Source organism: Solilutibacter pythonis (genome assembly GCF_003697345.1).
GTDB classification, from domain to species: domain Bacteria; phylum Pseudomonadota; class Gammaproteobacteria; order Xanthomonadales; family Xanthomonadaceae; genus Solilutibacter; species Solilutibacter pythonis.
Genome location: NZ_RFLY01000003.1, coordinates 1 through 57,671, shown reverse-complemented (window position 1 = coordinate 57,671; position 57,671 = coordinate 1). Strand labels below are relative to the sequence as shown.

At 62.9% G+C, this 57,671-nt stretch carries 48 protein-coding genes; 38 read left to right on the top strand and 10 right to left on the bottom strand.

Annotation, left to right across the window (positions count from 1 at the left end):
* Positions 1–27 precede the first annotated feature (27 nt).
* Together EBB59_RS02730 and EBB59_RS02725 are read left to right on the top strand one after the other, a co-directional pair.
* Complete coding sequence (locus EBB59_RS02730) at positions 28–375, top strand: ComEA family DNA-binding protein (protein ID WP_122100618.1); 348 nt, start codon at positions 28–30, stop codon at positions 373–375.
* Between the two features lie 171 nt (positions 376–546).
* Positions 547–1,131 carry a HutD/Ves family protein gene (locus EBB59_RS02725; protein WP_122100617.1) on the top strand — a complete coding sequence of 195 codons (585 nt, stop codon included), beginning with the start codon at positions 547–549 and terminating at the stop codon, positions 1,129–1,131.
* Between the two features lie 10 nt (positions 1,132–1,141).
* Here the strand turns inward: EBB59_RS02725 and EBB59_RS02720 are convergent, their stop codons facing one another.
* From EBB59_RS02720 to EBB59_RS02695, 6 genes are all read right to left on the bottom strand, one after another.
* A complete protein-coding gene (locus tag EBB59_RS02720) occupies positions 1,142–2,737 on the bottom strand; it encodes a sulfite reductase subunit alpha (RefSeq protein ID WP_122100616.1) in 1,596 nt (531 codons plus the stop codon).
* Entirely contained in the window at positions 2,734–3,681 is a 948-nt protein-coding gene (locus tag EBB59_RS02715) for an FAD:protein FMN transferase (protein WP_122100748.1), read from the bottom strand. The genes EBB59_RS02720 and EBB59_RS02715 overlap by 4 nt, the downstream gene beginning before the upstream one ends.
* Before the next feature lie 25 nt (positions 3,682–3,706).
* Positions 3,707–4,516 carry a DUF4198 domain-containing protein gene (locus EBB59_RS02710; RefSeq protein WP_122100615.1) on the bottom strand — a complete coding sequence of 270 codons (810 nt, stop codon included), beginning with the start codon at positions 4,514–4,516 and terminating at the stop codon, positions 3,707–3,709.
* 19 nt (positions 4,517–4,535) lie between these two features.
* Positions 4,536–5,045: a DUF2271 domain-containing protein gene (locus tag EBB59_RS02705; RefSeq protein ID WP_122100614.1), complete on the bottom strand. Its 510-nt coding sequence runs from the start codon at positions 5,043–5,045 to the stop codon at positions 4,536–4,538.
* Positions 5,046–5,069: 24 nt separating this feature from the next.
* Entirely contained in the window at positions 5,070–5,711 is a 642-nt protein-coding gene (locus tag EBB59_RS02700) for a PepSY-associated TM helix domain-containing protein (protein ID WP_122100613.1), read from the bottom strand.
* Between the two features lie 101 nt (positions 5,712–5,812).
* Positions 5,813–8,203: a TonB-dependent receptor domain-containing protein gene (locus EBB59_RS02695; RefSeq protein ID WP_122100612.1), complete on the bottom strand. Its 2,391-nt coding sequence runs from the start codon at positions 8,201–8,203 to the stop codon at positions 5,813–5,815.
* A 518-nt stretch (positions 8,204–8,721) separates the two neighbouring features.
* Here EBB59_RS02695 and EBB59_RS02690 point away from each other — a divergent pair.
* Complete coding sequence (locus EBB59_RS02690) at positions 8,722–9,501, top strand: oxygen-binding di-iron domain-containing protein (RefSeq protein WP_122100611.1); 780 nt, start codon at positions 8,722–8,724, stop codon at positions 9,499–9,501.
* A gap of 749 nt (positions 9,502–10,250) precedes the next feature.
* Here EBB59_RS02690 and EBB59_RS02685 read toward each other — a convergent pair.
* Together EBB59_RS02685 and fusA are read right to left on the bottom strand one after the other, a co-directional pair.
* Positions 10,251–10,646 carry an HU family DNA-binding protein gene (locus EBB59_RS02685; RefSeq protein WP_122100610.1) on the bottom strand — a complete coding sequence of 132 codons (396 nt, stop codon included), beginning with the start codon at positions 10,644–10,646 and terminating at the stop codon, positions 10,251–10,253.
* Positions 10,647–10,774: 128 nt separating this feature from the next.
* On the bottom strand, positions 10,775–12,823 hold the full coding sequence (gene fusA / locus EBB59_RS02680; protein WP_122100609.1) for an elongation factor G: 2,049 nt from the start codon (positions 12,821–12,823) through the stop codon (positions 10,775–10,777).
* Between the two features lie 373 nt (positions 12,824–13,196).
* Here fusA and EBB59_RS02675 point away from each other — a divergent pair, with 373 nt between their 5' ends.
* Entirely contained in the window at positions 13,197–13,835 is a 639-nt protein-coding gene (locus tag EBB59_RS02675) for a glycine zipper 2TM domain-containing protein (protein WP_122100747.1), read from the top strand.
* A 354-nt stretch (positions 13,836–14,189) separates the two neighbouring features.
* On the opposite strand, the gene EBB59_RS02670 is transcribed toward EBB59_RS02675, so the two are convergent.
* Positions 14,190–15,083: a PhzF family phenazine biosynthesis protein gene (locus EBB59_RS02670; RefSeq protein WP_122100608.1), complete on the bottom strand. Its 894-nt coding sequence runs from the start codon at positions 15,081–15,083 to the stop codon at positions 14,190–14,192.
* Between the two features lie 46 nt (positions 15,084–15,129).
* Here EBB59_RS02670 and EBB59_RS02665 point away from each other — a divergent pair, with 46 nt between their 5' ends.
* The 4 genes from EBB59_RS02665 (at position 15,130) to EBB59_RS02650 (ending at position 20,894) form a co-directional block, all read left to right on the top strand.
* The gene (locus EBB59_RS02665; RefSeq protein WP_122100607.1) at positions 15,130–17,715 is read left to right on the top strand and encodes a bifunctional aspartate kinase/diaminopimelate decarboxylase; all 2,586 of its coding nucleotides are present in this window, start codon (positions 15,130–15,132) and stop codon (positions 17,713–17,715) included.
* Complete coding sequence (gene murL, locus EBB59_RS02660; protein WP_122100606.1) at positions 17,712–19,079, top strand: UDP-N-acetyl-alpha-D-muramoyl-L-alanyl-L-glutamate epimerase; 1,368 nt, start codon at positions 17,712–17,714, stop codon at positions 19,077–19,079. Before EBB59_RS02665 ends, murL begins: the two co-directional genes overlap by 4 nt.
* Positions 19,060–20,445 (top strand): UDP-N-acetylmuramoyl-L-alanine--D-glutamate ligase, encoded by a 1,386-nt coding sequence (murD, locus tag EBB59_RS02655; RefSeq protein WP_122100605.1) that lies wholly within the window; start codon positions 19,060–19,062, stop codon positions 20,443–20,445. The genes murL and murD overlap by 20 nt, the downstream gene beginning before the upstream one ends.
* A gap of 104 nt (positions 20,446–20,549) precedes the next feature.
* Positions 20,550–20,894, top strand: a complete 345-nt coding sequence (locus tag EBB59_RS02650) for a DUF488 domain-containing protein (protein ID WP_211327679.1) — start codon at positions 20,550–20,552, stop codon at positions 20,892–20,894.
* A 219-nt stretch (positions 20,895–21,113) separates the two neighbouring features.
* Here the strand turns inward: EBB59_RS02650 and EBB59_RS02645 are convergent, their stop codons facing one another.
* Positions 21,114–22,124, bottom strand: a complete 1,011-nt coding sequence (locus EBB59_RS02645; RefSeq protein ID WP_425451785.1) for a polyprenyl synthetase family protein — start codon at positions 22,122–22,124, stop codon at positions 21,114–21,116.
* 165 nt (positions 22,125–22,289) lie between these two features.
* Between EBB59_RS02645 and ssb the strand changes: the two genes are divergently transcribed.
* From ssb to EBB59_RS02495, 30 genes are all read left to right on the top strand, one after another.
* Positions 22,290–22,799 (top strand): single-stranded DNA-binding protein, encoded by a 510-nt coding sequence (gene ssb / locus EBB59_RS02640; protein ID WP_122100602.1) that lies wholly within the window; start codon positions 22,290–22,292, stop codon positions 22,797–22,799.
* A gap of 478 nt (positions 22,800–23,277) precedes the next feature.
* On the top strand, positions 23,278–23,847 hold the full coding sequence (locus EBB59_RS02635; protein ID WP_122100601.1) for a tetratricopeptide repeat protein: 570 nt from the start codon (positions 23,278–23,280) through the stop codon (positions 23,845–23,847).
* A 5-nt stretch (positions 23,848–23,852) separates the two neighbouring features.
* Positions 23,853–24,224: a hypothetical protein gene (locus EBB59_RS02630; RefSeq protein WP_158601693.1), complete on the top strand. Its 372-nt coding sequence runs from the start codon at positions 23,853–23,855 to the stop codon at positions 24,222–24,224.
* A 208-nt stretch (positions 24,225–24,432) separates the two neighbouring features.
* Positions 24,433–25,578, top strand: a complete 1,146-nt coding sequence (locus EBB59_RS02625) for a tetratricopeptide repeat protein (RefSeq protein WP_158601692.1) — start codon at positions 24,433–24,435, stop codon at positions 25,576–25,578.
* A 7-nt stretch (positions 25,579–25,585) separates the two neighbouring features.
* Positions 25,586–25,849 (top strand): flagellar biosynthesis protein FliQ, encoded by a 264-nt coding sequence (gene fliQ, locus EBB59_RS02620; RefSeq protein WP_122100598.1) that lies wholly within the window; start codon positions 25,586–25,588, stop codon positions 25,847–25,849.
* Positions 25,849–26,616 carry a flagellar biosynthetic protein FliR gene (locus EBB59_RS02615; RefSeq protein WP_122100597.1) on the top strand — a complete coding sequence of 256 codons (768 nt, stop codon included), beginning with the start codon at positions 25,849–25,851 and terminating at the stop codon, positions 26,614–26,616. Before fliQ ends, EBB59_RS02615 begins: the two co-directional genes overlap by 1 nt.
* Before the next feature lies 1 nt (position 26,617).
* Positions 26,618–27,694, top strand: coding sequence for an EscU/YscU/HrcU family type III secretion system export apparatus switch protein (locus tag EBB59_RS02610; protein WP_122100596.1), 1,077 nt, complete (start codon positions 26,618–26,620; stop codon positions 27,692–27,694).
* Positions 27,691–29,745 (top strand): flagellar biosynthesis protein FlhA, encoded by a 2,055-nt coding sequence (locus tag EBB59_RS02605; protein ID WP_122100595.1) that lies wholly within the window; start codon positions 27,691–27,693, stop codon positions 29,743–29,745. The genes EBB59_RS02610 and EBB59_RS02605 overlap by 4 nt, the downstream gene beginning before the upstream one ends.
* Positions 29,746–29,754: 9 nt before the next feature.
* On the top strand, positions 29,755–30,432 hold the full coding sequence (locus EBB59_RS02600) for a flagellar hook-basal body protein (protein ID WP_122100594.1): 678 nt from the start codon (positions 29,755–29,757) through the stop codon (positions 30,430–30,432).
* An 18-nt stretch (positions 30,433–30,450) separates the two neighbouring features.
* On the top strand, positions 30,451–31,206 hold the full coding sequence (locus EBB59_RS02595) for a flagellar hook-basal body protein (RefSeq protein ID WP_122100593.1): 756 nt from the start codon (positions 30,451–30,453) through the stop codon (positions 31,204–31,206).
* A gap of 3 nt (positions 31,207–31,209) precedes the next feature.
* On the top strand, positions 31,210–31,905 hold the full coding sequence (flgA, locus tag EBB59_RS02590) for a flagellar basal body P-ring formation chaperone FlgA (RefSeq protein WP_122100592.1): 696 nt from the start codon (positions 31,210–31,212) through the stop codon (positions 31,903–31,905).
* A complete protein-coding gene (locus EBB59_RS02585) occupies positions 31,892–32,485 on the top strand; it encodes a flagellar basal body L-ring protein FlgH (RefSeq protein WP_122100746.1) in 594 nt (197 codons plus the stop codon). Before flgA ends, EBB59_RS02585 begins: the two co-directional genes overlap by 14 nt.
* Positions 32,486–32,496: 11 nt before the next feature.
* A complete protein-coding gene (locus EBB59_RS02580) occupies positions 32,497–33,597 on the top strand; it encodes a flagellar basal body P-ring protein FlgI (protein WP_245978958.1) in 1,101 nt (366 codons plus the stop codon).
* An 11-nt stretch (positions 33,598–33,608) separates the two neighbouring features.
* Positions 33,609–33,971: a hypothetical protein gene (locus EBB59_RS02575; RefSeq protein WP_147455490.1), complete on the top strand. Its 363-nt coding sequence runs from the start codon at positions 33,609–33,611 to the stop codon at positions 33,969–33,971.
* Positions 33,972–33,973: 2 nt separating this feature from the next.
* On the top strand, positions 33,974–34,372 hold the full coding sequence (locus tag EBB59_RS02570; protein ID WP_122100589.1) for a flagellar basal body rod protein FlgC: 399 nt from the start codon (positions 33,974–33,976) through the stop codon (positions 34,370–34,372).
* The gene (gene fliE / locus EBB59_RS02565) at positions 34,372–34,674 is read left to right on the top strand and encodes a flagellar hook-basal body complex protein FliE (protein WP_122100745.1); all 303 of its coding nucleotides are present in this window, start codon (positions 34,372–34,374) and stop codon (positions 34,672–34,674) included. The genes EBB59_RS02570 and fliE overlap by 1 nt, the downstream gene beginning before the upstream one ends.
* A 12-nt stretch (positions 34,675–34,686) precedes the next feature.
* Positions 34,687–36,036: a flagellar basal-body MS-ring/collar protein FliF gene (gene fliF / locus EBB59_RS02560; RefSeq protein ID WP_122100588.1), complete on the top strand. Its 1,350-nt coding sequence runs from the start codon at positions 34,687–34,689 to the stop codon at positions 36,034–36,036.
* Positions 36,033–36,479, top strand: coding sequence for a hypothetical protein (locus tag EBB59_RS02555; RefSeq protein ID WP_122100587.1), 447 nt, complete (start codon positions 36,033–36,035; stop codon positions 36,477–36,479). The genes fliF and EBB59_RS02555 overlap by 4 nt, the downstream gene beginning before the upstream one ends.
* Positions 36,476–37,153 carry a FliH/SctL family protein gene (locus tag EBB59_RS02550; protein WP_147455489.1) on the top strand — a complete coding sequence of 226 codons (678 nt, stop codon included), beginning with the start codon at positions 36,476–36,478 and terminating at the stop codon, positions 37,151–37,153. Before EBB59_RS02555 ends, EBB59_RS02550 begins: the two co-directional genes overlap by 4 nt.
* Positions 37,154–37,155: 2 nt before the next feature.
* Positions 37,156–38,487: a FliI/YscN family ATPase gene (locus EBB59_RS02545; protein ID WP_245978979.1), complete on the top strand. Its 1,332-nt coding sequence runs from the start codon at positions 37,156–37,158 to the stop codon at positions 38,485–38,487.
* A complete protein-coding gene (locus EBB59_RS02540; protein ID WP_122100585.1) occupies positions 38,484–38,930 on the top strand; it encodes a hypothetical protein in 447 nt (148 codons plus the stop codon). The genes EBB59_RS02545 and EBB59_RS02540 overlap by 4 nt, the downstream gene beginning before the upstream one ends.
* The gene (locus EBB59_RS13395; protein WP_147455488.1) at positions 38,923–39,699 is read left to right on the top strand and encodes a hypothetical protein; all 777 of its coding nucleotides are present in this window, start codon (positions 38,923–38,925) and stop codon (positions 39,697–39,699) included. Before EBB59_RS02540 ends, EBB59_RS13395 begins: the two co-directional genes overlap by 8 nt.
* Entirely contained in the window at positions 39,689–40,105 is a 417-nt protein-coding gene (locus EBB59_RS02530; protein WP_122100583.1) for a flagellar hook assembly protein FlgD, read from the top strand. The genes EBB59_RS13395 and EBB59_RS02530 overlap by 11 nt, the downstream gene beginning before the upstream one ends.
* 19 nt (positions 40,106–40,124) lie before the next feature.
* On the top strand, positions 40,125–41,279 hold the full coding sequence (gene flgF / locus EBB59_RS02525; RefSeq protein ID WP_122100582.1) for a flagellar basal-body rod protein FlgF: 1,155 nt from the start codon (positions 40,125–40,127) through the stop codon (positions 41,277–41,279).
* Positions 41,279–42,022: a FliM/FliN family flagellar motor C-terminal domain-containing protein gene (locus EBB59_RS02520; RefSeq protein WP_122100581.1), complete on the top strand. Its 744-nt coding sequence runs from the start codon at positions 41,279–41,281 to the stop codon at positions 42,020–42,022. The genes flgF and EBB59_RS02520 overlap by 1 nt, the downstream gene beginning before the upstream one ends.
* A 2-nt stretch (positions 42,023–42,024) precedes the next feature.
* On the top strand, positions 42,025–42,330 hold the full coding sequence (locus tag EBB59_RS02515) for a FliM/FliN family flagellar motor switch protein (RefSeq protein ID WP_122100580.1): 306 nt from the start codon (positions 42,025–42,027) through the stop codon (positions 42,328–42,330).
* Positions 42,327–42,692: a flagellar biosynthetic protein FliO gene (locus tag EBB59_RS02510; protein ID WP_147455487.1), complete on the top strand. Its 366-nt coding sequence runs from the start codon at positions 42,327–42,329 to the stop codon at positions 42,690–42,692. Before EBB59_RS02515 ends, EBB59_RS02510 begins: the two co-directional genes overlap by 4 nt.
* Positions 42,689–43,420 carry a flagellar type III secretion system pore protein FliP gene (gene fliP / locus EBB59_RS02505; RefSeq protein ID WP_122100578.1) on the top strand — a complete coding sequence of 244 codons (732 nt, stop codon included), beginning with the start codon at positions 42,689–42,691 and terminating at the stop codon, positions 43,418–43,420. Before EBB59_RS02510 ends, fliP begins: the two co-directional genes overlap by 4 nt.
* Before the next feature lie 2 nt (positions 43,421–43,422).
* Positions 43,423–44,118 (top strand): sigma-70 family RNA polymerase sigma factor, encoded by a 696-nt coding sequence (locus EBB59_RS02500; RefSeq protein ID WP_158601691.1) that lies wholly within the window; start codon positions 43,423–43,425, stop codon positions 44,116–44,118.
* A gap of 634 nt (positions 44,119–44,752) precedes the next feature.
* Positions 44,753–57,671 (top strand): putative Ig domain-containing protein (locus EBB59_RS02495; protein WP_147455486.1); only part of this gene is annotated, 12,919 nt, incomplete at its 3' end.

The following is a 57,671-nucleotide window of genomic DNA, read 5'->3' as shown; positions in this document are numbered from 1 at the left end:
GCTGCAAGTACCACCATCGGCACCGAAATGAAGTTTCTGCCTCACCTGATCCGCTTGCTGCTGTTGTGCCTGCTGCCCTTCGGGCAGGTGCACGCCGCCGCCGATGTCCAGGTCGACATCAACAGCGCCGATGCCATCGCGTTGGATGCGGCGCTGGTGAACGTCGGTCAGGTGCGGGCACAGGCGATCATCGATTACCGCCGGGAAAATGGTCCGTTCCGCAGCGTCGAGCAACTGGCCATGGTCAAGGGCATCGGGATCAAGACGGTGGAGATGAATCGCCACCGGATCATTCTGGGAAAGGGGGCACAGGAAATCCGCCCCGCCATGCGTGGCCAGGAGGACAAGGCCGAGGCGTACCACACACGGTACTAGGCATTGCTATGCACTGAATCCGGAAGTTCGGTGCGGGGGCAGGGAGCCCCGACAGACAGGCAGGAGCCGATACAGGGAAGTCAGGACCAAGGAATGTCCAGGCCGCCCGGCGTGCAGGGAATGCACGCCGGGCGTTCTTTTTCCGGCGGACCGGGTGGTTAGACTGCGCGGATGGAATTGCTGGATGTCATCCGTTTCGAGCAGACCCGGCGTCAGCGTTGGCGCAATGGCGGCGGCTGGACGCGCGAGATCGCCTTGGCTGGCGATCTCGCCGACTTCGACTGGCGGCTATCGTTGGCCGAAGTGGAGCGTGACGGGCCGTTCTCGCTGTTCCCGGGGATCGAACGCGAGATCGTATTGCTGTCCGGCGCGGGGATGGTTCTTGATTTCGCCGATGGCGAGTGTGCCGGGCTGACGCCGGAAATCCCCCGGCTGCGTTTTGCCGGGGAACGAGCGTTGCACAGCCGGCTGCTCGATGGGCCGACCACCGATTTCAACCTGATGTGGGCGCGCCAGCGCATCGATGCCGAGTTGTGGCGGCGGCCCTTGGCCGGCGCCACGACCGTGTGGGCCGAGCCGGGCGAAACCTGGGCGGTGCATCTCGTCGAGGGCGAGGCATGGTTGCCTGATGCTGGCGATCTGCGGTTGGCGCGAGGCGATACCGTGCTGTTGAGTGGCGGTGCCCGGCGTCGTCGGCAGTGCATGGAGGCGAATGGCCATGCGCTCGTGATTCGCCTGCGGCGTCTGCCGGCCTGAGCGGCGGGATTCAGTACACGTCGCGGCGATAACGGCCTTCGGCCAGCAGTTGCTGGCGCAGCGTCGCGCCCAATGCCGCTTCGATCACCGCGTCCACCGCTGGCGCCATGCCACGCAGGCTGCCGCAGACGTATATCGCTGCGTCGTTCTCCACCCATTGGCGAAGGCGCGCGGATTGCGCGCGCAAGGCATCCTGCACGTAACGGTGTTCGCCGCCGTCGCGCGAATGGACGGCATCGAAACGGGCAAGCAGCCCGGCCGCTTGCCATTGGCGCAGGTCGTCGGCGAAGTGGGTATCGTGCGCGGCCTGGCGTTCGCCGAACAAGAGCCAGTTGTCGCCGATGCCGGCGGCGGCGCGGGCGGCCAAGTGTGCGCGCAGGCCGGCGATGCCGGTGCCGTTGCCGATCAGGATCATCGGCCGTGCCGGGTCTGGCGGGTGGAAGCATGGATTGCCGCGGATGCGCAGCTCGATGCCGTCGCCGATGCCGGCGTGCCGGGTCAACCAGCCGCTGCCCAGGCCGGGCCGGCCCAGCTCGTCGTACATTTCGCGCACCAGGAGTTGCAGTTCGTTTTCCGATGGGATCGAGGCAATTGAATATTCGCGGTGTGGCAGCGGTTCCAGCGTGTCGGCGATGGCCTGGGGCGTGCGCCCGGCGATGTCGCCGGATACGGGCAGGCGCATGCCGGCCAGCAGGTCGGCGAAGTGCCGCGTGCCGGCCTTGCCGGGTACGCGCACTTCGGCACGCCCGTCCAGGCCATGCTCGGCCAGCCAACTGTCGATGGTTTCCGGTGAATGACGCGGGCCGATCTCGGCGATGTCGCCGGCCCGCCATTCGACATGTTCATCGGCTGGTATCTCAAGCCATAGCCGGTGTACTGGTGCGCCGAGACCGCCAGGGTTGAGGCATTCGCGCGCCGCCAGCCGCCAGCGCTGGTACTCCGGCGCCACCCAGTCGGGGATCGACGTGCCGCCGAATGCCTGCCCGAGTTGCTGTTGCCAATGGCGCAGCGCCGCCGGGTCGCCGGCATCCACCTCGATATGGTCGAACAGCGGCGTGGCGCCAGCCTGGCGCAGTGCGTCGTCGAGCTGGCGGCCGTAGGCGCAAAAGTGTGTGTAACGGTGGTCGCCGAGCGCGAGTACGGCGTAATGGAGGCCGGTGAGATCGGCGCCCCGCAACAGGGGAACGCAGCCGAGCGCATGGTCGGGCGGGTCGCCTTCGCCAGTGGTGCTGGCGACGACCAGCACGCGGCGGTGTCGTTTGAGCGAGGCGATGCCGGTGGTGTCCAGCGGCGCCACGTGGCTGGCGATGCCGGCCGTCTCCAGCAGAGCCGCGCTGTGCTCGGCCAGTTGCGTGGCGAATCCGGTCTGGCTGGCCCAGAGGATTGGCACCGCGTCGCCGTCTTTCAACGAAGAAGCCGCACGCCGCGGGTACGGCAGGCCGAGGCAGAGCGCGAACCAGAGCGCGAGTGCGGTGCCGGCGAATACGATGCGCGATGCGTCCGGCATCCCGTGCCACCAGGGGTCGCGCTGCCAGGCGGCGAAGCCCAGGGCGAAGGCCGTCAGTGCCGAGAGCAGCAGCATGTTGCCGATCCGGGCGCGGTTCATGCCCGCAAGCGCTCGATGAAGGCCGGAGTCATCCGCTCGCGGTGATCGTTGGCCGCGCTGTCGATGAAACGGGCCGCGAAGCCGTGCCGGCAGGCGAGATCGAAGCCCGCCTCGCAGCCGAGCACGCCAAGCGCGGTGGCCCAGCCATCGGCCCGCATCGCGCTGGGCATGGCGACCGTCACCGCCGTCGGGGCATGGCGCACCGGCGCGCCGATGCGTGGGTCGAGCGTATGGCTTTGCCGCGTGCCCGCGTCCTCTCGGCAGTGCCAGCGGTCGCCGGAAGTGGCGATGGCCAGTTCGTCGAGTGCGAGGATGCGCGGTGGTTGTTCGTCGCGTTCGTCGCCGGCCCAGCCTTCCACGATCACCCGCCACGGCATGCCGTCGGGTTTGTGGCCGTAGCCGCGCAGTTCGCCGCCGACTTCCACCAGCGCGGCGACGACACCGGCGTGGCGCAGCCAGGCGCTGACCGCGTCGACCGCATGGCCCTTGGCGATCGCGGAGAGATCCAGCGCAATGCCGCCGGGTTGCAGCAGCGTGTCGGTACCGCGCCATCTCAGGCGTTGCCAGCCGGTGGTGGCGCGCAACGCCTCCAGCCGTGCCAGCGCATCGGCATGCACCGCGCGCGATGGCCCGAAGCCCCAGGCATCGACCAGCGCGCCGAGGGTCGGGTCGAAGGCGCCGCCGCTGGCCTCGGCGATGTCCAGCGCGGCCCGCATCACCTGGGCGAAGCCCGGCGGCAGCGCCCGCCAACTGCCGGCCGGCGCGTGGTTGTAGCGGGAGAGGTGGGAATCGGCTTCCCAGTGGCTCATCTCCGCCACCACCTGGTCCAGCACGCGTTGCGCGCCGGCATGCAGGCGGTTCAGATCGGCGGCCGGCCGGGCCACCAGCCGCGCCGACCAGGTGGTGCCCATGGTGGCGCCGCCGATCTGGTGCAGGACGGACATCTGGCGGGTGCGTGGGCGGCCGCGGTTACTGCGGCAGCGCTTCCAGCGTGGCGACATAGCCCAGGCGGCGTTTCTTCGCCTGTGGCTGGCGGGTCTTGTCGTCCTCGGTTCTGGCTTCCAGCCAGTACATGCCGGCCGTGGGCCAGGTCAGTTTGAATTCGCCGTTGGCGTCGGTCTTCAGCTTGATCTCGTCCTGCGCGTTGCGGTAGCGGGTTTCGCCGCGTACCACTTCGACCTCGATGCCGCGCGCCGGCTGGCCGTCGATCAGCAGGCGGAATTTCGCTTCCTCGCCGGCGAACAGGTCGTTGGGATGAGTGATCGGCTGCATTTCCAGACCGTTGCCGCTGATCTTCAGCGCGGCGTCGCTGGGCGCGCCATTGGTGACGAAGGTTTCGATGCGGTTGACGTTCTGGCTCACCGCCAGCTCGGCGGCATCCTTTGGCACGTTGGCGGCGAACGCGTCCGGGCTGCCGCGCCAGCGCCTGGGCTGGCCGTTTTCCTTCCAGCTCGCGCTCAGGCCGTCACCGACACTGGCGAGGCGATAGGTGCCGGTCTGCGTCAGTTCGATGTCGAACACGCTGCGGTACTTGCCGGTGGCGCCGTTCTTTGGATCGACGCGGCTGCCGTCGGGCGCGGTGATCGCCAGGTTGTCCAGCCGCAGCGGCACGTGGTTGAAGTAGAACAGGTCGTTGGAGACCGCTGCATCCACGGTGATCCAGGGCGCATTGCCGGAGACGACCGTCTGCGAGGGGCGTAGCCAAGCTTTGTGCGCCTGCGCGGTGAAGGGAAGGGCGAGCGCCAGCACGAGGGCGGCATGTTTGAGCGAGGGTTTCACTTCGGGTTCCTCCGGGGAGTCAACGGGTACTGGTCAGGCTGACACGGCCAAGCTCGCTCTTGCCCTGCGCGCCGCCGGTGCTGGCGTCGTGCCACTTGAAGGGGATGCGCAGCAGTTCGCGGCCGCCGACTTCGCGCACGGCTTCCACCACCAGTACGTAGTCGCCGGCGGGCAGATGCTTCAGTTCCGGGTGCTGTTCGTCGAAGTTCAGCGCGTGGCGGCCGGCGGGTCGGGTCGGGCCGGTGACGCCATCCACCGGCACCTTCAGGTTGCGGCCGCTGCGTCGCCACCATTGGCGCAGGTCGGGCAGCCACTTGGTGCCCGCGCCCTCGGCATTGGCTTTTTGCTGGTACCACACGGCCAGATTGGCGCGCGCGGTCTGGTCGATGCCTTCCACCCAGATCGCCACGTAGGGGCGGTGGTACTCGGCGACGTTGAGCTGGGGAATCTGGACTTCGAGTTTCAGTTCTGCGGCCTGCACCGGCAGGGCGATCAGGCCGCAGAGGGCGATGGTGGCGGTAATGCGCATGACAGCGGTCTCCAGATAGGGAATCTAATGAACGAAAACGAGCGCGATGACGACCGGCAGCACCAACCCGAGCGCGACCCAGGGCCAGGTGGAGCGGCGTTGCCGCGCATGCATCTGCAACAGGAACAGGCCGCTGACGGTGAACACCAGACAGGCAAGTGCGAACACGTCGATGAACCAGCGCCAGGCCGCGCCGGTATGGCGGCCCTTGTGCAGGTCGTTGAAATAGGCCAGCCAGCCACGGTCGCTGCGTTCGTATTCCACCTCGCCACTGGCGCGGTCGATGCTGAGCCAGCCATCGCCGCCGGGCCGGGGCAGGGCGAGGTAGATTTCATCCGCCGACCATTCCGCCACCTGCCTGCCGACCACAAGCGGCAGTGCGTCGTTCAGCCAGTCGATGACGGTGGCCGGCAGCGGCGCGTTGCCTTCCATGCGCGCGCCCAGCGATCTCAGGACCGAGGCCGGCATCGTTTCATGGCCGGTTTTCACCCGTGGCGTGGCCTCGATGCTGGCGGCGTGGTTGAGGGTGATGCCGGTGACGGAGAACAGCAGCATCGCCATCAAGCACACCGCCGCGCTGATCCAGTGCCATTGGTGCAATTGGCGCAGCCAGAAGCCGCGGCGCTGCTGGGCGGCGATGTCGTCACGGGCGTGGCTCGGACTCAAGAACGATCACTGGACTGGTATGGAAAACAGATCATAAATGAGAATTTGTCGCGTCTGCGTGGCGCGCCGATATCCGGGCGCCACGGATGGCGCGGCAGCGCTCAGAAGCGGGCGTTGAACGAGAGCCAGAAGCTGCGGCGCTGCTCCTTCACCGCGTAGTCGTCGCGGCAGTCGAAGCTGTCCGCGCCCGCGGCCAGCGTGCAGCTTTGTGAGATGAAGTTGCGATCCAGCAGGTTGTTGACGCGGGCGTTGATCGTCAGCCATCCGGTGGCTTGCCATGAGCCGCCGAGGTGCAGCAGGACATGGTTTTTGTAATAGATGTCCTTGCCGGCGGCGTCCATGCCGTAGTAGCGGTTGAAGCGACCTTCGCCCCCGAGGTTGAGGCCGAACGTCGGTGTTACCTGCCAGTTGAGCGAGGCGTTGAGCATGTGCTTGGCGGGGTTGCCCGCGATCGGGCTGCCGCGTTTGGCGCCGCTGGTCTGGCGTGAGCGTGTCCAGGTGTAGTTGCCGCGCAGGTTCCAGTCTTCGGCCAGTTTCACATGGCCGGCCAGCTCGACGCCACGGGTATCCGCGCTGTCGATGTTGACCGTCTGCGCGAAGCTGGAATAGCCCAGCGCCGCCCAGCCCTGGCCGATGTCCACGCAGTAGCCGCTGCCGGGCTTGGTCACTTCGCAATTGGGGTAGATGCCGCCCCGGGCGATCTTGTCCTTGAAGCGGTTGAGGAAGGCGGTGGCGTTGAGTCCGTAGCGCTCGCCTTCGTAATACGCGGCCAGTTCGTAATTGCGGCTGGTCTCGGGCTTCAGGCCCGGCGTGCCGACCAGCGGCAGTACCCCTTGGCCGCCGAAGCCGGTGATGCCGGGAAAAAGCTGGTCCGGGCGCGGGGTTTTGTAGCCGGTGCTGATGCCGCCCTTGATCGTCCAGGCGTCGGTGGCTTCCCAGACCAGGTAGCCGCGTGGGCTGAAGTGGCTGCCGAACAGGTTGTGGCGGTCGTAACGCAGCCCGAGCGTGGCGGTCAGGCCGGGCGCGAACCGCCAGTTGTCCTCGGCGAACAGCGCCCACTGGCGATGTTTCTGGGTGACGCCATTGCGGTATTCGGCGCGGCCCATGCCGAACACGCCGTCCTCCATGTCGGTGTCGTTGAGCTGGCCGCCGACGGTCAGGCGATGATCCTCGGCGTTGACTTCCAGCTTGCTGTCCAGCACCCAGCCGCGAAGTTCCAGCGTGCGCAGCGGGCGCGGCAGGAATGCGCCAAGCCGCGCCCGCTCGTCGGCGGTGAGCCGGCTGGCGGCGAGGCTGCCGTTGTTGCAATAGGCGGCCTGCCCGCGGCGCGTACAGACCTCATTCCACAACGTCTGCAATTCGGCGCGCTCGGCAATGGTCAGCGGCAGCGAACGGCCCAGGTTGCGGCTGCCGATCCGCATCAGGCTGGTTTCGCTGCGCCCGAACGACCATTCGCCGATGTGGGTGAGCGAAGCCTGCTCGCGCTCGTAGCGTTGCTCCGGCGTGTAGCCGACGCGCGGCTGCACCACCCGGCGGGTGAGGGTGCCGTTGCCGTTGGGGTTCGGGATGACCGCGTTGCCGCTGCGCCAGAGCGATGCAATGCCGTCGAGCGTGCCGGTCTGGCCCTGGCGGTTGTCGTACTTCTGCCGTGAGACGTCGTAATCGAACAAGAAGCGATGCGCATCGTTGGGCGTCCAGTCCAGGCGCACGCCGGCGTTCCAGTGGGTGTTGGCGACCTGCTTGCCGCCGCGGCCGAAGCCGAGCGCGCGGTTCCATTCGCTGCCGTCGGGGAGGGTCAGCGAGGGCCATTCCGGGATGGACTCGTCCTGGCGGTAATGGCCGCCGCGAAAGGCGAACCCGAGCCTGTCCTTCACCAGCGGCCCACCGAGGTAGACGTCGCTGGCGCGGGCATTGCCGAAGTGCTTGTCCTGCTGGAAGGTGAAGCCCTGGCGCAGCGAACCGCGCCAGGCGTCACCCACGCGGCGGGTGATGATGTTGACGACGCCGCCCATCGCGTCCGAGCCGTACAGCGTGGACATCGGCCCGCGCACCACTTCGATGCGGTCGATCGCGTCCAGCGGCGGCAGGAAAGAGAACTGGCCGCCGCCGAAGTTGTTGGGGTAGATCGAGCCGACGTTGCTCTGGCGGCGTCCGTCGATCAGCACCAGCGTGTAGTCGGAAGGCATGCCGCGCATGCTGATCGTCGCCATGCCGTTCTTGTCGGTCGTCTCCATGCCGACATCGATGCCCTCGATATCGCGTAACGCGTCGATCAGGTTGGAATACGGGCGCTTTTCCAGCTCCTCGCGGGCCACGACGCTGATGCTGGCGGGGGCGTCGGCCAGCTTCTGTTCGAACCCGGCGGCGGTGACGACCACGCGGTCGAGTTGCTGTGGCGCCGGCGATGCGTCGGCTTCGGCGGCCAGCGCCATGCCGGGCATGGCGAGCGCGAAGGCGATGGCGCCGCAAAGCGTGTGACGGGATGGAGACATGATGAAATTCCAGTTTCGGACGTGTGGGGTACCATCCGGCCTGAGCGAGGGCGCTCGAGCTGGACGGCTTGCGATGGGGGCTCGTGTTAGGAATCAATCGGTCGGCGCGGCGACCTGCTTGCCGATGGCGCCGTGCAGCGGGGGCGCGTCCCGGTTGCCGTGGGGTCTGACGGAGGCGCTCGCCGGGCGGGCGTTCGATGCCGGACGGCGGACGGCCCGGCTTTCGGCCCGTCGGGACTGCGCCATGCGGCATATCCATCGGCGCGGGAAAGAAGGGGATGAAGGCGCATGGCGTGTTCGTGTGGTTGCAAGGCGTCATGCCGTGCCGCAAACGAAACTTTAATGAGAACAATTGTTGTTTTCAACAAAAACGATTATTTTTGTGACATGCGTATCAGTTGGCGGACGTTTGAAGTCTCAGCCGTCTTTGCCAGAGTGGGATGGCGGTACGATTTGATCCTGCTCATGCCGCAGCAAGGGGGCCGGCCTACCCTTTGTCACTTGGAAGGGAGGAATTCATGGCAACCGTGCTTTTCGAATCAGGCGATCACCGTTGCATCGCCTTCAACGATCTGGTCCGTGGCGATGACGGCGTCCAGGCCAACCAGTTCCTGATCCAGAGCGGCGGCCATTCCGCCTTGCTCGATCCGGGCGGGGCGTTGCTCTACAACCCGTTGATCCTGGCGATGGGCAATTACGTCAAGCCGACCCAGGTCGACTACATCCTGTGCTCGCACCAGGACCCGGACATCATCGGTTCGGTGGACAAATGGATGCTCTACACCCAGGCCACGATCGTTTGCTCGGAGCTATGGGGCCGCTTCGTGCCGCATGTGGTGCCGGGCTACATGAAGAACGCCGGGCGCGAGCGCTACAAGCTGATCTCGGATGCCGGCGGACACGTCGAACTGGGCGATGCGCGGATATTCCTGCTGCCGTCGCATTTCATGCATTCGGTCGGCAATTTCTGTTTCTGGGACCCGAACAGCCGCATCCTGTTCTCGGGCGACGTCGGCGCCTCGCTGGTGGCCAGTGGCGACCCTTACACCCTGGTCAGCAGCGATTTCGATACCCACAAACGCCGGATGGAAGGGTTCCATCGCCGTTACATGGCGTCGAACCGCGTCTTGCGGCTATGGGTCAACATGGTGCGGGAACTCGACCCGGAGATGATCGCGCCGCAGCACGGCCTGCCGATGAAGGGCGCGGCCATGCACGATTTCCTCGCGTGGCTGGAAGGGTTGGAATGCGGTGTCGATCTGGTGACGCAGGCCAACTACCGCCCGCCGTCGGCCTGAGACATCCGGGCGGGCGGAAACATGTAGTTCGGATTCCAGTGCCGGAAGCCGGCCTTGGCGTCCGGCTTTCCCGGGCCATCCTCCAGGCGCGGCGGATGCCGGGATGCGATACCTGCCGCGCTGCCCGAGCCGGTGGCCCGGGGCTCCGACGCATCCGTGGGAATTGGCCGGCCAGGTAGCGGGCTCCGCGCGGCTGGAAGCCAAGGCAGGCGCGCGTGAGGCATGTCGCCGGGGTAGGCCGTTCCGCATGCGGGTGGATGGCGCATCCGCAGCTACCCGTGTCGGCAGGCTCCGCATGCGCGTTTGGCCGATTGTCAGCGCGGGAGTACGGTCAACAGGAGGCCGAACACAGCGGGCTCCGCACGCGCGTTTGGCCGATTGTCAGCGCGGGAGTACGGTCAACAGGAGGCCGAACACGGCAGGCTCCGCACGCGCGTTTGGCCGATTGTCAGCGCGGGAGTGCGGTCAACAGGAGGCCGAACACGGCCGGCTCCGTACGCGCGTTTGGCCGATTGTCAGCGCGGGAGTACGGTCAACAGGAGGCCGAACACAGCGGGCTCCGTACGCGCGTTTGGCCGATTTCAGCGCGGGAGTGCGGTCAACAGGGGGCTGAACACGGCAGGCTCCGCGTGCATGTCTGGCCGGCTGCCCACCGGCTCCTGGGGGATGCCGCGCGCCGGATGCTGAATGCAAAAAAAACCGGCGCCTTCGCGGACGCCGGTTTCGTGAATCGCAAGGCCCGGCCGCGATTAGGCGGCGGCGTCCTTGAGCTTCTTCAGCGGACGCACCTTGACCTTGATCGAGGCGGGCTTGGCGGCGAACCACTGCTCTTCCTTGGTGAAGGGGTTGATGCCCTTGCGCTTCGGCTTGGCGGGCACCTTCAACGAGGTGATCTTGAACAGGCCCGGCATGGTGAACGAGCCGGCACCTTTCTTGTTCACCGAGGCGTACACGGTGCTTTCCAGCGCGGCCAACACGGCGCGCACGTCCTTTGCTGCAACATCGCTGAATTCGGCGATATGGGCGACCAGCGCGGACTTGCTCAACGCTTCGCTGATCGGCTTCATCGTCTTGGCGGCCTTCTTCGGTGCAGCTTTTTTCGGTGCGGCGGCCTTCTTCGGCGCAACGGCTTTCTTCATGGCCATGGGTGTCACTTTCCTCGTCTGGATGGTGATGGGTGGGTGCGCGGTTTCGACCGGCAGCCCAATGTATTGCATGGAATTGCCCGCGCCAAGCGGTTTGGCTGGGTTTTTGCGCTTTTCTGGCTGGGTAATCAGTCCTCCTCCGCGTGCGGGCGCCATTGTTCGGCCAGGCGTTGTTGCGCCTGTGCCGGCACCGGTTCGTAGTGGCTGAAATCCAGCGAATAGCGGCCGCGCCCGGCGGTGGCCGATTTCAGTTCGGCGGCATAGCCCTCCAGTTCGGACAACGGCACTTGCGCCTTCACCACGATTTCGCCGCCGCGCAGGCGGTCGGTGCCGTGGATGCGCGCGCGCTTGGCGGCGAGCCCGCCGCTGATGTCGCCCATGTGCGCTTCCGGCGCGCTCACCTCCAATTCGACGATCGGCTCCAGCACCACCGCGCCGGCCTTGCCGATGGCATCCAGAAACGCTTTTCTGCCGGCGGCGGCGAAGGCGACTTCCTTGCTGTCCACCGGGTGGTGCTTGCCGTCGTGGACCACCACGCGCACGTCCTGGATGGGGAATCCGGCCACCGCGCCCGCCGCCATCACCTGGCGCACGCCTTTTTCCACCGCCGGCAGGAACTGGCCGGGAATGACGCCTCCCTTGACCGCATCGACGAACTCGAAGCCGCCGCCGCGCGGCAGCGGTTCCACGCGCAGGAACACTTCGCCGAACTGGCCGGCGCCGCCGGTCTGCTTCTTGTGCCGGTGGTGGCCTTCGGCGGCTTGTTTCACCGTCTCGCGGTAGGCGATGCGCGGCGGGTGGGTTTCCACTTCCACGGCGAAGCGTTCCTTCAGCCGTTGCAGTTGCACCCGCAGATGCAGGTCGGAGAGGCCGCGGATCACCGTCTCGTGGGTTTCGTCGTTGTGTTCGACCAGGAAGGCCGGGTCTTCCTCGGCCAGTTTGGCCAGCGCGGTGGCGAGCTTCTGTTCCTGGCCGCGGCTGGTGGCCGATACCGCGAGACCGAACATGGGTTTGGGGAAGTTCAGTGGTTCGAGGTGGATGTGATCCTCGTCGTGGGAGTCGTGCAGCACCGCGTCGAAATGCAGCTCGTCCACTTTGGCGACCGCGGCGATGTCACCCGGCACGGCGCGGCGGATTTCGGTGTGTTCTTTGCCCTTCAGCCTGTAGAGATGGCTGACCTTGAACGGTTTGCGGCCGTTGTCGATGAACAACTGGCTGTCCGGCTTCAACGTGCCCTGGTAGACGCGCAATACCGCCAGCTTGCCGACGAAGGGGTCGTGGATGATCTTGAACACGTCGGCGATGACGTGCGCGTCCGGGTCGGGCCGTGGCGAGAGCGGTTGCGCGCCGGCACCTTCGCCCTTGAGGAACTGCGGCGGGTTGGCTTCGGCCGGGTGGGGAAAGAGGCGCTCGGCGATGTCCAGCAGCTTGCGCACGCCGGCGCCGCTGCGCGCCGAGACGAAGCATACCGGCACCAGGTGGCCTTCGCGCAGGCATTGCTCGAAAGCATCGTGCAGTTCTTTGCCGGAGAGCCCGCCTTCGCCGAGGTCGAGATAGCGATTCATCACTTTTTCGTTGATCTCGACCACTTGGTCGATGATGCGCTGGTGCCAGTCGGCGACCGCGCCGAGATCGCTTTCGCCCTCATGGTTGCCGAAGCAGTCGATCACCGCCGTGCCGCCGGCGGCCGGCAGGTTGAGCGGCAGCACTTCGGGGCCGAAGGTCTCGCGCAGCGATTCCAGCAACGCGCCGAGGTCGGCCTCGGCGTGGTCGATCTTGTTGACCACGATCGCGCGGCACAACTTGCGCGATTTCGCGTATTCCATCATTCGACGGGTGCCGTATTCGACGCCGGAATCGGCATCGACCACGATCGCCACCGTTTCCACCGCCGCCAGCGCGGACAGCGCGGCGCCGCGGAAATCCGGGTAGCCTGGGGTGTCGATCAGATTGACGTGGATGCCGTTGTGATCGGTGCTGGCGATGGCGGTGTCGATCGAATGGCCGCGCGCCTTTTCCATCGGGTCGAAATCGGACACGGTGGTGCCGCGCTCCAGGCTGCCTGCCGTGGGAATGGCGCCGCCGGCATGCAGCAGGGCTTCGAACAGGCTGGTTTTGCCGGCGCCGGGGTGGCCCGCGAGGGCGAGGTTGCGGATCTGGTGGGTGCTGTGGGACATGCGTCCGTCTCCTTCAGTGCAAGGGTGACTGGGACGTCATGGTCGTCCGCGTTGTCCGCGCGACCCACGAGCATCGCGCTCGGCGGGCGGTCATGGCGTTGCTGACTTGATACCCGCACCGCCAATGCCTGGCATTGAGCTGCGTCAATAACCGGCGGCGCGGGCACGTGGGGCGAGCCTACGCCAGGCCGATGCCGGCGGCCAGCCGGGAGGGGTGAATCGGCGGCAACGGTCGCCTCCGGGTTCAGCGCCGATTGGGCGCTTCGGCCGCAGTTTCACTGGGCGCCGCTGGCGGCATTACGGAGTTTTTCCCATGACTTGTTCCCTTCGTTTTCTTCCCCTTGCGCTGGCCGCCGGCCTGACCGCCATCGCCATGCCCGCGCCCGCGCAAAGCCACGCCGGTCGTCATGGCGGCGGTTACGACAGCGGCGCGCAGTACGACTGGGCGCGGGTGATCCGGGGCCAGCGCGTGTCCGACGGCCATGCCCGGAGCGGCTATGGCCATGGCGGCCAGGCACGGCGTTGCTACACGCAGGATGGCGGCTACGTCGACAACCGCGATCCGCGTTACGGCGATGGCGATTACCGGAATGACGGTTATTACCGCAACGATGGCTACTACGACGGCCGCGAGGGCGTCCACGGCGATGGCTATCGACGCAACGGCGGCGGTGAGACCGGGCGGCGGGTGGCGACGGTGATCGGCGGCGTGGTCGGCGCGGTGCTCGGCAGCCAGGTGGGCGGCGGCTCGGCGCGTTATGCCACCTCGGCGATCGGCTCGATGGTCGGCGGGATGGCCGGTCGCGGCATCTACGATCAGCACGCCCGCCCACCACGCCGCGGGCGGGTCACCGTCTGCGACCCGGTGAGCGGCGATGGCCGCTATCGCCCGATGTCCGAGGGCGATGCCTACGATGTCACCCACGAATACAACGGCCGCCGCTACACCTCGCGCATGAACCATCATCCCGGCGATCGCGTGCGGGTGCGGGTGGACGTGCGGCCGGAGTGAGTTCCGGCCGGTGGCGGAGGGGCGCCTTCGGGTGCTTTCTTTACGATGATTCCAGTCCGGTGGTTTGCCGGGGCAGCCGTTGGCGTATCCAGGTCAAGGCCGCTACACGGTGCTGCTTTGGGCTGGCGTGACTGAATTGCCGGGGGCGTGAGCGAGCTCGCTTGATACCGATGTCTGCGGCTTCCGACTTATTACCATCTGAATGCGTGGGGCGGGGGACGCCCCGCCGTGTGGGCAGTCTCAAGAAAGCCCAGGTTTGAATAGGCCCATGGAGTTTCAAGCCTCCCGCGCTTCACCGGGAGGCTTGATGCCAACCTTTTTTGGTGCTGCCCCCGCCCGCCAAGGTCGCTTCGCTCAGCGCCAGTCGATCTCGCCATGCACCACGCTGGTCACGCGGCCACCCGACCAGACGTCGCCTTGGTCATCGACGGTCAGTTCGATGATGGCATCGAAGCCGACTTCGCGGCCTTGGCTGACGCGGTAGAAGCCGCCGTCGCCCGGCAGTGCGTTTTGCGAGGCCAGCCAGGCGGCCAGGGTGGCGTTGGCCGCGCCCGAGGCGGCATCCTCGAACGGCGCCGGGGCACCGACCCAGGCACGCACGGCGAGGTAATGCACGGGGTCGTCGCTGCGTGCGTAAACGCAGACGCCCATGCTGGAGGTGGCTTCGGCCAGGGCCGAAATCGCCGTCCAGTCCGGCGTGGCGGTGCGTAGCGAAGTCTCGTCGGACAGTTCCACCAGCCACCAGCGGCGGCCGCCTTCCATCAGCGCCGGCGACAGCGTGCCGAGCGGCAGGCCGGCGAGGGCGTTGACGAGGCGCGGGTCGTCGGGCGTGGCGGTTTCCACCAGCGAGGCGCGCGGCGTGCGCACGGCGATGGTGCGGGTGGCGCCTTCGCCCCGCACGCGCAGCGGCAGCCTGCCGGCGGCGCCGTCTTGCACCAACAGGCCGTCACGCGGCTGGGCGATGCCGGCATCGAGCACCGCGTGCGCGGTGCCGACGCTCGGATGCCCGGCGAAAGGCACTTCGCGGCGTGGGCTGAACATGCGGATGCGGTAACTGGCGCCGGCGTCGTCAGGCGGGAGGACGAAGGTGGTTTCCGGCAGCCGCGTCCAGCGCGCGATCGCCTGCATGTCGTCATCAGAAAGGCCGTCGGCATCCAGCACCACGGCCAGGGGATTGCCCGCGCCGGGGCGCTCGGCGAACACGTCGGCTTGCAGGTAACGGCGCGGACGGCGGGAGAGATTGGTCATTAGAATGAGGCGTTCGCCAGCGGTTCTGGCAATTCGGTCATTCTAGATGTCGTTCTCTTCCCACACCGCTCCCTGGGTGGTGCTCAAGTTTGGCGGCACCAGCGTGTCGCGCCGTGGTCGCTGGGACAACATCGGCCGTATCGCCGCCGAACGCGCCCGGGACGCCCGCGTGCTGGTGGTGGTTTCGGCGCTGTCGGGCGTCACCAACGAGTTGCAGGCGATCGCCAATGGCGATGGCGTCATCGACCGCCTCGCGGCGCTGGCGCGGCGTCATCGCGAATTCGCAGCCGATCTCGACCTCGATGCCGAGGCGGTGCTGGGCGCGCGCCTGGCCGTGTTGCGGGCGTTGGGCGAGGACGCGCGCGCGGCCGTCCGCGCGCTCGACTGGCAGGCCGAGGTGCTGGCGCAGGGCGAGCTGCTTTCGTCCACCCTCGGCGCCGCCTACCTGGCCGGGCGGGGGCTGGATTTCGGTTGGGCCGATGCACGCGACTGGCTGGACGCCATCGACCTGCCGACCCAGAGCGATTGGGCGCGCCGGCTGTCGGTCAACTGCCACCGCGATGCCGATGACGGCTGGCGCGCGCGTTTCGCCGCGCAACCGACCCGGTTGCTCATCACCCAGGGCTTCATCGCCCGCCATGGCGACGGCGGCACCGCCATCCTCGGGCGGGGCGGGTCGGATACCTCGGCGGCCTATTTCGGCGCCTTGCTCGGCGCGCGGCGCGTCGAAATCTGGACCGACGTGCCCGGCATGTTCAGCGCCAACCCGCGCGAGGTGCCCGATGCGCGCCTGCTGGCCCGGCTCGACTACGCCGAAGCGCAGGAAATCGCCACCACCGGGGCCAAAGTGCTGCATCCGCGCTCGATCGCGCCCTGCCGCGACGCCCGCGTGCCGATGGCGATCCTCGACACCGAGCGCGTCGACCTGCCGGGCACGCGCATCGATGCCAGCGCCGCCACCGTGCCCGGGGTCAAGGCGATCAGCCGCCGCAACGGCATCGTGCTGGTGTCGATGGAGTCGATCGGCATGTGGCAGCAGGTCGGCTTCCTGGCCGATATCTTCGAGCGCTTCAAACGACACGGCCTGTCGGTGGATTTGATCGGCTCTTCGGAAACCAACGTCACCGTCTCGCTCGATCCCAGCGACAATCTGGTCACTACCGACGTGCTCTCGCGCCTGTCCGAGGACCTGGCCCAGGTCTGCCGGGTGAAAGTGATCGCGCCGTGCGCGGCGATCACCCTGGTCGGGCGCGGCATGCGCTCGCTGCTGCACAAGCTCTCCGATGTCTGGGCGACGTTCGGCCGGGAGCGCGTGCATCTGATTTCGCAATCTTCCAACGACCTCAATCTCACCTTCGTGATCGACGAGGCCGAGGCCGACGGGCTGATCCCGCATCTGCACACCGAGTTGATCCGCAGCGGCGCGATGCCGGTGCGCGAGTCCGGCGTGTTCGGCCCCAGTTGGCGGCAAATGGGCGAAGGCGATGCGGCGCGCGCGCCGAAGTGGTGGCAGTCGCGCCGCACCGCGCTGCTCGAATGCGCCCGATCCGCCACGCCGCGCTACGTCTACGACCTGCCGACGCTGCGCGCGCAGGCGGGCAAGCTCAACGCGATCGTCGCCCTCGACCGCCGCTACTTCGCGATCAAGGCCAACTCGCATCCGGTGCTGCTGCGCGAACTGCATGCGCTGGGTTTCGGGCTGGAATGCGTCTCGCAGGCGGAGATCGAACACGCCTTCGCCGTGGTGCCGGCATTGGCCGGCGCCGAGGTGCTGTTCACGCCCAGCTTCGCCCCGCGTGGCGAATACGAAGCGGCTTACGCGCGCGGTGTGCGGGTGACGCTGGACAACATCGAGCTGCTGCACGCCTGGCCGGAACTGTTTCGTGGCCGCGAATGCTGGCTGCGGGTCGACCTGGGGCGTGGCGACGGCCACCACGCCAAGGTCGTCACCGGCGGCGACGAATCGAAGTTTGGCCTGCCGCTGTCGAAGGTGGATGCCTTCGTGGCCGCCGCGCTCGCGCTCGACTTGCGCGTCAGCGGCCTGCACGCGCATCTGGGCAGCGGCATCGAGTCGTCGGCGCACTGGGCCGAAGTGCATGCGGAATTGGCGACGTTGGCCGAGGGCATCGGCACCATCGACACGCTGAACCTGGGCGGCGGCCTGCCGATTCCCTACCTGCCGGACGAAGCCGAATTCGATCTCGATCACTGGTCGCGCGCATTGGCCGAGGTCAAGGCCGCCTTCCCGCGCTATCGCGTCGCCATCGAGCCGGGTCGTTTTCTGGTGGCGCAATGCGGCGTGCTGCTGGCACGGGTGACGCAGGTGGTGGAGAAGGACGGAGTGCGCCGGGTCGGCCTGGATGCCGGCATGAACGCGCTGATCCGCCCCACGCTCTACGATGCTTGGCACGACGTGCGCAATCTGTCGCGGCCGGACGAGGACAACGCGGCCGTCTTCGACGTGGTCGGCCCGATCTGCGAAAGCGGCGACGTGTTCGGCCATGCCCGCGCACTGCCCACCGCCACCGCCGAAGGCGACGTGATACTGATCGCCGATGCCGGCGCCTACGGTTACACCATGGCCAGCCGCTACAACCTGCGCGCGCTGCCGGACGAGGAAGTGCTGGAATGACTGGATTGAAATTCGACCGCGAAACCGTTCGCGCCTTCCGCTTCGTGCGCCGGGAATTCGATGCCGCAAGCGGCGTGGCGCGGCTGGTCTATGCCTTCGACGACGGCCCGGAACTGGTGGAAACCATCACCGTGCCCGGCGCGCCGTTCGTGCTGGAGGACGTGCGCGCCGACGCGGTGGAACGGGCGTTGACGCTGCTGCATCTGATCGCGGGCGTGAGCTATTACAAAGCGGCGGTGCCGGACGAAATCCGCATCGACTACGCCACGCTCGATGCCGATACCGCGGCGTTGCTGGAGGCGATCTATCGCCACGGTCTTGGCGAGTTCGCCTATCGCAACGGTCTCGACCTTGCCGGCCGGGTCCACTTCCCGCGGGGCGAGGAAGCCGTGGCGAAAGTGTCCGCGCCCGCATTGGGGCTTGGCCCGCGCGCGCTGGTGGCGATCGGCGGCGGCAAGGATTCTCTAGTTTCGATCGAAGCGCTGCGCGGCATCGGCGTTGCCCAGACCGTGACCTGGATCGGCGGTTCGCAGCTCATCCGCGCCTGCGCCGAGCGTACCGGCCTGCCGATGCTCAACATCCAGCGCCAGATCGCGCCGGAGCTGTTCGAGATGAATCGACAGGGCGCGTGGAACGGGCATATCCCCGTCACCGCGATCAACTCCGCCATCATGGCGCTGGCGGCGTTGCTGACCGGGGCCGGCCAAGTGGTGTTTTCCAACGAGCGCTCGGCCAGCTACGGCAGCTTGATCGAAGGCGCCGGCGAGGTGAACCACCAGTGGTCGAAAGGCTGGGCCTTCGAGCGCGACTTCGGCGAATACCTTGAGCGGCGCATCGCCGCCGATCTGCGTTACTACTCGCTGCTGCGGCCGATGAGCGAACTGGCCGTGGCCCGACAGTTCGCCAGAAACACGCACTACGACGCGCATTTCTCCAGTTGCAACCGCAATTTCCACATCCTCGGCGAGCGCCCGGTGAACCGCTGGTGCGGCGTCTGCCCGAAGTGCCATTTCGTATTCCTGGCGCTCGCGCCGTTCATGCCCAAGCCGCGTCTCACCGCGATCTTCGGCCGCAATCTGCTGGACGAGGAAAGCGAGATCGCGGGCTACGACGCGCTGCTGGAATATCGCGACCACAAGCCGTTCGAATGCGTCGGCGAGGGCCGCGAATCGCGCGCGGCGATGGCCGCGCTGGCCAAGCGCCCGGAATGGCGCGAGGACGTGACGGTGAGACGTTTCTCCCGCGAGATCGCGCCACAACTGGCGGGCGAGGCGTTGTCCATCGACGCATTGATGGCGCTGGACGACGAGCACCGCATCCCGGCCGACGTGTGGGAACGCCTGCGTGCGCATTTCGCAGCTTGAAGGCCGGCGCATCGCGCTCTGGGGCTGGGGCCGCGAAGGACGGGCGGCCTATCGCGCTTTGCGCGCCCGCCTGCCGTCGCAACCGCTGACCCTGTTCTGCGCAATGGCCGAAATTGGCGATGCCGCCGCGTTCGCCGACCCCCTGCTGGCGTTCGAAACCGACGCCAGCGGCGAGAAACTCGCCAGGTTCGAGGTGGTGGTGAAATCGCCGGGCATCAGCCCGTACGGCGAAGCGGCGCGCTTCGCCCGCGCGCGCGGCACGGATTTCATCGGCGGTACCCGGCTGTGGTTTTCCGAGCGGGGGGAGAACGCGCGAACGTTGTGCGTCACCGGCACCAAGGGCAAGAGCACCACCACCGCGTTGCTCGCGCATCTGCTGCGCGCGGCCGGCCACCGCACCGCGCTGGCCGGCAACATCGGCCTGCCGCTGCTGGAGTTGCTCGATGCCCGGGCCGAAGCATGGGCGATCGAACTGTCGAGCTACCAGACCCGCGACGTGGCCGACAGCGGCGTGCGGCCCGCGCTCGCCATCGTCACCAACCTCTTTCCCGAGCACCTCGACTGGCACGGCGGCGAGTCGCGTTATGTCGAGGACAAGCTCGCGCTCTTGACCCAGGCCGCGCCGAGCATCGCCGTGTTGAACGCCAACGATCCTGTCTTGTCGAAGCTCGAACTGCCGGCTTCCGACGTGCGTTGGTACGGCACGCGCGCGGGCTGGCATCTGCGCGGGGACGGGCTTTTTCGCGGCGAGCGCGCCGTGCTCGATACCCGCGACCTGCCGCTGCCGGGCCGCCACAATCGCGGCAACCTGTGCGCGGTGCTGACCGCGCTGGACGCGCTCGGTTTCGATGCCGCCGCATTGGCGCGGCATGCCGCCACGTTCGCGCCCTTGCCCAACCGCCTGCAATCGCTCGGCGTGCGCGAGGGCGTGCGCTGGGTCAACGATTCCATCAGCACCACTCCGCATGCCTCGCTGGCCGCGCTCGATGTCCACGCCGGAGAAAAGGTCGTCTTGCTGGTCGGCGGCCATGATCGCGGCCTCGACTGGCACGGCTTCGCCGAAGCGATGGAAACCCGCGCGCCGCACGGCATCGTGACGATGGGCGCCAACGGCCCGCGCATCCACGACTTGTTGGCGCCGATGGCGGCGAAGGCCGGCTTCGAGCTGCGCGCCGCCCGCGACCTGCCCGGAGCCGTCGCCATCGCCCGCGAACTGTTGGCGGGCGATGGCGTGCTGCTGCTTTCGCCGGGCGCGCCCAGCTTTGGCGCTTACGGCGATTACGTCGCCCGTGGCAGGCACTTCGCCGAACTCGGTGGTTTCGACCCGGAAATCATCAGCGCCATCGCCGGCCTCGGCATCGCCTGACCGGCGTCGGTGGCGCTTCACTTCATCCAAACCCGCTTCCGCTAGGTTGGCAGCCCGTACCCGGGGCCGCTCGATGCGTGCCCGCATGACGCGAGGTGATGAGGATGGCATTGCAAATCAAACGCGCCTATCGGCCCGCCGCCAGTGACGACGGCCAACGCATTCTGGTGGATCGCTTGTGGCCGCGAGGGCTGTCGAAGGAGAAAGCGCATCTGCACGGATGGCTGAAGGACCTCGCGCCTTCCGACCGACTGCGCCGATGGTTCGACCACGATCCAACCAAGTGGGCCGGGTTCCGCCAACGCTACGCGGCCGAGCTGGACGCCAATCCCGCCCCGGTGGCCGAATTGCGGGCGCTGCTGAAGAAGGGCAAGGTCACGCTGGTCTATGCCGCCCGCGACGAGCAGCACAACAATGCGGTGGCGCTCAAGGATTACCTTGGCGGTTGACACCGCCGCCCGGCGTTGATGTGGCCGGGCGCGCACTGCCGGGGCCTTGGTGAGCGCCAGTCCCGGGGCGGTGGGGTGAAGTCCGCATGCACCGCTCGGGCGTTTCGCCAGGCCCGGCTCGCGCGTCAGTCGTGTATGCCGAGGGGCGGGAATAGCCATTCGACGCGGTGGGCGGGCGCGCCGGCGCGGCGCTGAAAGCACGCCAGGCGCGACCGGCGATTACTTCTTCCGTGCCACCGCGTAATGCGCCAGCCCGCGCAGCGCGGCGGTGGCGTCGTTGTCGGGCAGGCCATGCAGGGCGGCTTCGGCGTGGTGGGCGAATTCCTCGGCGCGCGCGCGGCTGTAGGCCAGCGAGTCATGGGTGTGGATGGCGGCGATCACTTCGGGCAGGGCATCGACGTCGCCCGCTTCGACGATCCCGCGCAACCGCTCGCGGGTGGCCGGGTCGGCGTGCCGCATGGCGTGGATCAGCGGTAGCGTCATCTTGCCCTCGGCCAGGTCGTCGCCGAGATTCTTGCCGAGGGTGGCGGCATCGGAGGCGTAATCGAGCACGTCGTCGGCAATCTGGAAGGCATGCCCGAGCGCCAGGCCGTATTCGTGCATCGCTTCCTGGGTAGCGTGCCCGGCACCGGCCAGCAACGCGCCTAGGCGGGTGGCGGCGGCGAACAGGATCGCGGTCTTGCGCTCGATCACGCGCAGATAGGCGGCCTCATCGGTATCCGGGTTGCGCACGTGCAGCAGCTGCAGCACCTCGCCCTCGGCGATCTGGTTGGTGGTGTCGGCGAGGATGCGCTGCACCGGCATCGAGGCCAGTTCCACCATCAGCTGGAAGCTGCGCGAATAGAGGAAATCGCCGACCAGCACGCTGGTGGCGTTGCCCCAGACCGCGTTGGCGGTGCGGCGCCCGCGGCGCAGGTCGGATTCGTCCACCACGTCGTCGTGCAGCAGGGTGGAGGTATGGATGAACTCGACCACCGCGGCCAGTTGGTGGGCGTCGGCGCCCTGGTGACCGAGCGCGCGCGCGGCAAGCAGCAGCAACATCGGCCGCAGGCGCTTGCCACCGGCGCCGATGATGTATTCGGCGACCTGGTTGATCAGTACCACGTCCGAGGCCAGCCGGCGGCGGATCAGGGCATCGACCGCGGCCATGTCCGGCGCGGCCAGTCGCTGGATGGCGGGCAGGTCGAGCATGGGGTGGGGGGCGGGAAGGGGAGCGGCGGCGTTCGGCATCGCGGCATTATAGGTGGCGGCCTACGGCGGGATTCGCCCTCGCCCGATGCGTCGGCGCGGCGGTCTCCGGTGGCGGACGCCGCGCCTGTATCATCCAATCCCCCTGTGGACGCCTGAAGAGCGCCCCGCACAACAGACAACGGATCACAACCGGAAGGACAGGACATGGCACGCGGCATCAACAAGGTGATTCTGGTCGGCAACCTCGGCAACGACCCGGAAACCAAATACACTCAGGGCGGCATGGCGATCACCAAGATCAGCCTGGCCACCACCAGCGTCCGCAAGGACCGCGATGGCAACAACCAGGAAAAGACCGAGTGGCACCGCGTCACTTTCTTCGGCAAGCTCGGCGAGATCGCCGGCGAGTACCTGCGCAAGGGATCGCAGGTGTATGTCGAAGGCCGCATCACCTACAGCGAAATGACCGGCGATGACGGCCAGAAGCGCTACTTCACCGACATCATCGCCGACGAGATGCAGATGCTCGGCGGCCGTGGCGGCGGCGAGGGCGGTGGCAACTTCGGCGGCGGCGGCGGCGGTGGTTACGAACGTGGTCCGCGTCAGCAACCGGCACAGCGCCGCGAACCGCAGCGGCAGGCCCCACCGCAGCAGAAGCCCGCCCCGGCCGACTTCGCCAACGACGGCTTCGACGACGACGACATCCCGTTCTGAATGGTTCGTCTCAGCGCTCCTCGCTCCGGCGAGGGGCGTCATCGCTGCCTAAAGCCCTTGCAGATGAGAGTCCTGCCACGCCCAAGCCAGGAAAGACGTGGCCATGGCGTGCATAGGGGGGCGAAATACAGGCGTGTTGCCGGTAAATCTGCACCGGAACGCGCACAGCCAGCGCCGGGGCGGTTCGGTTGATTTCCTGGACACCCAACGCAGCGCAAACGCCGTGTACCGGGCACCGTGATGGATGTGCATGGTTGGAAGCGGGCCGCTCCCGGGGGCTGGCCGCATTGTCGTTGATTTGACCCTGGACGCTTGCGCACTGGCATCCCTGAACGAAAGCTGATTGGTGGGCTAAACAATCCAGGCTGTCGGTGGATTGGGTACCTGTGACTCCGGTTGGGACACAAGATGCCGTACCGGCGTTGCCCAAAGTGCCGGCTCTGGTCGCAATCCCATCATTCCACCTGGCTCATTCCGAATGGATTTCGTCAAACTCGACAACGAAGAACTGCTACGCCTCTCCCTGGACGCCATGAATAACGGCCGCGATGCGGATTCGGTGATCATGCTCAAGACCCTGCTGGAACGTGAGCCCGGCAATGTCTATGCCCAATACCTCCTGGCGGCCCAGCATGCCCAGTTGGGCATGATGGACCGTGCGGAGGAGGAGTTCCGCAAGACCGTGGAGATCGCGCCGGAGCTGGTGTCCGCCCGTTTCCAACTGGGGCAATTGCTCTTGCTCAAGGGGGAACTCAACGAAGCCAGACAGGTGCTGAACCCGCTGACCGTGATGCACGATGCGCTTGGCGCCTATGCCCGGGGGCTCTGCGCGGCTGGCGATGAGGACGTGGCGGCTTCCGTGCGCGAACTCGAACAAGGCATGGCGCTGCCCCAGCCGATTCCGGCGCTTGCACTGGACATGAAAAACCTGCGTGATCGTCTGCTTGGGTCGCAATCCAACTCAGCCACCCAGGAACTGCTCGTCGAGGAAGAACCGGCCATCGTCCCGCGATTCCTGGGCGCCTATCAAGGGCAGGGCAGGCACTGATGGCGGTGGACCCGCCAGGTCCCACCTCGCAATTGCTTGCCGCCTTGCGCGGCGAAATGGTGCGGAAAGTCGAGCGTACGGGCAACCCGCGGAAGGCGGGCAAAGCCCGCACCGTGGCGCTTGGCCATGATCGGCAGGCGTTGCGCAATGAATTGACTGAAATCGCCCGGCAGGCCGACCTGGCCGATGAAGGGAGCCAGCGCATGGCGCGTCGCCGGATGGTGCGCGCGATGTTGCTGTGGGAGTTCGGCCCGGAGCTTCGCGAGCATGCCGAATGGCGGCCCATGCTTGAAGCGATAACCCAGGCGCTTGAAGGCAGCCCACTACACCTGGCGGCTTTTTCCCTGCTTATCGACAAATTGAGAAAGCAAGACTGATGAGTGATGATAGGCCAGAAAAATAGTGATGTGCATCACAAATAAAGACATTCGTGGTTAAATATTTATGGTCAGGCGGCTTTTCATCTGATAGATAGTTCATGTCGTGAACGCTGTGTGAATGTCGGCGTTTGCCTCAAGTCCCGAGGGGGGATTCGATGCCTCGGGCCACATCACAGGGAAGTCAGGCGTAACTGGAGGTACGTTTGTGTTTAAGGAAGTAGGGGTACGTGCTGCGCGTCTTCGCGGCTACTGGGAATCCGATCCGGGGAACGTGGAACTGGCCTGTGAATTGGTCGACGAATTGCTCGCGGAAGGCCAAGTCGACGAGGCGGAACTGGTACTGGAAAGCGCGGTAAAAAGTGCTGGCTTGTCGGAAGCGATGCGCTTCCGGCAATGCAGGATCGCACTGCTGCGGGGCGATTACGCGGTGGCTGAGCATCACCTGCAAGAGTTATTGCAGGGCGGTCAGGATGGTTTGTCGTTACGGCACGACTTGGCGTTTGCGCAACTTTGCCAACGGCGTCCGCAGCAGGCATTGGAGACACTTTTGCCCACGCGCGGGCACTGGGCCGCCGTACCCGAACTCGGCGTGCTGCATGCGCGGGTCTTGTTGATGTGCGAAGACTACGACGGCGCGGTCGAGGCGCTTGATGTAGTGCTTGCCACGCATCCGCAGGCCGCCTCGGCCATGGGCGTCAAAGCCCTGGCCCTGCTCGATGGTGATCGCCTCTTGGAGGCGCGGGTGGCCGCGGATGCGTGCTTGGCGTTGTATCCCGAGCAACACGAGGCATTACTGGTGTCGGGTACGCTTTCGCTGTGGCGGCAAGATACCGCTGCCGCCTCGGCGGCCTATCGGGCGACATTGCAGCGTCATCCGAACTCGGGACGCGTGCTGTCGGGTTACGGGCAAGTGCTCATGTCGCAGAACCGCGTTGATGATGCCCGGCCGGTGTTCGAGGCCGCGGTCAAGGCGATGCCGGATCACATCGGTACCTGGCATGCGCTGGCTTGGGCGCAGTTGCTACAGGGAGACCAGCTTGCCGCGGAGGCTTCCTATCACGCCGCTTATGATCTGGATCGCAACTTTGGTGATACCCATGGCGGACTGGCCTTGATCGCGGCACTCCGTGGTGATGAAGCCAAAGCCGAGCAAGAAATCAAACGCGCCTTGCGCCTGGATCCAAACGCGATGACCGCACGTTACGCGGAAGCGCTGATACGCGAGTCGCGGGGCGATCAGGAAGGCAGCAACGCAATCATCGCCGATATAGTGCACGCTGCGGGAAGCCGGATGCAGGCAAGCGAATTCGCTCGGCGGCTCAAGACGTTACTCAACGCCCATACCGCCTAGAAGCCCCATGGATAGCGACTTCGCAGTTCGCCTCATGACCGAGGCTTTACTTGCCGCCATCAAGATCGCGGCCCCCATTCTGATTGCGACCCTGGCGGTGGGGTTATTGATCTCGATCATCCAGGTGGTCACGCAGATTCAGGAAATGACGCTGACCTTCGTGCCAAAGATCATCGTGGTTGCGTTGATGCTGATCTTTTTCGGTAGCTGGATGCTATCGATCGCGATTCAATTGGCCCGGCGCATGTTCGAAGTCGCGGGGAGCATGTGATGGAAGCGCTCGGCAACCTTGCGATGTTGGTCGTTCTTGCCTTCGTCCGATATGTGCCTGCGGTCGTGCTCCCGGCAATGTCGCCACTGGCATGGGCGCCGGCATTGGTGCGCATCGTGTTGGCATTGGCGCTGGCCTGGCTCACCGTGTTGTCCATGCCCAAGCTGCCGATGGTCTGGCAGGGGGGCAATGTGGTCGGCTGGATGGCGGCGATTGTCCATGAGCTGATAATTGGCATGGTATTCGGGATGGTCGTGATGCTGCCGAAGGCCGCATTGCACATGAGTGGCTGGTTGCTGGACATGCAGGCGGGCCTCGGTGCGGCGGCGTTGTTCCAGCCAGGCGGGCAAAGCGACATGCAGTCGCTGCTGGGTACCGCATTGACTTTGCTGGGTACCGTGATCTTCTTCGTGCTCGACCTGCACGTCGAGCTTTACCGCGCTCTGGTTGCCAGCACTCATGTCCTGCCGGTGGGAGGTAATGGCGCGGGCTGGCAGCTGCAAGGATTCATGGCCTTGCTGGGGAAAAGTTTCCTGCTGGCCGTGCTGGTAGTCGCGCCGGTCATGCTTGGCCTGTTCGTGGTGGATGTCGGCGTGGCCTATACCAGCCGGTCGATGCCGCAGGCCAACGTCTACTTCCTTGCTCTGCCGTTGAAGGTTGCCGTGGCCATGCTGCTGTTTGCCGCGACCATGCCTTTCATACCCGCCCTGCTTGGACGTTTATTTGGCGATGCCTTGGGCCGGATTCCGGAAATTTTGGGGGGCTAGGGTGCAAAAGGGCGACCAGGACAAGACCGAGCAACCAACTCCATATCGTTTGCAGGAGGCGCGCAAGCGTGGCGAAGTGGCGAAGAGTCCGGACATGGTGGGCGCGGTGGTGATGATCACCTTTGCCGCCATCATGGCGCTGAGCGTCGTGGACATCGCTCGTGTACTGGCGCGCTCCACTGGCCGCATGATCGAGTTGGCCGGGGACGCGCCACGGCTCGACCGCGCGTTGCTGGCCTGGAGCGCGCAACTATATTCCCCGTTGTGGCAGGCATTCATGCCTTTGATTATCGGCCTGATCGTGGCCGGGGTGCTGGGAAACGTACTCCAGACCGGGCCGATGTTTACCACGCATCCACTCAAGCCCGATTTCAAACGCATGCATCCAATGCAGGTCGTTCGGCGCGTGTTCTCGTTCCGAACGGTTTGGGAGTTAGGCAAGTTGACTGCCAAGGCGGTCCTGTTGCTCGGGCTCTGCGCGTTTTTCGTGTCCGAAGCGGGTGTGTTGATCGAATCCGTCACCATGGTTGCGCCACCCGAAATTGGGCAGGTATGGCTGAAGGCGTTCGCCAAGACGTCATTGTATGTGGTGGGCTTGCTGTCACTCGTCGCCTTGGCCGATTTGTTGTTCGCGCGCCGGGAATTCATGAAAAAGATGCGCATGAGCCGTCGTGAGCTCAAGGACGAGATCAAGCGACGCGATGGCGACCCGAGCGTCAAGAGCAAACAGAAACAATTGCTGCGTGATCTGCTGAAGAAGACCAAGGCGCTTGGGCGCGTGCGGGAAGCCGACGTGATTCTCGCCAACCCCACCCATGTTGCGGTGGCGCTGCGTTACCGGCCGGGAGAAACCGTGGCGCCGGTGGTAATCGCCAAAGGCGCTGGGTTGTTGAGTGCGCGTATCCGGGAGCGCGCGGTAAAACACCGCGTGCCAATCGTACGTAATCCACCATTGGCGCGTGCCCTGTACAAGGAATGCCAGATCGATGAAATGATCCCGTATGCGCGCTATGCGCCGCTGGTGCCGGTTTATCGTGAATTGTGGGCCTCATTACCGGGAGGCATGCCGAGGCGATGAAAGCGCTATGGGATCAATTATGGGGTAGCAAGCGCGATCTTGCGCTGATCGCGCTGGTATTGGGTGTGCTCGTCGTGCTGTTCGTTCCGACGCCCTCGCCCTTGCTCGACTTGCTGCTGGTGCTGAATATCACCTTGGCTCTGCTGATTCTGCTGGTGACTTTTTTCACCGAGACACCACTCAAGTTCTCGACCTTTCCCACCATACTTCTGTTGGCAACCCTGCTGCGCCTGTCCCTGAATGTCTCGGCCACACGTTTGATCCTGAATGGCGCCGATGCCGGGCGGGTAATCAATGCGATTGGCGAGTTCGTCATTGGCGGCAACTACGTCGTTGGCGTGGTGGTGTTCTTGATCCTGGTGGTGGTGCAGTACATCGTCGTGACCAGCGGCGCGCAGCGCGTGGCCGAAGTCGCCGCGCGATTCATTCTGGACAGCATGCCCGGCAAGCAGATGAGCATCGATGCCGATATGAACATGGGCCTCATCGATCAGCACGAGGCCAGACAACGACGTGCCTTGATCGAGAAGGAAGCGAATTTCTACGGCGCCATGGATGGCGCCACAAAGTTCGTGAAGGGCGATGCAATTGCCGGTATCGTGATTATCCTCGTCAATATCATCGGTGGTCTGTCCATCGGCATCGTGCAAATGGGCATGTCGTGGGGCGAAGCGGTTCAGCGCTTTACCCTGCTGACCATTGGTGATGGCATCGTCACCCAGATTCCATCGCTGATAATCGCGACGGCGACTGGCATCATCATTACCCGTGCCGCCGCCGATGCACACCTGGGCTCTGAAATTCCAAAACAGGTCGCGGGCAACCCGAAGTCGCTCGCGATCGTCGGATTGATGTTGTTGGTGATGCTGGCGATGCCCGGCTTTCCGAAATGGCCAGTGCTGCTGGCATTCGCCATGGTGGCTGGGTTGGTCTGGTTCATCATGCGTAAACCTGTCGATGCCAGCAGTCATGGTGAGCAGGCGAATGGTGAAAATGCTATCGCGGCACCCGAGTCGGATGAAATACAGCAGGCCCTGCGTGTCGAACCTGTGGAAATTCGGCTGGGGACGAACTTGGCGCAGACATTCATCGGCGCTGGAAGCGATCTGCCGGACCGTATCAACAATTTGCGCAAGCAATTGGCCCAGGACCTGGGGTTTGTGCTGCCCAAGGTACAAACGCGACCACAGTCCGGGCTGCCCGCGGATGGATATGAGATCCACTTCCAAGGTTCGCTGGTCGGTAAGGGCGAATTGCGAGTGGAGCAGGTGATGGCGATCGACCCGGGCGGCGCGCGCGTCAAGCTGGAGGGTGAAAAAACCCAGGATCCGACATATGGTCTCCCGGCGCAATGGATATCGGCGGACCTGCGCCAGTTTGCCCGTAATGCGGGTTATACCCTGGTCGATCCCGATACCGTCCTCATGACGCACCTGAGCGAGCTGGTGAAGCGGCAATCGGCGGATTTGCTGACGCGGGCGGATACCGAACAGGTACTGCAACGTTTGCGGGGGCGTCACGATAGCCTGATTGACGACCTGATTCCCAATGTCCTGAGTTATTCCGAAGTTCAGAGAGTGTTGCAGTTACTGCTTCGGGAGCAAGTCAGTATCCGGCATATCGAGGCCATCCTCGAAGTCCTGGTTGATGTCGGTCGCACCACCAAGATTCCCGAGGAACTCGCCGAGCGCACGCGTGAACGCCTGGGGCCGATGATCTGCCAACCGTTGAGAGACGCGCAAGGGGAATTGCAGGTACTTACCCTCGCGCCCGATGTCGAACGAGCTTTGCTCGGCAATATTCGTGTGGAGGGACGCTCCATGCTTTTCGACGACGTGACACAGCTCGATGGGTTCATGAAGAACCTTGGCAGGCAAGTGGAGGCAATGATGGGCAAGAATCTGGCCCCCATTCTTCTATGTCCGTCACCACTGCGCAGATCGTTGCGTGGCTTGCTGCATCGCTCGATGCCTTATGTGTCAGTGCTCTCGGTGACTGAAGTTCCCCCCAATTTCTCAGTGCGCGCCTTCGCCACGGTTCATGGCCTGTGAGGTAATCCAATGTCAGATCCCATACTGCAAGCCGTGACGCGCAGCCTAGGACAGGACGTGAGGTTGCTGAACACGATAAGCAATAACGTCGCCAATATGCACACCCCTGGATATCGACGCACGCAGGCCATTCCGGATTTCGCGGTGGCGGGTGGGCTGAAGAAGCATGTCGATGGACGGGAGGGCGCCTTGGCGCAAACCGCCCGCCCGCTGGATTTCGCGTTGCGTGGAAACGGCTATTTCACGCTCATGCGCGGTAATGAGCGGATGCTGACCAGAGCGGGCGCGTTCTCGGTGGATCGTGAAGGCATGCTGGTCAACGCCCAAGGGGACCGTGTGCTGGGCGATGGCGGCCCCATCGAGGTACCCCCGGGCCAGGTTAGCGTGGACGGGCGTGGGGAGCTTTCCGTGGATGGGCGGCCTTTTGCGCAATTGTCAATCGTCGATATCGCCAAGCCGGAACGCCTGATCTCGGCGGGTCTCAATCGTTATCGGTATGACGGTGCCGAGAATCCGTGGGGCGGCGCGGTGGTTCAAGGGGCGCTTGAGCAATCGAATGTGGATGCCGCGGATGAAATGGTGCAGCTGATGCAGGCCACCAGGCATGTGGAATCCATGCAACGGGTAATTTCTATTTACGACAAAGTACTGGATACCGGGATCAATCGGTTGGGTGATGGTCAATAAATGACGGAGGGGGTATAGATGGATGCCATGCACATCGCGGCAACAGGTCTGCGTAGCGAGCAGAAACAGATCGAAGTGATCTCCAACAATGTGGCGAACATGCAAACGCCGGGCTTCAAGCGGGGGCGGGTGAATTTCGTCGATGTCGCGGCCGCTGCCTCGCCTTCGGTGAAGGTGGTCGAATCGAGGGGGAATGGTACGCGCGTCGCCTCCACGTCCACTTTGTTTTCGAACGGAGAAATGCGAATGACGCAGAATCCGTTGGATGTCGCCATAGAAGGCCCCGGGTTCTTCGAGCTCGATGATGGCATGGGGGAGCTTGCATATACGCGCGCCGGGCAGTTTCGTCTGGATGCGGAAGGGTATTTGGTGACGGCCGGCGGGTTGCGACTGGCTAATGGATTCCAGGTGCCGCTGGGTGCTTCCGGTCTCAGGATTTCAGCCAATGGCGGAGTCACCGCGCAACTGCCGGGAGAGGTTGGGGACAGTTTTCTAGGGACCATCGAATTGGCGATATTCGCCGCTCCGGAGGCATTGCAATCCCAAGGCGGCAATCTATTCCGTCCCACGGCGCTCGCCGGCACGGCGATCTACCTGAAACCAGGCGATCCAGGAAGTGGCCGGCTCCATCAGGGGTACGTCGAGCTTGCCAATGTCGAATTGATCGAGGAAATGTCCGCGCTGGTGCTGGCGCAACGTGCCTACCAGATGAACGCGCGCGTCCTCCAAGCCGCCGATCAGGTCATGGACACCATAAACAACCTGAGGAGATGATTCATGGCTCACTCCTTCATCCTCGGGGTCATGTTGATCGCCAGCCTGGGCCAGCAGACTGTTGAGGGAAAATACGTCGCCGCTGAAGTACAGCGCGCGATCGAGCAAGCATTGCTTGACCAGGGTAGCCGTGCCATGGTCCAGGTGGAAGCGAACATCCGTGACCAGAGCGTTCCAACGGGGGAGCTTTCGGTTGTGACGACCATACCGGCCGGCCGATTCCCGCGCACGCGGATGTCCATTTCCGCCCGGATACTGGTCGATGGCAAGCCGGTGCGCAGTCTGTGGGTATCTGCCACATTCAACGAACCGCAGCAGGCTTATGTCTATGCGCGTCACTATGCGACTGGACATTTGGCCGAGCATGTCCAATGGCTGCCACGGACGATCAACGCCACTTGTTGCAGCGGACCTTTCCTGACCGATGCCAAGGCGCTCCGGGGCTTGCGTCTGAAGCACATGGTGCCGCCAGGAAAGCCGGTGGTTCGTGGGGATTTCGAAACCATTCCACCCGTGCGGGTGGGGGACGTGGTCGACATCGAAGTGGCGAATGGCGCTGTCGAGTTGAATGTGAAGGGGCGGGCATTGGCCGATGGCCAAAGTGGAGAACTGGTGAGCGTACTGGCGGCTGGCGCGGCCAAGCCTATGAAAGCACGGGTCACGGGGCCGGGAAAGGTGAGTGTCAATGGACGGAATTGATAAATTCGCGGTGTTTCTTGGGTTGTTGTGGATAACCGCCGCTACTGCTCCCCCGTCGGTTGCTCAGGAAAGCCTGATCAATCCCAATGCCTATCGTGGTTTGGCGGCTGACCAACGCGCCTACCGCGTGGGTGACGTGATCACGATACTGGTAATGGAAGCCACCAAGGCGAAATCGCAGGCAATGACCGATGCTTCCAGCGATTTGAGTATGCGCGCGGGTTTGAAATCGCCTTCCACTTCCTACGATGCCAAGCTTGGCGTTGGGGGCGGCAATCGTGGAGGCGCGCAAACCACGCGCATCGGGGAGCTGAATACCCAGATATCGGTCATGGTGACGGGGGTCGCTCTCGATGGCGCCCTGTCCGTGGCGGGCGAGCACAACTTGACCGTGAATGGAGAGCGGCAACGCATACGCTTGAGCGGAATGGTGCGCCCGCAAGACGTATCGGCCGATAACACCGTCTTGTCCAGTCGCCTTGCCAACGCCAACCTGGAGCTCGTGGGCAAGGGCGTGGTCAGCGAGTCGCAACGGCAAAGTATTTTCTATCGCCTTTTCAAGTGGCTGAGGTTGATGTGATGAGATGCGTATTGGCGAGTTTGTTCGTGCTTCTCGCGCTCAGTGGCGGCGCATTGGCCAATGAGGTGAAGATCAAGGACGTCGCGCGCGTGGCGGGGGTGCGCGACAACGCATTGACCGGGTACGGGCTGGTGTTTGGCTTGTCTGGCTCGGGTGATTCCACGCGGAATCGCGCGACGGTGCAGTCGGTTGCCAATACGCTGCGTAGTTTCGGGGTGAACGTGGATCAGGGGCAGGTCGCGAGCCGGAACGTCGCGGCGGTGATTGTGACGGCCAGGCTTCCCGCATTCGCCGAACCCGGGCAGCCTTTGGACGTTTTGGTTTCCTCCGCCGGCGATGCCCGGAGCCTCAATGGCGGCACCTTGATGCTGACTCCGCTTTATGGCCCGGATGGGCGACTTTATGCCATGGCGCAAGGCGCCATTTCTGTTGGCGGTTTTCAGTTCGAAGGTATGATGGCGTCGGTACGGAAGAACCATCCTACAGTTGGTTGGATCCCGGCGGGTGCGATGGTGGAGCAGAGCTCGCCGCTGCGCGTGGCGGGTGATGGCCGTTCACTGAGCATATTGTTGAACGAGCCGGATTTCACCAATGCCGGGCGGATTGCCGATGTCATTCGTGGTTCCGAGCCGGGGGCGACTGTTCGCGCGGAGCATGCCGGCAAGGTCACTGTGTCCTATGCGCTCCCACCGGGGAGCTTGGTGGCGGAGATCGCGAGAATAGAGAATCTGATGGTGCATCAGGATCGTAAAGCCCGGGTCGTGATCAACGAACGCACGGGCACCATCGTGGCCGGCGGCGATATTCGCGTAGGGCAGGTGGCGGTGTCGCATGGTGATCTGCGCGTCGAGATCAAGAACGAGCTGGATGTTTCACAGCCGGCTGGTATTTATTACCGCCCTTCTGGGGCGATTGGCACGGTGGTCATGCCGCGTACCGATATATCGGTCAAGGAGCGGGAAGCGGGAAGCATACGGATTCGCGAGGGCGCCACGGTGGCGGATTTGGTCGCATCGTTGCGCGCAATCAAGCTGAGTACGCGCGACGTCATCGCGGTACTGCAATCGGTCAAGGCCGCGGGCGCGCTGGATGGCGAGTTGCTGGTTCAGTAAAGGGGAGAAAGATGGAAAGTTCAGTTGAAGCCGTGAGGCTGGCACTATCGATTGAAGAAATGCGAAGCCGGACGGCAAGCAAGAACATCGCACGGTCCAGCAATCCGAACGCAAGAGCAATGCGGGTCGCATTCCCGAAGGCCGAGTTTCTTCTGCGTATGCTCAGCACCTCGCCGCGGAAATTCGATGATATCGATATCCGCAAGGTGGAGGCGCGGGTCAGGGCGATGGCGGGAACCGCTTCCGATGAGCCCATTCTCGTGGATAGGGAAATCGGCGACATGGTGTCGGCCAATATGAGCTATCAAACTTTGACCGAAGCGCTTAGTCGGAAATTCGGCTTGATGCGCCTGGCCATCACCGGGAGAAATTGAAGATGCCCGTTGAATCGATTCTTGAGACATCCCGGGCCGCCATGGCCTACGAGCGTGCGCGCATGGAGGTGGCGAGCCGCAATATCGCCAGTACCAATGTGCCCTTGGCGCCCGGGCAAGTCGCTCAGCGTTGGAAAGCGCCATTGGCCGATGGCATGCACTTCGATTCGGTGGTGCTGCGGCAGTCCGCGCAATCAATGGAGCAAGTGGGTGTCCGCGAGATCCAGCAGCCAGGGCATCCGTATGCCGACGAGGCGGGGCAAGTGCGCTACCCGGATGTGGATATGACCATTGAGATGACCACCATGATAAGCGCGAGTCGTGGTTACGAGGCCAATGTGCGCGCCTTCAACCTGCTGCGCGGCATGATGCTGCGTGGCCTCGAAATAGGAGCGAAATGATGGTAATCGAAGCATTGGCCGCAGTTTCTCCGCTGGCGCCGGGCGCGATGGCTGGCATGGATGCGGCGTCCCGTCCGCCCGCGAATGATTTCGGGGCGTCCCTGGGCGCGGGTCTGACGCGCGTGGATCAGAGCGTGACGCTGGCCAATGACCAGCTCAAGGCGCTTGCGGCGGGCAAGAACCTGGCCATCCACGATGTGATGATCACCATGGAGCAGGCACGCTTGGAGCTGATGCTGGCTACCGAAGTACGCAACAAACTGGTCGAGTCGTACCAGGAATTGATGCGCATGCAACTCTGACTTTGGATCGAAATGGATATCAAGCAGTTCTACACATCGCTGGAAGCCAAATCCCGCAGGTACCTCCTGTTGGGCGTGGGTAGTGTCCTGTTGCTGACGTTGGTCGCGTTCTGGTGGTTGCTGCGGCCCGACCAGCAGCTTCTCTTCGGGAATCTGAGAGAACGGGATGCGGCCGAAATCACGCAATCGCTTACCGAGTGGAAAATTCCTTACGTCATGAGCGATGGCGGGCGTTCGATCAAAGTTGCGGCCGACAAGGTATATGACACGCGTATGCGCCTGGTTGCCGCCGGGGTGCCTAAAGGCGGCCATGCCGGTTTCGAGCTATTCGACAATGCGGACTTCGGGGTGACGGAATTCGCACAACGCGTCAATTTCCAGCGGGCGTTGCAGGGAGAAATCGAGCGAACCATATCGTCTCTGCCGGGCGTTGAGAACGCCAGGGTTCATTTGACGATACGTAAACCCGGCCTGTTCGTGGGAGACAAGGAATCCTCGAAAGCGTCCGTGGCCTTGGCGATGAACCCGGGCATGAGCCTTGAAGCCCAACAGCTCGATGGCATCAAGAGCCTGGTGGCGGCCGCCGTGGAGGGGTTGTCTCCCGCCCAGGTATCGGTGATCGATACCAATGGTCGCCTGCTTGCCGCGGCACGGCTCGATGACGGGGTTTCCCCGGCTGCGTTAATTTCCGACGAGGCGTCCCGCCTGGAGGCATCGGTGCAGGCGAAGGTGGAGCACGTTCTTTCCCAGTTTCTCGTGCCGGATCAGTACCGGGTGTCCGTCGATGCAACGCTCGACATGGACGCCTTGCATGAAGTCCGGGACACCCCGGTGCGGGACGGCAATGCCAGCAACGATCTCATGCAGCGCCAGCGTGTGAGTTCGACCAACACCCAGGGGCAAAATGGGCATACCGAGTCGGAAACCGAGTTCGCACTGGCGAGAACCCGTACCGAACTCTCAAGGCAACCGGGGCGTATTCAACGCATGACCATTGCGGTGGCGTTGGGATCGGATGCGTCGGGTGTCGATTTGAAAGGCATTCGCCAACTCGTATATGCCGCGGCCGGGTTGAGCGATGAACGCGGTGATCGCCTCGAAATATTTCGTGCTCATGCGCCGCCTTCCATGGCGGTGAAGCCTGCAAGCGCGGCGGCTGGTCCGGTGGTTCCTTCAGGGGCGGTTCGCAGCCGCGGCCCTTGGCTTCTCTGGTCGTTGTTTGCGATGGGCGGACTGATATTGATCATGATGGTCATGGCGATCCGTGGGCGCCGCACGCCACGTCGGCTGACTGCGAACGAGCGTGACCAGGTGCTGTCGAAGGTCAGGGACTGGTTACGTGAAGGGAATCCAACGGTATGAATTACCAGGGCGAGCGGAAAGCGGCTTTATTACTGGCATCGTTGCACCGTCGGGATCGCGGACGAATCATGGCGGCCCTTCCGGTGGCGACGGCAAGGCGCCTGGCGCTGCTGGTTCGGCAGGTCGAGCCGTTGGCGCTTCCTTTGGAAGAGGTAATGTCGGAACTGGAGGGCGATGCGGGTGCTTCGGCCGTGTCCTCCCCGGAATCGCCGTCGCTCATGGAAATGGGTTTGCTGGCCAAGCGTCTGCCCGCCGAGTGGTTCGCGCGCGTGTCGCTGATATGGGGCATAGACAAGACTTTTCTGCTGGAATTGCTTGAGCCCGATTACGCGCGGGCGGTTGAGCGTGCGTGGCCGGCCAGCCCGACGCTGCCAAACCGGGTTGCGCGGTCGCTCAAGTATGCGGTATCGGAGTATTTGTCTCGATTGGAGGTGAACGGGTGATTCAGCGCGTCCGCACGGGAACTTCGGGTATTCGGGCACTCGGTGTTGCATTGGCCCCCGGCCTTGCGGCGTCCAAGGCTGTTCCGGATGGGGAGGAAACGGAAGCCGCCTGTGTGTTAAATGAGTCCGAAGAGGAAACGAAGCGGATCTTCGATGAAGCGAGACAAGAGGGGTTCAAACAGGGGATGGCGGATGCCGAGGCGCGTATCCATCGGGAAGTCGAGATGGCGGAGCAAGCGTTGATCAAGAAGCACGAGCAACGTGGCCTGAAATTGGAAGAAACCCTGGGCAGGATGGATAAACTGCTTTCAAGCATGCAGGACACGCTGGCGCAACGGGAATCTTTGCTTGACGCGGAGGTTGCCGATCTTGCCTATGCGGCGGTTTGTCGTCTGCTTGGCACTTGGCAGGCCGACGGGCGGCTCATCGTGAAACTGTGCGAGGCGGTCGTGGCGGAATATCGCCATCGGCCGGCCATTCTTCGCGTCAATACCAATGATCTTCCATTGGTGGCCGATCTACGGAGGCAGGAGCTACGGATCGAGGGGGATCCCGCGCTTCCGCCAGGGTGCTGCCGCATGGAGGGGCCGGCCGGCGACTACGAGACCAGTATGGAATTCCGTCTTCAATCGCTCAAGGAAGCGTTGAAGGCGGGGGGGGAGGCCGCCTCTTGAGCATGAATACCAGGGCTGCCCGTTTGATGGAAAGCGTCAAGACCGCCCGGATGGGACGGCATCTTGGTCGTATACGTAGCTTCAACGGCCTGGTGGTGGAATCGGCGGGTCCCGAGGCCCGTGTCGGGGAAATATGCGAGATATACAGTGAGCGAGGCGCGCCTCCGGTTCAGGCCGAGGTAATGGGATTCAAGCATCAACACCTTCTCCTGATGCCGCATGGCCATGTCGGCGGGATATCGACCGATAGTTTCATCCATGCGACTGGCAAGCCGGTGAGCGTTCCGGTAGGGAGTGCGATGTTGGGGCGCGTGGTCAATGCTTTCTGCACGCCTATTGATGGGCTGGGCGAAGTGCAGGCGGATGACCACTATCCGCTTTATCGTGAGCCCATCAATCCGCTACGGCGCGCACCGATCGAAAAGGCGCTGGAAACAGGTGTGCGTGCAATCGACACACTCCTCACCATGGGTGTTGGGCAGCGAATGGGGATTTTCGCCGGCAGCGGCGTTGGTAAAAGTACTTTGCTGGGCATGCTGGGCAGACAAGTGTCTTCCGACGTGACCGTCTTGGCACTCATCGGGGAGCGCGGCCGGGAAGTCGGGGAGTTTCTATCCCATTCACTGGGAGCCGAGGGGCTCAAACGGTCGGTGGTCGTCGTGGCGACATCGGATGAGCCGGCGGTCGTGCGCGCCCAGGCGACTCATGCCGCGCATGCCATTGCCGAGTTTTTCCGGGATCAGGGCAAGTCGGTGCTGCTGATCGTCGATTCAATGACGCGATTCGCGATGGCGCAGCGAGAAATCGGTCTCGCCATCGGGGAGCCGCCGACGTTTCGCGGTTATACCCCGTCGGTGTTCAGCCGCCTGCCGACGTTGCTGGAGCGCTGTGGACGTTTGGCGGAGGGCGGCGCCATCACGGGCATTTATAGCGTGCTCGTCGAAGGCGATGACATGAACGAGCCAGTGACCGACCACATGCGCGCGACTCTCGATGGACACATCATGCTTTCTCGGGAAATCGCCGCGCGCGGCCATCATCCCGCCATCGAGGTGCTGCATAGCACCAGCCGTGTCATGAGTCATGTCGCCAGCACATCGGAGGCGACACGGGCCAAGCGAGTGAAGAAACTACTTGCGACATTCGAAGCATCCCGGGATTTGATCGAGCTGGGCGCGTATCAGGCCGGGGTAAACCCCGAGTTGGATGATGCCGTTGCCAAGATGCCCGCCATCGAGCGCCTCCTGCGGCAGGCGCCGGAAGAGCGAACACCAAGAAGCGCCGCTCTCGATCAGCTCGCGGCGCTTGCGGATAACCAGGCGTCCGGCTCATGAATGGGCCGCGTCGCGGACTCTCGACACTGCTGCGCTGGCGTGAGTTCCAGGCCAGCGTCGCCGAAAGCCTGTTTCATCGCGAGTCCGCGGGGCTGGCGGATGCACGCAGTGAATTCGAGTCGAAATCGCAAGCGCTCATCCTGCTCCAGGAAAAGCGGCTCCAGTTGCATGAAAAGGGGCGGCTCGACATTGCGGTTCTGGAACAAATAGCTTTGATTGAGCAGAGCGCAGCGGACCTGCGTGCCGAGGCCCGGGCGCGATTTCACTCCGCCGAAGCGAGCACTGCGAGCGCTTTGAGCAGGCACGTGGAAGCCCGCGCGGCGAGCCGCGTGGTGAACCAGCGAAAGGTGAGAATCGACGGCGAGCTCAGGCAGTTCAATGAAAAGAGACTGTCCGACCAAATGTCGGATATGCGTGTGGCCAAGGAGTGGAATCATGATTGAAGTTTTCTTCCCGCAGGCTTTACCGCCGGAAACGGGATCTTCATTTCCACGTCATGCGACGCCCACGGGACCGGATTTCGGTCAATTGTTGAACAACGAATCGATGGCGAATGATCGGACAATGGCGGAAGTCGTCACGACGGGAAACCCGGTTGCGGTAGGCGAGACGCTCGAATTGCCAGTCACATTGCCAACCGTTGAGTTGCAAGTGATCTCGGCGTCGGGCCATTCCATGTCATTCGCGCTTCCCTGGCGGCTGATTGCCAATGGCGTCCTGTCACAGGTGTCGAATCATGCGGCTTATTCGTCTGGCGTCACCGTGAATGGCCCTGGCCAAGCTGTTGTCAGCAAGAGCGCGCCTTTGTCCACGCATCCCGCCCCCGCGGTGTCGATTGGACGCGCCTCCGAGCGCGTGACCGGCGAGAGGATATATCCCCTCGGCACGGCGAATACCAATGCCGCCACGCCCGACATTACCTCCAGCGAGGTGATCGATTGGCTCATGGAGGGGCAGGCAGGGAAATCCGGTGCCGAGTCGGAGTTGTGGCCGGCGCGTCTTTTGCGATTACTGATGCGCCCAGGTGACGCTGGCGAGGAACTCTGGATACGCGATTACCTGAGCAACGAACCCGAGCTCTCGCGGGTAGTGGACGAAGTACGCGCATTTCTGCGCCAGCATGGCCGAATGCTTGAGCGAGTGATCGTGAACGGTAAGTCGCTGTGGACTGGTGAAAACCGTTGGACAAGGAGGGAAGCACATGGAGATTGAGGGAATCGGCAACACGCAAAACGCGCAGGCTTCGACCCTTGCGAACAACAAGGCGATCAACCAGGAGGATTTCATCAGGCTGTTCCTGGCCCAGTTGCAGTTCCAGGACCCGCTCGAACCGGTCGACAATCGTGAATTCCTGGCGCAATTGGCGCAGTTTTCCTCCTTGGAGCAATTCCGCCAGACCAGCCAGAACACCACCGATCTGCTTTCCATGCAGGCCGCGACCCAGGCCGTGTCGCTTCTCAACAAGCAGGTGGAAGTGCAAGGCGTGGGGGCGCCAGTCAATGGGCAGGTCATTGCGGTTGCATTCACCACGACCGGCCCCGCATTAAGCGTGAAATCCCCGAATGGCAGTGTGCTGACCGGGATCAGGCTCTCGCAGATATCGATCGTCAAACCTTAACCAGTATTGGGAGAAAATCATGTTCCAGGCATTGTTCAATAGTTTGTCGGGTCTATTCAGTTTTTCGCGCAGCCTGAATACGGTCAGCGACAACATCTCCAACATGAATACTCCCGGCTTCCGGGGGAGCGATACTTTCTTTTCCAATATCGATGGAAATCGGGGCGCGCGTATTTCGGGGGAAGGGATGCGGACCCAGGCCGGGGATATCCGTCAAACCAGTAACCCGACGGATCTCGCGGTAAGCGGCGATGGGTATTTCGTGCTGAGAGACAAGGAGGGCAATCTCTACTACACGCGTGCCGGACAGTTCAGGTTTAATGGAGATGGAATCCTGACCGACAGCGTCAATGAATACCAGGTGATGGGTATCGACGCGGCGGGTAATCTGACGCCGGTCGATTACACTTCCTACCGCATGCTCCCGGCGTCGGCCACCACGGCTGTCAAGCTTACCGGGAACCTCGCGCCCGGGGCTGCCAATACCGTTACCAATGGCATTACGGTCTACGATGCCAATGGCACGGCACATACGCTCACGGTGAAATTCTCGAGCAAGACGAATAGTCCGCCCACCTTCGAGGCGGTCGTGACCGATGCGACGGGGGCGACGTTATCGACTTCCATCATTGCTTTCAATGTGGATGGCACGCCACAGGTGGGCTCGACCGAAATCGTGCTCAGCCCCGTATATGGAGGCACCACGCAGACGATCACGCTGAAGCTGGGCACGGCTGGCGCGCTGGATGGCCTTCGTTCGTTGATGGGAGTCGCGAATACCGTGACCAGCAAGATCGAAGACGGACATCCGGCCTTGGGCGTGACCGGCATGAAGTTCGATGACAAAGGTGTCCTGCAATTGACGTATTCGGGTGCGGAAAAGCGTCAAGGCCCTCAACTGGCGCTGGCGATATTCCCCAACGAAGGAGAGCTTCGCCTGTCCGGGGGGCGCCTTATTTCAGGAGCGACCGTGACGCAAAGGGAGTTCGGCAGGGCCGGAGAGGGGCGGTTCGGGCGGATTGCGGGCAACAGCCTGGAAATGTCGAACGTCAATCTCACCCAGGAGTTTGCGGACATGATCATCATTCAGCGCGGTTATCAGGCCAGCTCGCGCGTGATGACCGTAAGCAATGAGATGCTGGATCAGCTGTATAACAGCACCCGGGGTGGTTGATGGGCAGTGATGCGTTTGGCTGGTTGTCCCAACAGCAGTGGGTCGACCTCGAAAAGGCCATTGGTGATGGTATCGCGCGTTGGCACGATGAATGGGCGCCGGATATTCCATTCGACAAGAGCGCACTGAAACGGCTCCCTTCCATGCCCGATGCCAATTACGCGATGCATGGATACCGAACATCCGCCGGGCCGGCAAATCTATGGATTGGATTGACGGGGAAGGGGGTCGAAGACCTTGGGGCCTGGCTTTGTGGTGCGGCATCGCCTGATCCGACCGGGTTGGCCGGACATGTGGGAAGGGAGGCGTTCGATAGTCTGCTGGGAAACTGGGGATTTAATGAAAAGGCAAGACCGGCAGACCCGCCGGCTGATTTGACACGTTGCAAGGAGGCTTGGTTCGAATTCGGATTTTTCCCGCGGAACGCCTTTCTCCACTTGGATTCGGAAGGCGTGGCGCAGCTGCTGGGGCGCGGTTTATGTGCCGTGACCGCGACGCCATCGCTTGAGCCAATAGTCCATGCGGTTCAGGACGTCAACGTGCAGATGGTGGTCGAGCTTCCAATGGGGCTGATTGATCTCAGGGAAGGCATGAACCTGAAGGTAGGAGAAGTTTTCAAGACAGGAGCGGGCTTGGGGGAGGGGCTCCGGCTTGCGAATGAGACGGGGCGGCACCGTGCCGCGGGGGTTCTGACCGTGGTGGATGATGTCAAGGCGCTACGCATTACGCATTTTGAGGAATAAATATGGATGAATCGGAAAATATCATGAATTCAACTTCCCGGGAAGTCAAAGGGGCCGGGGCGCCGCGGGAAATGCGTATGGCTGATTTGGAACTTGTCGGTCATGTCAAAGTTGCGTTGTCCGCGCGGGTAGGCACCATCGATTTGCCGATACGGGAATTGTTCTCGATGAAGCAAGGCGACGTGTTGATGCTGAATGAGCGGGTGGATGCGCCAGTCGATTTGCTGCTTGATGGTCGTTTGGTCGCGCGTGGTGAATTGCTGGCGGTGGATGATCATTTCGGTATTCGGATTCTGGAGTTGGCGTGAGCGTCGCGATCTTCCTTCTTCCATCATCCCCGTCTGTATCGATTCCCTATCGCGAAGACGCGGGGATGGGATTGGTTGCGATACTTTGGCCGTTGTTGTTGGCCGCGATCTTGCTTTGCATGCTGTGGGGCGGGCTCAAGTTTGCGCAGCAGCGTGGATGGCTGTCGCGCTGGAGCGGAAAAGGCCTCGATCGGCAGATGGAAGCCCCGGTGATGAAAATCGTGGGGCGTCGAGCGTTGAGTCCCAAGACGACGCTTCATCTCGTCGATGTGGATGGGGGGCGTTTTATGATCGTCGAGTCGAATGTGTCGATACAGGTGAGTCGAACATTGCACGCCGTGGCCAGGGATGACGCCACATGAATAAGATATTGCTGATTGGGGTGGTTTTGACGCTGGGGTTCTCTTCAGCCGTATCGGCATCGGTTCCGGTGGACGTTCTGGGCGAGGCCGTGAAGCAGGACTATAGCGGGGCGATGAAGACGTTTGTCCTGCTCACGCTGCTTTCGATTCTCCCCGTTCTGATGATCTGTATCACTTCGTTTACCAGGATAGTGATCGTACTTGCGCTTCTGCGGCATGCCCTGGGGTTGCCGCAGACGCCACCCAATAGTGTGATCGTCGCGCTGGCGCTTTGCCTGACGTATTTCTCCATGGCTCCCGTGCTCGATACGGTAAACCAGAATGCGGTTTCTCCTTACCTGGAAGACAAGATCACCGCCAGGCAGGCAGTGGAAAGTGGGTCGGAACCCATCAGGTCTTTCATGATTCGGCAGACACGCGAATCGGATCTGCGCGCAGTGCTGGAGATGTCCAGGCAGGAGCCACCCAAGACGGCGGCGGACATCAAGTTCAGCGCACTGATTCCCGCCTTTCTGTTAAGCGAGCTGAAGGTGGCGTTTCAGATCGGCTTCGTGATATTTCTGCCCTTCCTGGTGATAGATCTGGTCGTGGCTGCAATATTGATGGGCCTGGGCATGATCATGGTGCCCCCAGCTTCATTCAGTCTGCCCATCAAGATTCTTTTGTTCGTGTTGATCGATGGCTGGGTGCTGGTTTCCAAGGCGCTGTTGAATAGCTATTGGACATGACGATGGATGAGTCGTTGCCAGGCGAGGCGGATCTTTGGCTGCTGTATAAGAAGCGGAACGATACGGCCGCGAGGGATCGCCTCGTGGCGCACTACCAATCCTGGGCATCCGGTATTGCCGGCGGTATTCACCGCCGCCTGGGGGCCTACCAGGTCGACCGCGAAGATTTCACACATAATGCCCTGATTGGGATGCTGGAGGCCATGAACCGTTTCGACCCTGATCGCGGCATTCCATTTCCTGCCTATGCCGCGTCGAGAGTGCGGGGGGCCGTATTCAATGGCATAAGAACGATCATACATGATCGTCCGCCCCCTTCGATAAACAAGTCGGGTTATCGGCTTTCCGAAATGGATGACGACAATGAGAAAGATCCGTTTCTGCTTCTGCTCGATGCCGTGACAAGTCTGGGTGTGAGTTATCTGCTTGACGAAACCCTGAGCACTATAGGTATGCGGGCGCAGCCAGATGCTTATGCGTTTGCATCGCAACGGCAAATGGCGGAGCGGCTGTTGATGGCGGTCAACAGGTTGCCAGATCGTCTGCGCGGTGTCGTGGAGGCGCATTATTACAAAGAAAAAAAGTTCACCGACATAGCGCAGGAGTTGGGCGTGACCAAGGGGCGTGTTTCACAATTGCATAAAGAGGCTCTCAATACCCTGAAGGGCGACTTGAGAAAATTTTCTTCATGCGGTTAGTTCTCCATGAGGTGGGATTTCATTGGGTCAGTTGCGTTCTTCTTTCTGTTTTTATTGATCTGCTTGGCGAGTGCTGATGAGGGCTGGCGGAGTATTCCAGTCATCGTTGGGTTGCATTGGGGGCGGAGCCGTTCGGCTATGCTAGCCTTGACTTCCAAGTGGCGAATTATGTTGGAATAACGTAGCCGGTTGGAGATAGCCCTGCCGCATGGGGGGCGGTATGGGGCGAGGCATCAATCACAGGATTTGTTGCTGAATATTCCGATATGTCTCCCCGGCGCGTGAGAGGTATTGTCCGGCAGTGAAGGGGTCGATCAAGTCTGACATCTGGATGAAGGTCGCACGGTGCGAGTATTCATGGGCCGATTTTGGGAAATCTGATGGCTATCGGGTTATTGGCGGTGTTTGAGGGGGCGATGGCCTGCGCGTCGCCATGCAAACCCGTGGTCGCTCACTGATTGCGAATTTCGGCCAATCGAAATGGCACTGCTTTCCGTCGCTTTCAACGTACCTCCGAATGGGCGGCCGAGCGGAGTGGATCGCCTGTCTCCCTAAACTTCCCGCCGACTCAATGGATAGATGGTCTGGGAGGGCCACAAGGCCCATGACTGTCATTTGATGGCTGAGGTGTCGCATGGTTGCGGTATTCACGGGGAATGGTCTGGGGCTGTTTGGTTCGTCCTTGGGGCAGTTGGGCGCAAAAGGGCAGCCTGGGATCGGGCAGAGCCGCGATCGTGGCTATGTCAATGTCGCAACCGGAAATTTGTTGCTGCAAGCCGATGATGAATTCATCACGGTGCGGGGTTTCGGTGTGGCGTCGAGCAGGACGTACAACAGTCGGGGCGTGTTGTCGGATGTGGGACAGGATGCCTGGCTGACAGGGCTTGAGCGTTCCGTGGAACTGGTGGGTGAGTTGAATGAGTCCGGCAGCACGGTTCGGCGCAGGGCGGGCGATGGGTCCATACAGGTCTTCAAATTCTCCGGCACCGCCAACGAATACGTTTCCGTGGAGGGTGACAACGCCCACGACACGCTGACCTATATGGCCTCGTCGCGGACCTGGACCTATACCGAGGGCACGTCCCGTGTGGTGGAGACTTACGCCGATCATGCGAATGCCAGCCTGAAGGGGCGGCTGACCTCGCTGACCAATGGTCGGTTCGATAGCGCCGAACTTTTCACGTTCGTGGTGGGTTATGACAGCGCGGGCCGTGTCGTTTCCCTGCTGGCGAATGATGGCGCGCCGGACGGCCAGCAGGACGGGATTCTTTATACATACAACGAGGCCGGGCAACTGCAATCCATACAAACCCGTGAGAGCGGGGCGCGGAAGTCGCAGGTCAGCTATGGCTATGAGAACGCGGATGGGAGCGGTCGCCTGACCTCGGTCGAACACGACCTGAGACCTGGCGAATCGTCGAGCGGTACGTCGAGTGAAGAGACCGAGAGCCATGGCCGATTCTTCAGGACGACCTACGATTACGTCTCGTCCGATCCTTCCGATGCCCGGATCGGCAGAGTGCGCACCAGTGACGGGGTGAGCGTGTCCTACACGTACGAATCCGATGCCAAGGGGGGCTATCGGATCAAGACCCTGACGAAAGGGGATGGTGGTGATGGTGCTTCCCAGGCATTGACGTTCAACTATCTTGCCGGCGCCACGGAAGTCACGGATGCGACGGGGGCCGTTTGGACTTATGAATACGATGCCAATGGACGCTTGTCGAGCATCATGGAGCCAGCCGTCGATGGCCTGAGAAAAAAGACGGCCTACACCTACGACGCGGATGGCAACCTGGCCCGAGTGACCCAGGGAGGCTCGGGTCAGGCGGCTCTGCTGGATACCGTGTACCAGTATGACGAAAACGGAAACAGGAAACTTTCCCGCGACCGCCTGGGTAATGTGGTTACCTGGACCTACAACGCAGCCAATCAAGTCACTTCAGAAACACGCTACACCACCCCGGATCCCGATGGCCTGGACTCATCCGGCACCGGCACGCGGTCGCCTTCCGGTGAAAACACGTTCAGTTACATCTACGACAGCCGTCAACGCCTGGTGTTTTCTGTCAGCGCCGCCGGCGCGGTAACGGAATACAGCTACCATGCCTCCGGAAACGGCGTGGATCAGGTCAGTGCCGAGCGCCGTTACACTGGCGAGGCTTATTCCGGAAACGCCACGCTGGAGTCGCTGCAACTTTGGACGCGGGACAAAACGGCGAACCGGAAAGCCTCCAGCACGCTGAAATCATTCGATTACGATGCGAAAGGGCGCCTTCAACAGACGGTTGATTACGCGGCGGTTTCGAATGACGCCGCCGGTCATGGCGTTCTGGACAAGACCGCCGCGCTCACCCGCTATGTTTATGATGCGCAGGGGCTGCTTCGCCAGAAGGTGGTGACCGATGGCCAGCAGCGGGATGCCGTGACACCCGTTGCCGAAAGTGAAGTCACCGATTATGTCTACGATGGCATGGGGCGTCTGCTGAGCAAACTGGTGCGCTCGGCGGCGACGGCGGCCACCCGGCCCGGCGACCCGGCCGCCGCCGCCGATTGGGATGTGGCGACGAACCTCATCTCGTACAGCTACGACGACGCGCGCGGTCTGGTGATTACGCAGATGGATTCGGGAGTGGTCCGCATCGAAACCCGGAACAGCGCGGGCGATGTGACTTCCGTCACCGAGCGTGATTCGCTGGGCGTGGTCGCCAACGAAAGGATTACCCAGGCTTTCTATGACGCGAGTGGTCGCCTGCGCGCCGCTCGTGACGCGGCGGGCGGTATTACCTATAGCCTGTACGATGCGGCCGGGCGCATCGTCGCGCAAGTGGATCCCACCGGCACGGTGACGGAGACACGCTACGATGCGGCCGGGCGCGTGGTCAAAGTATTGACCTACGCCAACCAGGTGGATACCCGGAAATGGATGTCGGGCGACTCGGTGATTATCGATCGTCTGGTTTTTGCCGAGACTATACCGGCCGACGTCGGCCCCGCGTCGGCCTGGGTGCGGACCGATGCATTGAACGATCGTGTTTCCGAAAGAACATACGATGCGGCGGGCCGCTTATCGACCGAATCGGATGGCCGGTTGGTACGCCGCTACGCGTACGACGGCCGCTCCAACCGGGTTCGCTTGACTATCTCCGCGCCGGAACTGGGCGAGGCGGGGGATCGTGTCACACGCTATTTCTACGATACCGCCAACCAGTTGCTTGCCACGCTGGATGCGGAGGGATATCTCTCCGAGAACGTGCTGGATGCGACGGGCAGGGTCGTCAAGACGATCCGCTATGCGACGGCCACTGTCGTTGAACGACGCACGGCGGGTAGTTTGTCCGATTTGCGTCCAGCCGCCAGCACGCTCGACCAGCAGGTCCGCATGTTCTACGACGGGCGCGGAAATGTGGTTGGAACGCTGGATGCCGAGGGCTACCTGACGGAGAAGGTGATCGATGAGGCCGGGCGCATCCGCGCCACGCGCGCCTATGCCACGCGCCTGACCGGCCTGACCGGCGATGAACGTTTCGCCGAAGTACGCACCCTCGCGCTCGCCGATGGGCTGGCGGAGCGCGTGCGCGAATCGCGCATGGCCTATAACGCCTTGGGACAGTTGGTGACGCGGACGAACCCGGAAGGCACGGTCACGCGGTATCGCTATGACATGGCGGGTCGCCTGGTGAAAACGGTGACCGCGTCGGGCACCAGCGAGGTGCGCGAGAACAGCCGCCGCTATGACGTCTTCGGCAACCTGATCGGCGAGCTGGGAGGAGAAAGCTCGGTATTCCTGTTGCCGGACATGAGCGAGGCGCAACTGGATGCCGCCTATGCACGATATGGCATTCGCCACGCCTATGACGCGCTGGGGCGCAGGATCGAGAGCATCGATGCGGAGGGCAACAAGACCTGGTACGCCTATGACTCGGCGGGCCGGCAGACCTTCCAGATGCGTGGCGTGGCGGCGGATGGCGTGCGCAATGCGGCGATGGAAGTGAGCGAGACCCGCTACAACGCCTTCGGACAGAAGCAGGAGTCGTTGGCCTATACGGGGCGATTGCAGGTCACGGTGCCGGGGAGCCGCGCCAGCGCACTGCAAGCGCTTTCAACCTTGCAGTACGTGGCAAACCTGGATAAGAGGCAGACGCTGAGCTATGACACCCGGGGACTCATCGCCACGCGCACCGATGGCAACGGCTACCTCACCCGCTACAGCTACACCGCGTTTGGGGAGACGAAGACGGAAGTCGGCTATCGCGACCTGGGCCAGACGCAATCGGCGACCAAGACCCATACCTATGATCGGCTCGGACGACTGCTGACGACCAGCGAATCCTCGTCAATCGACGATCGGTTGCGCACCCTGACGCAGACCTTCGACGCCTTCAACCGCACCTCCATCATCGATGGCCGCGGTATCACGACCCGCTATGACTACGATCGCCTGGGGCGCCAGGTCACGAGTACTCGCTGGGTGGCTGGGCGCATGGAATCCGTGCGCATGGCCTATGACGCCTACGGTCGTGTGGTCAGCAAATTTGATGCGGCGGGCAACGAGACCCGGCTTGCCTACAGCGATGCGGATAAGAGCCTGACGGTGACGAGTCCGGAGGGCGTGACGGTCAAGACCGTGTATAACGCCCATGGGCAGATTCTGACCGTGACCGATGGCCTGAATCAGGTCACGACCCATACCTACGACAAGGATGGACGCCTGACCCGTACCGAGGATGCCGCGGGTGGCATCAGCCGCAACGAATACGATGTGCTCGGGCGTCTGCATCGCACGGTCGATGCGACCGGCCGCATGGTGGAGCTGAACTACGATGCGGCGGGCCGGGTACTCAACCGGGTGGTGGACCCTGAAGGGCTTCGCCTGACGACCGTCTATACCTACGACGGACAGGGCCGCCAGATACAGGTGGTCGACCCGAGCGGGGTCGTGACGCAAATGAAGTACGACGCCATGGGCCAGCTCGTCGAGTCGACAGTGGACCCGTTGGGCCTGGCGCTTCGCACGACCTATGCCTGGGATGGCCTGGGCCGGCGGTTGACGATGACCGAGGGCGCGGGCACGGCGTCGGCGCGGACGGTGACCTATGCCTATGACGGCCTGGGCCGGCGCGTGGCGGAGACGGTGGACCCGGATGGTCTGGCGCTCGAGACAGTCTTCACTTACGACGGCAACGACAACGTGTTGAGCCGTACCGATGCCGGGGGCCGCACGACCCGTCATACCTATGACGATGCCAACCGGCTGGTGCAGACCGTGGATGCCGACAATGGCGTGACCCGGATGACCTATGACGTCAAGGGCCAGTTGATCGCGACGCGACGCTTCGCCAATCGCATGGATACCGCGGGCAACGTCGTGGCCGCGGATGACCGCGACCAGCAGGACTACCGGATCTACGACAAGGATGGGCGTGTCCGCTTCATGGTGGATGGCGAAGGCGCGGTCACTGAAATGGCCTATGACGCGGCAAACCGTGTGACCCAGGTGCGCAGCTTTGCCGCCGCGATCGATATGAAGGGTCTGCGCGAGGGCCTGGCGGCGGGTAATGTGACCCCGGCGCCGGTTGCCGACAACGCGCGCGATGTGGTGAAGAGCCAAATCTACGATGCCGCCGGCCGGGTAATCGCGGTGGTGGATGCGGCGGGCGCGGTCACGCAGACGCGCTATGACGCAGCCGGCCGGGTGATAGCCACGAAAAAATACTCGAATACGCTGGAGCTCACCGCGGAGCTTTCCAAGGCACTGCAAAACGGCACGGTCGAACTACAGGCGCTGATCACGCCGCCGTCCGACAACCCGGCAGCCGTATCCGCCCCGCCGGCGGATGAGGCGCGGGACATCACCTCGATTTATGTATACGACCAGGCCGGGCGTCTGGCCATCACGTTTGGCCCCGGCGACTCCATCCGCAGGACGATTTATGACCCGGCGGGTCGGGTGGCTGAAACAATTGCCTATGGCGACGATCGAGGGGGGGGGATGTATATAAAGGCGCCTGGGTTTTATGACCTTGGCTCGGGTGATGAGAATGATCCGTTTTCGCTATCCAATATCAAATTCCTGCTTGAAATTCTTCCCGGTGCAGTTGGAAGGGATGACCGTGCCACGACAAACATCTATGACTCGGCCGGCAGGCTCGAATATGTTCTGGTGCGTCAGGGAGGTGATTCATATCCTGGAGAAAAACCTGTGGAATATCCAGGAGGGCGGCCGTATGCAGGGGGAGGCCCTGGAGAACATCCGGGGATGCCGCCCGAAGGGCCTATGCCGCGCTATGTGGATAATGCTTCTGCGCGTGCCGAGCGCTATGTCTACGATGCCGCCGGAAGAGTGGTGTCCAAGCTCCAATATGGAGATGTCATCGGTTACAAGGAGATAAAGCGGATCCCAGTCGAGCCTACCGATCCCGCAGCGCCGGAATCCGGCCAGGCTCTGAACAGATTCGAGGCGGTTGAGTACACGGCGGCCCGGCTTGCCGAGGTTCTGAGTGAAATTGAGAACCCGCAAATCCGCGAAAGCAGAACCGTCTACGACTCCGCCGGCAGGGCGGTCTATGCCGTTGACGCCCTCGGCGGCGTGGTCGAGACGGCGTACGACCGCGCGGGGCGGGTGGAGGCGGTGCGTCAATATGAATCCCCGGTTGGGGTGGATACCCGCACCGCTGGCCAGTTGGCACAGACGCTCCAGAGTTCCGGGGTGCGCACGACACGGTACGAGCGCGATGCGGTGGGGCGGCTGGTTGCCACCATCGATGCGCTGGGCAACCGCGAGTCCTATCGTTACGACGCCAATGGCAACGAAATCGGACGCACCCTGAAGAGCGGCGCCATCTGGTCCTACGCATACGACGCCGCTGGCCGGAAGACCCGCGAAACCTCCCCGCGTGTGGAAGTGTCGAATATCGATGCGGCGGGCAAACGCGTTTATGGCGAACGTAGCATCGAAACGGCATTTGAATACGATGCCTTGAACAACGTGACCGCGCGTATCGATGACGCAGGGTTTGCCAGCCGTCGAACCGAATACGTTTACGATAATAGAGGGAATCAGGTAAAAACGATTTTCTCTGACCCTGGTCGCCTGGATCCGGGCACGAACCGGATGCTTCCCACTGGTGATCGGCCGTATGTCGAAGTGACGTACAACGCACTGGGACAGGCGGTGGCGGAGAGAAACATTCGGGGGGATTACTCCTTCAAGCTATACGACCGGGCAGGGCGAGTTTCCGCCGAGGTCGATCAGGAAGGAGCGGTCACTCTGAAAAATTACTCCTCGTTCGGTGATCTGGTTTCGATTAAACGGCTCTTCAAGCCGGTAGCTATTCCATCCGACCCCCGTGCCGATCTGCGGGATGCCATCCGGTCGAGTTCAATCGAGGTTGATGAATCGGGCTGGGCCGAAGATGGTAGAGAAAGGATGCGCTATGGAGCGAGTGAAGGCCGTGGCATGGAAACGCTCCCAGGCGTCAATAAAAGCCGCGAATTGAGAATGCGCTATGACACGGAAGGCCGTGTCCTGCAATCGGAATCCGCTGGCGGCGAACGCACCCGGTTTACCTATAATGCATACGGAGAACTCGTCGAGAAGGCCAGTGAGATTCGCAATTTCTTCAATAAGAATGGCGTTTCTTTGGAGGCCGATTATGTTTATTCAACGGGCGTGCGATGGGCGCGGACGGCGTATTACCGGGATGCGCTTGGGCGGGAGGAAATGTCCATTGACCCCGAGGGCTATGCGAACAGCACCGAATACGATGGCTACGGCAATGTTGTCAAAAGGGTCGAGCATGCGGTCTCGCTTCACGTCTTCAATGACCTGAGGGTCAGTCCCGCCATAGGTAGATCATTGATAGAGTCGAATGATGGAGTGGATGATTTCAAGTTCGACCCGAGGGTCAAGCCGCAAATCCCGCCGCCCGGCACCTCCGCCACGGGCTTCGACCGGATATACGAATATGGCTATGACGCCCTGGGCAGGAAAACGTCGGAATCGCTGATCCGCAATGTAAGGCAACTGGATGGTTCGGTGGTCAAGACACCAATCACCACCAATACGCGCTATGACGAGGAAGGCCGCATTACCCAAGTCTCGGGAGATAACGGGAGCAAGTCCACCCAGTACGATGCGCTTGGCCGTGCCATCTCCATTGTCCAGCCCGAGCGTTCCGTTCTGCGCGATGATGCCATCGACCAACTGAAGTCCAACCCGCAGTGGAGTTTGGACAGGGCGGAACTCTATCGTCGTGTATCGCCAGTCACCACGACCTACTACGATGCCTTCGGGAACGTCGTCGAAACGCGGGCGTTCGCTCAAGGAATCCTCGAGGGACAGGCGCGCCCGGTCGTCAGCAGCGACGATGCGGTGGAGCAGTTCGGTTACGATTGGCAGGGCCGCCAGATTTGGGTCAAGAATGCGCAGGGCGCATTGCTTTCCAATACCTATGATGCGGCTGGCAACCTTCTGACTTCCCACCAGCAATTATCCGGCGCTTACGTTTCATCGACCTCGCTGACCGTTGCCATGACCTATGACCGCACGGGTCGGGTGCTCACGACCCGGACCGAGCGCGGCTGGAATGAAAACGGGCGGGCGCGGACACATGTCGATCAATCCAACCAGGTTCGTTACAACACTTTTGGCGAAGTGATCGCACAGGACGAAAGCCTGGATACCGCCAAGGCGACGGAGAGCTTCGCCAAGCAATACCAATACGATGTGGACGGTAATCTTGCGCGCACCAACGAAGTTCGAGGCGTATGGCGCAGGTACCAATATGCGGGTGGCAAGAGCGTATCGGATGGCGACAACGAGTCGTTTTACGACAGGAACGGAAATGCCATTCTGACGATCAAGGCCGGAACGGAATTCAAGCGAACGCGGTCGGACCGTTGGGGCAATGTCCTATATGTGGAAGATACGCGCGGCGCCCGGGTCGATTACGAGTACAACGAGCTGAATCAGCTCGAAAAAGAACGCCAACCTTATGTCAGAATCGTCGAAAAGACAGGCGCCGAACGGTTCGGTCGCCCGGAGCGATACGTTTTTCATGATGCGCTTGGCCGGGAGATTGCCACGCGTGATCCCAATGGCAATGTTCGCCAATCCCGCTTCAACGAAGCCGGGCAACTGGTGGGCAGCCGCGATGGGCGTGGCACCTGGAGTTTCGCCGCCTTCGATACGCTTGGCCGCTCTCGGCTGACGCAGGATGGCTCGGGGCTTATCAAGTTCCAGAATTACGACAGCGCCGGGCGGGTGGTGTCCATCGGTAATCTCCAGGCCCAGGCGGGCGCGCGCATCCAGCAAACTCAAGAGAGTTACGTACTGAATGAACTGGGGCACAGGCTCAGGATCACCGATGCGCTAGGGGGCGTCCAGCAATACGACTACGACAGCCGTGGCCTGGTCTTGCGTAGCCGCTCCGCCGCCGGCCTCGTCATGACATATGCCTACGATAGCCAGGGCAACAAGATTCGGGAGACCAACGCGCTTTCCGACCCCGGTTTGCTCAATGCCCGCGCCCCTCGCTACGAAGGCGGCATTATCGAATCCCAATTCGCGGTTGCGGGCCAGGCATTTTCCTATACGCTGCCCGCCACGGCGTTCAGTGCGCCTATCGATACGGCCATTTCCATCTCGGCCACCGTCGAGGTGGATGACGGGCAAGGCGGGTCGCGTGCCAGTACCGATTTGGTTTGGGATGCCGCCAGCCGCACCTTGCGCGGGCAACCGCGGGAAGGCGTCGCCTACCGGGTGGCTTTCATCGCCAGCACAGGCGATTCCCAGGTAGTGGCCACCGGCTATCTCACGGTGGAAGGCGTATCCCGGGAAACCTGGGATCGAGTTTACGCACTCGGCCCGCAGGCCCGGAATGGCTTGTCGATCCAGCGTCCGGCGCCCGGCGAAAATTTCAGCTACGTTATTCCCGATGATGCCTTCGTTCACCCGCAAGGCGAAGCGCTGACATATAAAGCCTATATCCGCTATACGCGCGGAACCATGGACCTGGATACGCGCGAGGAAATGCTGGAAGAAGTCAACCAGGAAATCGGGCCTTCGCTGAGCGCACCTTACTGGTTGACTTTCGATGCCGCTTCCAAAACCCTGTCCGGCACCGTGCCGCGGGAGAACGGCGCGGCTGAGGTGGTTATCGTCGCTATCGATACCCAGGGCCGTCAGCGTGAACAGTCCCTGGTCATCGACCCGCCTAGCACATCCACTCAGAACGGTCGGCGTACCAAGGTCGATAAAGAAGGTGAAACCGTCTTCCTGGACGAACAGACCTGGGATTACGATGCCTATGGCCGCCTCATCGACCATAACGATCTGAGCGGTGTCGATTATGACTACGGCTACGGCTACGATAATGGTAGTGGCAGCGAGTATGGATATGGCGGAAGCTACAATGACTCGGCTGGGCGGCTCGAATCCGAAAGCAGCGACTGGACCCAGTCCATCGCCTCCATCACCATGCAGGTGCAAATAAGACGCACCGGTGGGTTCCTGAAGAAAATTTTTGGCAGGTCCAAGAAAAGGGTCTACGTCCCGGTCACCACTTTCAAAACGTACTCGGCAACGCGTGAAATTGGATATGATCAAATGGGCCGCACGGCCTCCATCAGGGAGGGCAACGGCAATAATTTCAGATACGAGTACGATGAAGTCGGGAATCGTATCAAGGAAAGTAGCGAGACAATGGATGGCAGTGGCCAGCGCATCCGTCTCGAAACCCGGATGCAGTACGACCTGAACAACCGGCTTGTCCATGTCGTGCAGGAGGACATGGATAAACAAAAACGGCTGCTGGACGTGCGCTACAGCTACGATGCCGCGGGCAACAGAGTACGGGTCGATTATTCGGAAGGCTATGGCCGCTTCGGTGCATCTTCCGTGGATTTGAGAAATCGCGCGCCAAGCATCACGCTGGATGGGGAGCCAGTCTATGACGATGAAGATAACTGGGGTGGGCGCCCCATGCAGGCTGACTTGCCGGTGGCGTCTATCGGTGAGCCCTACACCTTCACCTTTGGTCCTGGCGTAGTGACAGATCCGGATGGCGACCCGGTGGCCATGATCGTCACCGGGCCCAATGGTCAGCCGCTGCCAAGCTGGCTGCGTTACGACGAGGCAACCCGCACCCTGTCCGGCACCCCGCCGGTGGACGAACGGGGGATGGATGGTTTTAACGATCGAGGGGAGATGCCTCCGGTATTGCTCCGCGCGCGTGCCTTCGACTGGAACGGCGGTTTAATCGAGCGCGAATTCCGTATTCGTCTGGCCGACCCTTCGATCAGCCTGCGCCCCGGCCTCCCCGCCGAGTCGCGTTTGCAGCTTGACAGGGCGGATGGCTATAGCCAGGAAAGAAACATCACCGAACTGCGTCTTCAAGACTATTTCAAGTATGACCAGGCCCTGCCCGTCACCCCCAGCATCACCCTGGCCGATGGCGGCGGTCTGCCCGCCTGGCTCAGCCTGGTGCAAGAGAGAGATACCTATTTCACTTCCCCCAAATGGCTGCTCAAGGTGGACGAAGCCACCGCGCCCGATGTTTTGCCCTCGCTCAAACTGCGATTGACGTTGACGGGAACGCAAGGGCGGACGGCGACCGTCACGCTGGATGCCTATTTCGACAGGGCGCCGATCTGGAAGGGGCCAAGCAGCGTTCAACTGCGCCCGAATGAGTCATGGAGCATGACGCTCGACCCCGCAACCCTGCTCCAGGATATCGATGGCGACGTGGCCAATACCGGCTACCGATTCAAAGTGTCCTCGCCGTATGGCGCGCTGCCTCCCTGGGTAAACTTCGATGCCGCCACGGGTACGTTGAGCGCGACTCCGCCAGAGAGTTACGTCTACGAGGATGACCTCAATGCCATTCGTTGGAATAACCAGCTCCCCCTGACCATACAGGTCGAAGGGGGATCGACCACCCGGGCGTTCGGGTTCCTGTTGGATTTCAATCCATCCACCCAAATCGCCGCCACCAAGACCGTCGCCCAACAGATCGTCCGCGTTGACCAGGATATGGACATCACGCTGCCGCCCGGCCTGTTCCAGCACCGCGATGGCGCCGCTCTGACCTATAGCGCCAAGATCGCGCGGATCAACGCTTATACCGATGAGGGAAGGAGCTGGTCCAGGAGTTACCGCCGCTTCGAGACGCAGCCTTCCCTGCCGCTCCCGGCTTGGTTGCGTTTCGATCCCTCCACCCTGCGCCTGACCGGCCGGACGCCCGCCCAGCAACAGAACATGATTCTGGAAGTGACCGCGGCGGATGCCGAGGGGAATACCGCCATCAAATATGTCCTGCTCACCGTGGTTGGGCGGGACGTGAAAATACGACCCATGTCCGGAGACGGCGTCGATGTGACCTGGATGCGCTCCGCGCAAAATGGCAGCTCGCTGACGTCACCTGTCCGGAATGGCGAGTTCCTGCCCCCGGACGTCCCGCCGAGTGCCGCCGACATGCCGCCGCATCTCACGCAGGGCGACATCAGGATCAACATCCAGAACGGGCAACCTTTCAGGGTCAAACTGCCTGAATGGGTCGTTACCCCCGGGGCGGTCATCACCGCCGAGGCATTGCCCGATGGCGTGCGCTTCGATCCGGCCACACGGACATTCTCCGGCACCTTGGGCAACAATCAAGTTCGCGCCACGCTCATCATCAGCGATGCCCAAGGGCGTTCGACATCCGGCACCGTGTCGTTCGTGCCATCCGACCTGGCCACCGTATTCAATAAGAGCGTGTTGCCGGATGCGCTGGGGCGGGTCGGCCAGCTATTCGAATACGTCATTCCCGATGGCGTGCTTCCAGGCAGCGGCGAGTACTCGGTGGCGCTGGCCTACCTCGACCGCGCCAACCCGGCTACCGGCTACCGCTTCCCCTGGTCCCGGCCGAGCAGCCAGTGGGGGAATGGTCTTTCGCCCCTGACGACCGACCCGGATGCCCTGCTGTATTTCGACCCGGCCAGCGGCGTCATCAAGGGCAAGCTGGCCAAGGCGGGCGTCTACCAGGTGCGTGTGAGCCGTGACGGCGCCAGCGCCGATTTCGCCATCGGCGTGGATCCCGGCGTACTGGCCAACCCCCGTTTGAAGGAAAGCTTGCCGAATCAACGGGTGCGCGTCGGGCAACCCTTCTCGTACACCGTGCCGGCGGACTGGCTGGTGACCGACAACGGCGAGCCGGCCACGCTCGATACCCGCCGACTGCCGGCCTGGCTGCGCTTCGATGCCGCCACCCGCACCTTCTCCGGCACCCCGACGCTGGCGGATGCCAAGCAACCCGCCATCCCCCTGCACCTCAAGACCGCCAGCGGCGAGCGGGCTACCGCCAACTGGTGGGTGGAGGTTTACGAGACCTACCAGCAGCCCCCGGCCAACGCGGACTTCAGCGAGGGCGACACCGGCTGGGACAAGGGCACCGGCTTCGCCATCGTGGAAAAGGACGGACGCCATGTCGCCCAGGCGCGCATCGGCAAGACCTTCGACATCGTCAATAACGATTGGGCGGTGATCCGCCCGGGCGTCAAGATTCGCGCCG

Bases quoted from the DNA above. Each gene is read 5' to 3' on its own strand.
- EBB59_RS02730 (WP_122100618.1), top strand. From the start codon at position 28: ATGAAGTTTCTGCCTCACCTGATCCGCTTGCTGCTGTTGTGCCTGCTG.
- EBB59_RS02725 (WP_122100617.1), top strand. From the start codon at position 547: ATGGAATTGCTGGATGTCATCCGTTTCGAGCAGACCCGGCGTCAGCGT.
- EBB59_RS02720 (WP_122100616.1), bottom strand. From the start codon at position 2,737: ATGAACCGCGCCCGGATCGGCAACATGCTGCTGCTCTCGGCACTGACG.
- EBB59_RS02715 (WP_122100748.1), bottom strand. From the start codon at position 3,681: ATGTCCGTCCTGCACCAGATCGGCGGCGCCACCATGGGCACCACCTGG.
- EBB59_RS02705 (WP_122100614.1), bottom strand. From the start codon at position 5,045: ATGCGCATTACCGCCACCATCGCCCTCTGCGGCCTGATCGCCCTGCCG.
- EBB59_RS02695 (WP_122100612.1), bottom strand. From the start codon at position 8,203: ATGTCTCCATCCCGTCACACGCTTTGCGGCGCCATCGCCTTCGCGCTC.
- EBB59_RS02690 (WP_122100611.1), top strand. From the start codon at position 8,722: ATGGCAACCGTGCTTTTCGAATCAGGCGATCACCGTTGCATCGCCTTC.
- EBB59_RS02685 (WP_122100610.1), bottom strand. From the start codon at position 10,646: ATGGCCATGAAGAAAGCCGTTGCGCCGAAGAAGGCCGCCGCACCGAAA.
- fusA (WP_122100609.1), bottom strand. From the start codon at position 12,823: ATGTCCCACAGCACCCACCAGATCCGCAACCTCGCCCTCGCGGGCCAC.
- EBB59_RS02675 (WP_122100747.1), top strand. From the start codon at position 13,197: ATGCCCGCGCCCGCGCAAAGCCACGCCGGTCGTCATGGCGGCGGTTAC.
- EBB59_RS02670 (WP_122100608.1), bottom strand. From the start codon at position 15,083: ATGACCAATCTCTCCCGCCGTCCGCGCCGTTACCTGCAAGCCGACGTG.
- EBB59_RS02665 (WP_122100607.1), top strand. From the start codon at position 15,130: ATGTCGTTCTCTTCCCACACCGCTCCCTGGGTGGTGCTCAAGTTTGGC.
- murL (WP_122100606.1), top strand. From the start codon at position 17,712: ATGACTGGATTGAAATTCGACCGCGAAACCGTTCGCGCCTTCCGCTTC.
- EBB59_RS02650 (WP_211327679.1), top strand. From the start codon at position 20,550: ATGGCATTGCAAATCAAACGCGCCTATCGGCCCGCCGCCAGTGACGAC.
- EBB59_RS02645 (WP_425451785.1), bottom strand. From the start codon at position 22,124: ATGCCGAACGCCGCCGCTCCCCTTCCCGCCCCCCACCCCATGCTCGAC.
- ssb (WP_122100602.1), top strand. From the start codon at position 22,290: ATGGCACGCGGCATCAACAAGGTGATTCTGGTCGGCAACCTCGGCAAC.
- EBB59_RS02635 (WP_122100601.1), top strand. From the start codon at position 23,278: ATGGATTTCGTCAAACTCGACAACGAAGAACTGCTACGCCTCTCCCTG.
- fliQ (WP_122100598.1), top strand. From the start codon at position 25,586: ATGGATAGCGACTTCGCAGTTCGCCTCATGACCGAGGCTTTACTTGCC.
- EBB59_RS02615 (WP_122100597.1), top strand. From the start codon at position 25,849: ATGGAAGCGCTCGGCAACCTTGCGATGTTGGTCGTTCTTGCCTTCGTC.
- EBB59_RS02605 (WP_122100595.1), top strand. From the start codon at position 27,691: ATGAAAGCGCTATGGGATCAATTATGGGGTAGCAAGCGCGATCTTGCG.
- EBB59_RS02600 (WP_122100594.1), top strand. From the start codon at position 29,755: ATGTCAGATCCCATACTGCAAGCCGTGACGCGCAGCCTAGGACAGGAC.
- EBB59_RS02595 (WP_122100593.1), top strand. From the start codon at position 30,451: ATGGATGCCATGCACATCGCGGCAACAGGTCTGCGTAGCGAGCAGAAA.
- flgA (WP_122100592.1), top strand. From the start codon at position 31,210: ATGGCTCACTCCTTCATCCTCGGGGTCATGTTGATCGCCAGCCTGGGC.
- EBB59_RS02585 (WP_122100746.1), top strand. From the start codon at position 31,892: ATGGACGGAATTGATAAATTCGCGGTGTTTCTTGGGTTGTTGTGGATA.
- EBB59_RS02575 (WP_147455490.1), top strand. From the start codon at position 33,609: ATGGAAAGTTCAGTTGAAGCCGTGAGGCTGGCACTATCGATTGAAGAA.
- EBB59_RS02570 (WP_122100589.1), top strand. From the start codon at position 33,974: ATGCCCGTTGAATCGATTCTTGAGACATCCCGGGCCGCCATGGCCTAC.
- fliE (WP_122100745.1), top strand. From the start codon at position 34,372: ATGGTAATCGAAGCATTGGCCGCAGTTTCTCCGCTGGCGCCGGGCGCG.
- fliF (WP_122100588.1), top strand. From the start codon at position 34,687: ATGGATATCAAGCAGTTCTACACATCGCTGGAAGCCAAATCCCGCAGG.
- EBB59_RS02555 (WP_122100587.1), top strand. From the start codon at position 36,033: ATGAATTACCAGGGCGAGCGGAAAGCGGCTTTATTACTGGCATCGTTG.
- EBB59_RS02545 (WP_245978979.1), top strand. From the start codon at position 37,156: ATGAATACCAGGGCTGCCCGTTTGATGGAAAGCGTCAAGACCGCCCGG.
- EBB59_RS02540 (WP_122100585.1), top strand. From the start codon at position 38,484: ATGAATGGGCCGCGTCGCGGACTCTCGACACTGCTGCGCTGGCGTGAG.
- EBB59_RS13395 (WP_147455488.1), top strand. From the start codon at position 38,923: ATGATTGAAGTTTTCTTCCCGCAGGCTTTACCGCCGGAAACGGGATCT.
- EBB59_RS02530 (WP_122100583.1), top strand. From the start codon at position 39,689: ATGGAGATTGAGGGAATCGGCAACACGCAAAACGCGCAGGCTTCGACC.
- flgF (WP_122100582.1), top strand. From the start codon at position 40,125: ATGTTCCAGGCATTGTTCAATAGTTTGTCGGGTCTATTCAGTTTTTCG.
- EBB59_RS02520 (WP_122100581.1), top strand. From the start codon at position 41,279: ATGGGCAGTGATGCGTTTGGCTGGTTGTCCCAACAGCAGTGGGTCGAC.
- EBB59_RS02515 (WP_122100580.1), top strand. From the start codon at position 42,025: ATGGATGAATCGGAAAATATCATGAATTCAACTTCCCGGGAAGTCAAA.
- fliP (WP_122100578.1), top strand. From the start codon at position 42,689: ATGAATAAGATATTGCTGATTGGGGTGGTTTTGACGCTGGGGTTCTCT.
- EBB59_RS02500 (WP_158601691.1), top strand. From the start codon at position 43,423: ATGGATGAGTCGTTGCCAGGCGAGGCGGATCTTTGGCTGCTGTATAAG.